This window comes from Streptomyces lancefieldiae, assembly GCF_031845825.1.
Lineage (GTDB): Bacteria > Actinomycetota > Actinomycetes > Streptomycetales > Streptomycetaceae > Streptomyces > Streptomyces lancefieldiae.
Map to the genome: position 1 here is coordinate 226,686 of NZ_JAVRFH010000008.1, position 42,652 is coordinate 269,337.

Annotated in this window: 29 protein-coding genes, 1 tRNA gene and 1 pseudogene (1 of these 31 running past the window's edge); 18 read left to right on the forward strand and 13 right to left on the reverse strand. The window is 71.9% G+C overall.

Annotation, left to right across the window (positions count from 1 at the left end; genetic code table 11):
• Positions 1–815: the 5' portion of a lytic transglycosylase domain-containing protein gene (locus RM812_RS11175; protein WP_311572295.1), read on the reverse strand. Its footprint begins 946 nt before the window's first position; only the first 815 of its 1,761 coding nucleotides appear in the window; its start codon is at positions 813–815; its stop codon lies off the left edge, out of view.
• Positions 816–1,055: 240 nt separating this feature from the next.
• Here RM812_RS11175 and RM812_RS11180 point away from each other — a divergent pair, with 240 nt between their 5' ends.
• The gene (locus tag RM812_RS11180) at positions 1,056–1,910 is read left to right on the forward strand and encodes a DUF4184 family protein (protein ID WP_311572296.1); all 855 of its coding nucleotides are present in this window, start codon (positions 1,056–1,058) and stop codon (positions 1,908–1,910) included.
• Positions 1,911–2,678: 768 nt separating this feature from the next.
• On the opposite strand, the gene polA is transcribed toward RM812_RS11180, so the two are convergent.
• On the reverse strand, positions 2,679–5,405 hold the full coding sequence (gene polA, locus RM812_RS11185; protein WP_311572297.1) for a DNA polymerase I: 2,727 nt from the start codon (positions 5,403–5,405) through the stop codon (positions 2,679–2,681).
• Positions 5,406–5,614: 209 nt separating this feature from the next.
• Here polA and RM812_RS11190 point away from each other — a divergent pair, with 209 nt between their 5' ends.
• The 9 genes from RM812_RS11190 (at position 5,615) to RM812_RS11230 (ending at position 16,091) form a co-directional block, all read left to right on the forward strand.
• Positions 5,615–7,894, forward strand: coding sequence for an FdhF/YdeP family oxidoreductase (locus RM812_RS11190; RefSeq protein ID WP_311572298.1), 2,280 nt, complete (start codon positions 5,615–5,617; stop codon positions 7,892–7,894).
• 64 nt (positions 7,895–7,958) lie between these two features.
• Positions 7,959–8,447, forward strand: coding sequence for a hotdog fold thioesterase (locus RM812_RS11195; RefSeq protein ID WP_311572299.1), 489 nt, complete (start codon positions 7,959–7,961; stop codon positions 8,445–8,447).
• A 559-nt stretch (positions 8,448–9,006) separates the two neighbouring features.
• On the forward strand, positions 9,007–9,402 hold the full coding sequence (locus RM812_RS11200) for a hypothetical protein (RefSeq protein WP_311572300.1): 396 nt from the start codon (positions 9,007–9,009) through the stop codon (positions 9,400–9,402).
• Complete coding sequence (locus RM812_RS11205; protein WP_311572328.1) at positions 9,399–10,052, forward strand: Tat pathway signal sequence domain protein; 654 nt, start codon at positions 9,399–9,401, stop codon at positions 10,050–10,052. The genes RM812_RS11200 and RM812_RS11205 overlap by 4 nt, the downstream gene beginning before the upstream one ends.
• Before the next feature lie 287 nt (positions 10,053–10,339).
• Positions 10,340–11,584, forward strand: coding sequence for a branched-chain amino acid ABC transporter substrate-binding protein (locus RM812_RS11210; RefSeq protein WP_311572301.1), 1,245 nt, complete (start codon positions 10,340–10,342; stop codon positions 11,582–11,584).
• Positions 11,585–11,696: 112 nt separating this feature from the next.
• Entirely contained in the window at positions 11,697–12,629 is a 933-nt protein-coding gene (locus tag RM812_RS11215) for a branched-chain amino acid ABC transporter permease (protein ID WP_311572302.1), read from the forward strand.
• Positions 12,630–12,634: 5 nt separating this feature from the next.
• Complete coding sequence (locus RM812_RS11220; protein ID WP_311572303.1) at positions 12,635–14,458, forward strand: branched-chain amino acid ABC transporter permease; 1,824 nt, start codon at positions 12,635–12,637, stop codon at positions 14,456–14,458.
• A 5-nt stretch (positions 14,459–14,463) separates the two neighbouring features.
• Positions 14,464–15,378 (forward strand): ABC transporter ATP-binding protein, encoded by a 915-nt coding sequence (locus tag RM812_RS11225; RefSeq protein WP_311572304.1) that lies wholly within the window; start codon positions 14,464–14,466, stop codon positions 15,376–15,378.
• Complete coding sequence (locus tag RM812_RS11230; protein WP_311572305.1) at positions 15,375–16,091, forward strand: ABC transporter ATP-binding protein; 717 nt, start codon at positions 15,375–15,377, stop codon at positions 16,089–16,091. Before RM812_RS11225 ends, RM812_RS11230 begins: the two co-directional genes overlap by 4 nt.
• 78 nt (positions 16,092–16,169) lie before the next feature.
• Here RM812_RS11230 and RM812_RS11235 read toward each other — a convergent pair whose 3' ends face one another.
• Positions 16,170–16,826: an ANTAR domain-containing response regulator gene (locus RM812_RS11235; protein ID WP_311572306.1), complete on the reverse strand. Its 657-nt coding sequence runs from the start codon at positions 16,824–16,826 to the stop codon at positions 16,170–16,172.
• Positions 16,827–16,925: 99 nt separating this feature from the next.
• Here RM812_RS11235 and RM812_RS11240 point away from each other — a divergent pair.
• Positions 16,926–17,009 (forward strand) — tRNA-Leu (locus RM812_RS11240).
• A gap of 90 nt (positions 17,010–17,099) precedes the next feature.
• Here the strand turns inward: RM812_RS11240 and pyk are convergent.
• Entirely contained in the window at positions 17,100–18,524 is a 1,425-nt protein-coding gene (gene pyk, locus RM812_RS11245) for a pyruvate kinase (RefSeq protein ID WP_311572307.1), read from the reverse strand.
• Between the two features lie 214 nt (positions 18,525–18,738).
• On the opposite strand from pyk, the gene RM812_RS11250 reads away from it, so the two are divergent.
• Positions 18,739–20,544: a bifunctional metallophosphatase/5'-nucleotidase gene (locus RM812_RS11250; RefSeq protein WP_311572308.1), complete on the forward strand. Its 1,806-nt coding sequence runs from the start codon at positions 18,739–18,741 to the stop codon at positions 20,542–20,544.
• Positions 20,545–20,565: 21 nt separating this feature from the next.
• On the opposite strand, the gene RM812_RS11255 is transcribed toward RM812_RS11250, so the two are convergent.
• From RM812_RS11255 to RM812_RS11275, 5 genes are all read right to left on the reverse strand, one after another.
• Positions 20,566–21,978 carry a lysine N(6)-hydroxylase/L-ornithine N(5)-oxygenase family protein gene (locus tag RM812_RS11255; RefSeq protein WP_311572309.1) on the reverse strand — a complete coding sequence of 471 codons (1,413 nt, stop codon included), beginning with the start codon at positions 21,976–21,978 and terminating at the stop codon, positions 20,566–20,568.
• Positions 21,975–23,336: a pyridoxal phosphate-dependent decarboxylase family protein gene (locus RM812_RS11260; protein ID WP_311572310.1), complete on the reverse strand. Its 1,362-nt coding sequence runs from the start codon at positions 23,334–23,336 to the stop codon at positions 21,975–21,977. Before RM812_RS11260 ends, RM812_RS11255 begins: the two co-directional genes overlap by 4 nt.
• Positions 23,337–23,539: 203 nt before the next feature.
• The gene (gene pepN / locus RM812_RS11265) at positions 23,540–26,140 is read right to left on the reverse strand and encodes an aminopeptidase N (RefSeq protein WP_311572311.1); all 2,601 of its coding nucleotides are present in this window, start codon (positions 26,138–26,140) and stop codon (positions 23,540–23,542) included.
• Positions 26,141–26,295: 155 nt separating this feature from the next.
• Positions 26,296–26,646: a chorismate mutase gene (locus RM812_RS11270; protein ID WP_311572312.1), complete on the reverse strand. Its 351-nt coding sequence runs from the start codon at positions 26,644–26,646 to the stop codon at positions 26,296–26,298.
• Between the two features lie 44 nt (positions 26,647–26,690).
• Positions 26,691–27,164 (reverse strand): GNAT family N-acetyltransferase, encoded by a 474-nt coding sequence (locus RM812_RS11275; protein WP_311572313.1) that lies wholly within the window; start codon positions 27,162–27,164, stop codon positions 26,691–26,693.
• 120 nt (positions 27,165–27,284) lie between these two features.
• On the opposite strand from RM812_RS11275, the gene RM812_RS11280 reads away from it, so the two are divergent.
• Both RM812_RS11280 and RM812_RS11285 read left to right on the forward strand, forming a co-directional pair.
• Complete coding sequence (locus tag RM812_RS11280) at positions 27,285–28,181, forward strand: hypothetical protein (protein ID WP_311572314.1); 897 nt, start codon at positions 27,285–27,287, stop codon at positions 28,179–28,181.
• Between the two features lie 28 nt (positions 28,182–28,209).
• On the forward strand, positions 28,210–28,839 hold the full coding sequence (locus RM812_RS11285; protein ID WP_311572315.1) for an SIMPL domain-containing protein: 630 nt from the start codon (positions 28,210–28,212) through the stop codon (positions 28,837–28,839).
• A 33-nt stretch (positions 28,840–28,872) separates the two neighbouring features.
• Here the strand turns inward: RM812_RS11285 and RM812_RS11290 are convergent, their stop codons facing one another.
• The 4 genes from RM812_RS11290 to RM812_RS11305 all read right to left on the reverse strand — a co-directional run bounded on the left by RM812_RS11290 (position 28,873) and on the right by RM812_RS11305 (position 36,958).
• Complete coding sequence (locus tag RM812_RS11290) at positions 28,873–29,595, reverse strand: vWA domain-containing protein (protein ID WP_311572316.1); 723 nt, start codon at positions 29,593–29,595, stop codon at positions 28,873–28,875.
• A gap of 211 nt (positions 29,596–29,806) precedes the next feature.
• A complete protein-coding gene (locus RM812_RS11295) occupies positions 29,807–31,270 on the reverse strand; it encodes a glutamate synthase subunit beta (RefSeq protein WP_311572317.1) in 1,464 nt (487 codons plus the stop codon).
• Entirely contained in the window at positions 31,263–35,798 is a 4,536-nt protein-coding gene (gene gltB / locus RM812_RS11300) for a glutamate synthase large subunit (protein WP_311572329.1), read from the reverse strand. Before gltB ends, RM812_RS11295 begins: the two co-directional genes overlap by 8 nt.
• A gap of 428 nt (positions 35,799–36,226) precedes the next feature.
• Positions 36,227–36,958, reverse strand: coding sequence for a VIT1/CCC1 transporter family protein (locus RM812_RS11305; RefSeq protein ID WP_311572318.1), 732 nt, complete (start codon positions 36,956–36,958; stop codon positions 36,227–36,229).
• Positions 36,959–37,204: 246 nt separating this feature from the next.
• On the opposite strand from RM812_RS11305, the pseudogene RM812_RS43020 reads away from it, so the two are divergent.
• From RM812_RS43020 to RM812_RS11325, 4 genes and pseudogenes are all read left to right on the forward strand, one after another.
• Positions 37,205–38,186: pseudogene (locus RM812_RS43020) on the forward strand (ADP-ribosylglycohydrolase family protein); the annotation flags it as partial.
• 598 nt (positions 38,187–38,784) lie between these two features.
• The gene (locus RM812_RS11315) at positions 38,785–40,053 is read left to right on the forward strand and encodes an ADP-ribosylglycohydrolase family protein (protein ID WP_311572320.1); all 1,269 of its coding nucleotides are present in this window, start codon (positions 38,785–38,787) and stop codon (positions 40,051–40,053) included.
• Positions 40,050–41,243, forward strand: coding sequence for an ADP-ribosylglycohydrolase family protein (locus RM812_RS11320; RefSeq protein WP_311572321.1), 1,194 nt, complete (start codon positions 40,050–40,052; stop codon positions 41,241–41,243). The genes RM812_RS11315 and RM812_RS11320 overlap by 4 nt, the downstream gene beginning before the upstream one ends.
• The gene (locus RM812_RS11325) at positions 41,231–42,631 is read left to right on the forward strand and encodes an ADP-ribosylglycohydrolase family protein (RefSeq protein ID WP_311572322.1); all 1,401 of its coding nucleotides are present in this window, start codon (positions 41,231–41,233) and stop codon (positions 42,629–42,631) included. Before RM812_RS11320 ends, RM812_RS11325 begins: the two co-directional genes overlap by 13 nt.
• Positions 42,632–42,652 lie beyond the last annotated feature (21 nt).

Below are 42,652 nucleotides of genomic sequence, written 5' to 3' on the forward strand. Positions count from 1 at the left end.
ACGGGCAGGGTGCCGGTGCCGTCCGGGATCTCGTGGCTGCCCTTGCGGTAGTGCTCCAGCCACGACAGGACCGTGGCCAGGTAGTCCGACGAGTTGTTGTAGCTGAGGATCGCCTTCCTGAGGTCCGCGTCGGTGGACAGGTCCCAGTCGAAGCGGCACAGGTAGTTGCCGGCGGCGAGCGCGGCGTCGTAGACGTTGTTGGGGTCTTCCTTGCCGTCGCCGTTGCCGTCGCGGCCCGCCCACGCCCAGGTGGACGGGATGAACTGCATGGGGCCGACGGCGTTGTCGTAGGTGCTGTTTCCGTCGTAGACGCCGTTGTCCGTGTCCTTGATGAGCGCGAAGCCGTTGCCGTCGAGCTGCGGGCCGATGATCCGGCCGATGGTGGTGCCGTTGGCGTCGACGCGACCGCCGCGGGCCTGGCCCGACTCCACCTTGCCGATGGCGGCGAGGAGTTGCCACGGCAGGTTGCAGCCGGGCTTGGACTGGCGCAGGGCCGACTCGGCCTTCTTGTAGGCGTCGAGCACGGTCGCGGGGATGCCGGCCTCGGCGGGGCCCTGGGTGACGGGGGTGCCGATGGTCGGCGCGGGGCTCGGGCTGTTGAGCGGTGGCAGGTCCGTGTAGTACGGCGAGTTGCCGGTGGCGCTCTCCTCTGCGGGCGTGTCGGACGTCGGCACGTTGTCGGCGGCGGTCTGTCTGCCGTTCGCGTCGGCCGTCACGTCGGGAGCCTGGGACGCGGACAGGGCCGCGACGGCGACCGCCGCCACGGTGGTGGTGAGCGCCCCCTTGCGGAGCCTCCGGCCGAATTGCGCCGCCATAGAGTGAACCCCTCCCTGCGGACGCCCGCGCGTCCGTCTCCGTCTGTCCTCGGCTGTCTCGCCCGTTGTACCCGCCCTGTTGTGACGATCGGTTCGCGCCGAGGGTTGCACCGCAACTCTCCGCGGGCGATGTTCGTCTGTTCGACCAGTACGGTGCCGCAGGCGACCCTACGACAACTTGCTTTGCACGGGGACCCGTTCGTGCCCGATATTCACCACTTGGCCATATGAGGAGTTCCTTTGCCGTTCACCCTGAGTCATGCGGCCGCCGTGCTGCCCGCCGTGCGCGGTGACGGGAGCGGTCGGGGACGGCTGGTGCCGGCCGCGCTGGTGGCGGGCTCCTTCTCGCCCGACGTGACCTATTACGCGGCGAGTTTCCTGTCCGGGGCGATGGAGTTCGGGGACGTCACGCACTCCTTCCCGGGCGTGTTCACCATCGATGTGCTCATCGCCTGGGTGCTGGTGGGGCTGTGGCTGCTGGCCCGTGAGCCGCTGGTCGCCCTGCTGCCGCGGGCCCGGCAGGGACGCGCCGCCGCCCTGCTGCGCTGCGGGGTGCCACACGCGCGTGTGCGGCCGTCGTTGGTGGCGTGGTGGTACGTGTCGGCGGTGCTGGGCACGCTGACGCACGTGGTGTGGGACGCGTTCACGCACCTCGACCGCTGGGGAATGCGGGTGTTCCCCGTCCTCGGCCGGGAGATCGCGGGTTCGCCGCTCTACTGGTACCTCCAGTACGGCGGTTCCGCGGTGGCCGCGGTCGTGATCGTCGTGTTCCTCGCGCGTGCGCTGCGCCGGGTACCCCGGGCCGAGCCGCTGGACGTGCCGGTCCTCTCGGCACGGGACCGATGGTGGGCCGGGACGGTCCTCGGCGGCTGCGCGGTGGCCGGGGCGGTGCGGCGGGCGACCCGGTGGTGGGACCACTGGGGGGACACCGCGAAGCCCTGGGAGCTGATCCCGACGGTGTGCTTCGGCGCGGGCGCGGGGCTCGTTCCGGCGCTGCTGGTGTACGCCCTGGGGGTCAGGGTGTGGCGTCCGGCCCCGGTCCCCACGAGCCCGGAAGGCGTCGGTGCGGAGCCGGGCCGCCGGGTCGCGCACTGACGGTGTCGGCGCTCGCGACGAACACGGTGAAGATGTGTGCGGGCCGTGTCCGCGGCAGAAGGGTGAGGGCGAGCGCCAGGTAGCCGCGGGCCAGGTCGGCCCACAGGAGCCAGGCGGACGTCTCGTGCGGGGTCGCGGTGGCCGGGTCGCGGTGGGCGAGTGCGCGGCGGAGGTCTGCCGCGGTGCGGCGCAGGGCCGCCGCGAGAGTGGCGGGGATGCGTCCGGTACTTGCGCCCGGCGCGACGACCGGGACCGTGGGGAGTGGCACGCGGGCGGGTCCGTCTGTGCTTGCCCGTGCCGGTGTGGTCCGGTGATGGAGCATGCGTATACCCATGCCCGCATCCTCACGGGATACGCGGGCGGAGGCGTGTTCGCGGGGGCCACCTGAGTGACTGACCCTGCGGGGCGGGCGGGCGTGGATACCGGGGTGGCGTGCTCCGTTCCCCAGCGCGGGGTTCGCGTCTCCCCGCCCCGCACCTCGACGGGAACAGGGCAGGAGCCCAGCCCTCCCGGCACACCCCACAGCCCTCACCGGACGAGAAAAGGCGCACAGGCAAACGGCCGCGACGCGCGTGGCGCGCCCCTACCCCCGACCCGGCGCCCACGGCACCTCGCCCCGCACCTCGACGGGAACAGGGCAGGAGCCCAGCCGTCGCCGCCCTCGGTGAACCGGCCCAGTGACAGCGCCGGCGCCCTCGCAGGGGCGAGTGCGGCGCGAGTCGGGGAACTCGTGCCGCTCGCAGGCACCGTACCGTCGGCCGCCGGAGGCTAGTGCGCCGCCGACTCCCAGTCCGGGCCCGCGCCCACCGAGACGCCCAGGGGGACCCTGAGCTGGACGGCGCCCGCCATTTCGCGGCGGACCAGTTCCTCCGCCGCCGCACGCTCGCCGGGGGCGATCTCCAGGACGATTTCGTCGTGGACCTGGAGGAGCATGCGGGACTTGAGGCCGGCCTCGCGCAGCGCCTTGTCCACATTGAGCATGGCGATCTTGACGATGTCGGCCGCCGTGCCCTGGATCGGGGCGTTCAGTGCCATGCGCTCGGCCGCCTCGCGGCGCTGGCGGTTGTCGCTGTTGAGGTCGGGGAGGTAGCGGCGGCGGCCGAAGAGCGTCGCCGTGTAGCCCGTCGCCCGCGCCTCGTCGACGACCCGGCGCAGATAGTCCCGGACGCCGCCGAACCGCTCGAAGTAGGCGTCCATCAGGCCACGGGCCTCCGCCGCCTCGATGTTGAGCTGCTGGGAGAGGCCGAAGGCCGACAGGCCGTACGCCAGCCCGTAGGACATGGCCTTGATCTTGCGGCGCATCTCCGCGTCGACCGCGGACTGCTCGACGGAGAAGACCTGCGCGGCGGCGGTGGTGTGCAGGTCCTCGCCGGAGGTGAACGCCTCGATCAGGCCCGCGTCCTCGGACAGGTGCGCCATCACCCGCAGCTCGATCTGGCTGTAGTCGGCCGTCATCAGGGACTCGAAGCCCTCGCCGACGACGAACCCGCGGCGGATCGCACGGCCCTCGTCGGTCCGGACCGGGATGTTCTGCAGGTTCGGGTCCGTGGACGAGAGGCGGCCGGTCGCGGCGACCGTCTGGTTGAACGTGGTGTGGATGCGGCCGTCCGCGGCGATCGTCTTGATCAGGCCCTCCACCGTGACGCGCAGCTTGGCCTGCTCGCGGTGGCGGAGCATGATCACCGGCAGTTCGTTGTCGGTCTGGGCGGCGAGCCAGGCCAGGGCGTCGGCGTCGGTGGTGTACCCGGTCTTGGTCTTCTTGGTCTTCGGCAGGTTCAGCTCGCCGAAGAGGACTTCCTGGAGCTGCTTGGGCGAGCCGAGGTTGAACTCGCGTCCGGCCGCCGCGTGCGCCTCCTTCACCGCCTGCTGCACGGCGCCCGCGAACATCTGCTCCATGGCCTGGAGGTGTTCCCGGTCGGCCGCGATGCCGTGCCGCTCCATGCGGGCCAGCAGAGCGGACGTGGGCAGTTCCATGTCGCGCAGCAGGTCCGCGGCACCCACGTCCGCCAGACGGCCCTCGAAGGCCTCGCCCAGGTCGAGGATCGCGCGGGCCTGCACCATCAGCGCCTCGGCCTCGGCACCGTCGTCCGCGCCGAAGGCCAGCTGCCCGTCGGCCGCGGCGGCGGGGGCCAGCTCCCGGTGCAGGTACTCCAGGGAGAGCGCGTCCAGGTCGAAGGAGCGGCGGCCGGGCTTGACCAGGTAGGCGGCGAGTGCGGTGTCCATGCCCACACCGGCGACGCTCCAGCCGTGCTCGGCGAAGACCCGCATCGCGCCCTTGGCGTTGTGGAAGACCTTCGGCCGGTCCGGGTCGGAGAGCCAGGTCCGCAGCGCCGTCTCGTCGGCCTCGTCGATCTCCGTCGGGTCGAACCAGGCGGCCTTCCCGTCGGATGCGGCGAGCGCGACCTCGGCGACCGAGCCGGTGCCCAGCGCCCAGGTGTCGACCGTGGCGACGCCGAGCGGCCGCGTGCCGTGCTCGCTGAGCCAGCCGGCCAGCTCGCCCGTGCCCAGCACCGTGCCGTCCAGCTCCACGCCGTCCGCCACCACCGGAGTCGCCTCGGCCTCCTCGCCGCCGGGGTCGACGGCGTAGAGCCGCTCGCGCAGCGAGGGGTTGCGGATCTCCAGGGTGTCCAGGATCACCGCGACGCCCTTGCGGTCGTACGCCGTCCGCTCCAGGTCGGTGACCGTCTTCGGCAGCTCGACCTGCCGCTCCAGCTCGGTGAGCCGGCGGTTGAGCTTGACGGACTCCAGGTGGTCGCGCAGGTTCTGCCCGGCCTTGCCCTTGACCTCGTCGACGCGCTCGACCAGCTCCGCGAACGAACCGAACTGGTTGATCCACTTCGCGGCCGTCTTCTCGCCGACGCCCGGGATGCCCGGCAGGTTGTCGGACGGGTCGCCGCGCAGGGCCGCGAAGTCGGGGTACTGGGCGGGGGTCAGCCCGTACTTCTCGACGACCTTCTCCGGCGTGAAGCGGGTCAGCTCGGAAACGCCCTTGGTCGGATACAGGACCGTGGTGTGGTCGCTGACCAGCTGGAAGGAGTCCCGGTCGCCGGTGACGATCAGCACCTCGAAGCCCTCGGCCTCGGCCTGCGTGGCGAGCGTGGCGATGACGTCGTCCGCCTCGAAGCCCTCGACGGCGAAGCGGGTGACATGCATGGCGTCGAGCAGCTCGCCGATCAGCTCGACCTGACCCTTGAACTCGTCCGGGGTCTTGGAGCGGTTCGCCTTGTACTCGGTGAACTCCTGGGACCGCCAGGTCTTGCGGGAGACGTCGAAAGCGACCGCGAAGTGCGTGGGCGCCTCGTCACGCAGCGTGTTGGCCAGCATCGAGGCGAAGCCGTAGATCGCATTGGTCGGCTGGCCCGTCGCGGTCGTGAAGTTCTCCGCGGGCAGCGCGAAGAACGCGCGGTACGCCAGTGAGTGCCCGTCCATGAGCATCAGGCGCGGACGGCCGCCGCCGGAGGTGTTGTCGGTCTTCTTCGCTGCTGTCTCTGCCACGTCCCCGATCCTGCCACGGACCACTGACACTCGGCCCCGCCCTCGGTCGGCCGGGCCGGTACCGGCCCGGTCACCCGGCGTCACGGGCCGCCCGGTTGCCGGGCGCAGGCATCGCCCACGGTCTCCGCCACCCGCCCGGCCCCGGCGATGTCAGCGGGGCGTGCGAGGATCGGAGACGTACCTCACACGCGTAAGCGAAGGAGCGCGCGATGGCCACCAAGCCGCCCAAGGGTGATCCGGTTCAGGACGCGCCGCAGGTCACCGAACCGCAGCATGCGGCGGCGGGCATCCCTGCCATCGGCCACACCCTGCGCGTCGCGCAGCGGCAGATGGGCGTGAAGCGGACCGCGCTGACGCTGCTGAGCGTCAACCAGAAGGACGGCTTCGACTGCCCGGGCTGCGCCTGGCCGGAGCCGGACCACCGGCACAAGGCGGAGTTCTGCGAGAACGGCGCGAAGGCGGTGGCCGAGGAGGCCACCCTGCGCCGCGTCACCCCGGAGTTCTTCGCGGCGCACTCCGTGGCCGACCTCGCGACGCGCAGCGGCTACTGGCTGGGCCAGCAGGGACGGCTCACGCACCCGGTGTACCTCCCCGAGGGCGGCGAGCACTACGAGCCGGTCACCTGGGAGCGCGCCTTCGACATCGTCGCGGAGGAGATCGCCTCCCTGGACTCGCCCGACGAGGCCGTCTTCTACACCTCCGGGCGCACCAGCAACGAGGCCGCGTTCCTCTACCAGCTCTTCGCGCGCGAGCTCGGCACCAACAACCTGCCGGACTGCTCCAACATGTGCCACGAGTCGTCCGGCTCGGCCCTGTCCGAGACCATCGGCGTCGGCAAGGGCAGCGTCCTGCTGGAGGACCTCTACGAGTCCGACCTGATCATCGTGGCCGGCCAGAACCCGGGCACCAACCACCCGCGCATGCTCTCCGCCCTGGAGCGGGCCAAGGCGAACGGCGCGCGGATCATCAGCGTCAATCCGCTGCCCGAGGCCGGCCTGGAGCGCTTCAAGAACCCGCAGACCGCCAAGGGGCTCACCTCGGGCGCCGCGCTCACCGACCTGTTCCTGCAGATCCGCCTCGGCGGCGACCAGGCCCTGTTCCGGCTCCTCAACAAGCTGATCCTCCAGACCGAGGGCGCGGTCGACGAGGCCTTCGTCGAGGAACACACGCACGGCTACGAGGAGTTCGCCGAGGCCGCCCGCGCGGCCGACTGGGACGAGACCCTCGCGGCGACCGGTCTCACCCGCGCGGAGATCGAGGAAGCGCTGCGCATGGTGCTCGCCTCCAAGCGCACCATCGTGTGCTGGGCGATGGGCCTGACCCAGCACAAGCACTCGGTACCCACCATCCGCGAGGTCGTCAACTTCCTGCTCCTGCGCGGCAACATCGGCCGCCCCGGCGCGGGCGTCTGCCCGGTCCGCGGCCACTCCAACGTCCAGGGCGACCGCACGATGGGTATCTTCGAGCGCCCCGCGCCCGCCTTCCTCGACGCCTTGGAGAAGGAGTTCGGCTTCGCCCCGCCGCGCGAGCACGGCTACGACGTCGTACGGGCCATCCGCGCGCTGCGCGACGGCGAGGCCAAGGTCTTCTTCGCCATGGGCGGCAACTTCGTCTCCGCCTCCCCCGACACGGAGGTCACCGAGGCGGCCATGCGCCGCGCCCGCCTCACCGTCCACGTCTCGACGAAGCTGAACCGTTCGCACGCCGTCACGGGCGCGCGTGCGCTCGTCCTCCCGACCCTCGGCCGTACCGAACGCGATCTCCAGGACGGCGGAGAGCAGTTCGTGACCGTCGAGGACTCGATGGGCATGGTGCACGCCTCCCGGGGCCGGCTGGAGCCCGCGAGCGCGCACCTGCTGTCCGAGCCGGCGATCGTGTGCCGCCTGGCCCGCCGGGTGCTCGGCGCGGACAGCAAGGTGCCGTGGGAGGAGTTCGAGAAGGACTACGCCGCGATCCGCGACCGCATCGGGCGCGTGATTCCGGGCTTCGAGGACTTCAACGCGCGCGTGGCGCACCCCGGCGGCTTCGCCCTCCCCCACGCCCCGCGAGACGAGCGCCGCTTCCCGACGGCCACCGGCAAGGCCAACTTCACCGCCGCGCCGGTCGAGTACCCGGAGCTGCCCGAGGGGCGGCTGCTGCTCCAGACGCTGCGCTCGCACGACCAGTACAACACCACGATCTACGGCCTGGACGACCGCTACCGGGGCATCCGGAACGGCCGCCGGGTCGTCCTGGTCAACCCGGAGGACGCCCGGAGGCTCGACGTGCGGGACGGCTCGTACGTCGACCTGGTCAGCGAGTGGAGGGACGGGGTCGAGCGGCGGGCGCCCGGTTTCCGTGTCGTGCACTACCCGACGGCCCGGGGCTGCGCGGCGGCGTACTACCCGGAAACCAACGTCCTGGTGCCGCTGGACGCCACCGCGGACACCAGCAACACCCCGGCCAGCAAGTCCGTCGTCGTCCGTCTGGAACAATCGGCGACCGACTGAGCGTTTGCTCAGCCGAGCCGACAGGCGATCAGACAGACGCATCGGAACGAACGGAGCCGGGCCCATGGGCGAGCAGCAGCAGGTGCAGTTCCCGCAGGAGGTCATCGACGAGTACGCCGCGCTCGGCGTCGACCTGCCCGCGCTGTTCTCCGCCGGGCACCTCGGGACGCGGATGGGCGTGCAGATCCTCCAGGCGTCGGCCGACCGCGTCGTCGGCACCATGCCGGTGGAGGGCAACACCCAGCCGTACGGGCTGCTGCACGGCGGCGCCTCGGCGGTGCTGGCCGAGACCCTCGGCTCGGTCGGCGCGATGCTGCACGGCGGCAGCGCCAAGATCGCCGTGGGCGTCGACCTGAACTGCACCCACCATCGCGGGGTCCGCTCCGGTCTGGTCACCGGCGTGGCCACGCCGGTGCACCGGGGCCGGTCGACGGCGACGTACGAGATCGTGATCAGCGACGAGCAGGACCGCCGGGTGTGCACCGCCCGGCTGACCTGCATGCTGCGGGACGTCAACCCCGGCGACGGGGCCCCGGCGGGCGCGGCCGGCTGAGCGCCGCGCCGGGCGGTCACGGCGCCGCCCTGCGCGCCGCGCCCGCCCGAGGCGGTGCTCCAGGACCTACGGCGTCACCCCTGCGACGTCGTTCCCCGACCCACGGCGCTCCGGGCCTGCCTGCGACCGCGCTCCGAGCGCACGGCGCCCCCGGCCCGCTGACGGCGGCCCTGGCCCAGCGCCCCGGCCCCGCACCGGCCCTCCCCGACGGTGCTCCCCATCCCCGATGCCGCCCCCGGTCCCCGGCGTCGCCCCGGTCCACGGCATTGCTCCCGGACCCACGGCGCCCTAGCGTCGGGGCATGGGACGGGGAGAAGCCCCCTGGCCGGGGGCGGCAGCTCGACGGTTCCGGTACGAGTCCGGCCGGGGTGCGCCGGAACGGGCCGCGCCCGGACCGGTCGCGGGGGAACGGGACGTACCCGAACCGGGAACACCGGAACGGGCCACACCCGAACCGGCAGCACCAGAACGGGCCGCCCCCGAACCCGCAGCACCGGAACGGGCCACGCCCGAACCGGGCGCACCTGGGCCAGCCACACCCGGGCGGGGCGGCGCGGTGGTGACGGCTGCGTTCGCGCTCACGCTGCTGACCGCCGTCGCGGCGGCCGGCTGCGGCAACCCGGGTGACGGGGAGGCCGGTTCCGGCACCCCCCGCGGGGCGAGCGCGCCGCCGACGTCCCCACGGCCCCCGTCCGCCGCGGAGTTGTGCGTGAGAGCCGTCGGGTACTGGGCGCGCGACATGCTGGACGGCAAAGACACCTACGGCGACTATCAGTCGATGGGACTGTCCAACCGGCAGTACGACATCCTGCGGGAGGTGGTGGACGCCGCCCGGGCCACGAACCGCGACCAGGGCGCCGGGGCTGCCGAGCGGTTGATCGACCGCCAGGTGCGCGAGGCGTGCGCCGAGCGCTACCGCGACGGCGCTCCGAGCACGGGTCCGTGGCAGCGGTGAGCGGCACCGGCCCCGTCGAGCCGGGTGAGGGCACGCACGCGTGGGACGCCCCGGACGCACCCCGGCCCCGTTCCCGGCCACGCGGACGTTTCGCCCGGCGCCACGACAGCCACCTCGACCCCCACCCCGACCGCACCCCTCACTCCGACCGCCACCGCCGGACCGTCCTCACGGCCCTCACGGCCCTCGCCGTCCTGGCGGGCGCCGGGTATCTGTACGCGAGCCGGCCGCAACCGCGGCCCGCCCTCCCGCCGCCCTACCCTTCCCAGGCGGTCGACCTCGTCTACCTGGACCCGGTGGCCGGCCCTCGCAACGCCCCGGCCGGCAGCTTCAGCTTCGCGGTGACGCTGAGCGTGCAGTCCGGCCCGCCCGTCACCGTGACGCGGGTCGCCCAGCCCTACTCCGGCCTGTCGGTGACTTCCTCCCCCGCGGCACCTTTCCAGACAAAGTCGCATTCCGCCCGCAAGATCATCGTCACGCTGCGGGTGACGGAATGCGAAAAAGCACCACGGAACCCCGGACTCCCTTTCCTGGATGTAACACTGCGTAATGCGCGCGCAATACAAGCCCACAGTTTCATCCTGGGTCCGCGCTATGCGCAGCACCTCTCCCAGGCCCTCCAGGTCGCCTGCAGCAACGATTCCAGGTAATCACCAAAACGCCCCAGACACCTGAACGCGAGCCGCCGGTCCTGCAGGTTCTCAGCATGTGGACCGGGCGAATCGGCCTGAATTCCGCCCTTCTTCCCAGCCAGTACCGCTCTGCATTACGCCGTGTCATAACAAGAGCGTCACAGCCTGAGTCAGACCCTCCTCCACGTTCCCCACACACGCTTAGAGTCACGGCCAGTCACCGCGCCGTCGGATTGTCACTTCGGCCCAGCGCTCGACTCGGCCGCCTCCACGGGGAAGCGGCCGTGCCAGGGAAAGGACTGATCGTGCGTCAACGTTCGCTCATCGCCATCACCGCCGCTCTGGCGGCGGGAGCGCTCACCCTCACCGCCTGCGGCTCGCGCGACGACGACGGCGGCTCGGACTCCGGCAACGGCGGCGGCGGTGGCGGTGGGACCACCGTCGTCATCGGCGTCGACGCCCCGCTGACCGGCGACCTGTCCGCGCTGGGCCTCGGCATCAAGAACTCGGCGGACCTCGCGGCCAAGACCGCCAACGAGACGAAGCACGTCGACGGCATCACCTTCAAGATCGAGGCCCTCGACGACCAGGGCCAGCCCTCCGTCGGCCAGCAGAACGCCTCGAAGTTCGTCGCCGACAAGGAAGTTCTCGGCGTCGTCGGCCCCCTGAACTCCTCGGTCGGCGAGTCCATGCAGAAGGTCTTCGACAGCGCCAAACTCGTCGAGGTCTCCCCCGCCAACACCGGCCCGTCGCTGACGCAGGGCCTGGAGTGGCGCACCAAGAAGGTCCGCACGTACAAGTCGTACTTCCGCACCGCGACCACGGACGCCGTCCAGGGCCCGTTCGCCGCGCAGTACGTCTACAACGACGCCAAGAAGAAGAAGGTCTTCGTCATCGACGACAAGAAGACCTACGGCGCCGGTCTCGCCGGCACCTTCACCGACGAGTTCAAGAGACTCGGCGGCCAGGTGGTGGGCACGGAGCACATCAACCCCGACACCAAGGACTTCTCCTCGGTGGCCACCAAGGTCAAGAACTCCGGCGCCGACGTCGTCTACTACGGCGGCGAATACCCGCAGGCCGGACCGCTCAGCAAGCAGATCAAGGAAGCCGGGGCCAAGATCCCCCTGGTCGGCGGCGACGGCATCAAGGACGACACCTTCATCAAGCTCGCCGGTGCCGCCAGCAACGGCGACCTCTCCACCTCCGTCGGCGCGCCCGTCGAGGAACTCGACTCCGCCAAGAAGTTCGTGGCCGACTACAAGGAAGCCGGCTACAAGGAGGGCTACGCCGCCTACGGCGGTTACTCCTACGACTCCGCCTGGGCGATCATCGAGGCCGTCAAGAAGGTCGTCGAGGACAACGGTGGAAAGCTTCCCTCCGACGCCCGCGCCAAGGTCACCGAGGCCATGCAGAACGTCTCCTTCGACGGCGTGACCGGCAAGGTCTCCTTCGACGAGTTCGGTGATGCCACCAACAAGCAGCTCACCGTCTACTCCGTCGAGAACGGAGCCTTCAAGGCCGTCAAGTCCGGTACGTACACCGGCTGACCCTGCCGCACCACTGCCCACGAGCCGCGGGGGGGGGGGTTCCACCGGCGCCCCGCGCGGACTCGCATCCGGCCACATCCGTCGAACGTCCGAAAGTCTCGGAGGACATGCGGTGAACGAACTGCCGCAGCAGCTGGTCAACGGCCTGCTACTGGGATCCATGTACGGGCTGGTCGCCATTGGCTACACCATGGTCTACGGCATCGTCCAGCTCATCAACTTCGCCCACGGCGAGATCTTCATGACCGGCGCCTTCGGCGCGCTCACGGTCTACGTGTACATCCTGCCCGACGGCACCTCCATGCTGATCGCCCTGCCCCTGATGCTCATCGGTGCCATGGTGGTCTCCGTCACCGTCGCCGTCGGGGCGGAACGCTTCGCCTACCGCCCGCTGCGCGGCGCCCCCCGCCTCGCGCCCCTCATCACCGCCATCGGCCTCTCCCTCGCCCTCCAGCAGGCGGTGTGGGCCTGGTACCCCGAGGCCAAGTCAGCGCGCCCCTTCCCGCAGATCGACGGCGGCCCCTTCCACATCGGCAACGTCACCATCCAGACCGGCGACATCTTCCTGCTGATCGCGGCCCCGGTCAGCATGGCGCTGCTCGGCTACTTCGTCATGCGCACCCGCACCGGACGCGGCATGCAGGCCACCGCCCAGGACCCGGACACCGCCAAGCTGATGGGCGTCAACACGGACCGCATCATCGTGGTCGCCTTCGCGCTCGGCGCCGTCTTCGCCGCCGTCGGAGCCGTCGCCAACGGCCTCAAGTACGGCCAGATCGAGTTCAAGATGGGCTTCATCCTCGGACTCAAGGCCTTCACCGCGGCGGTCCTCGGCGGTATCGGAAACATCTACGGCGCCATGATCGGCGGCGTCGTCCTCGGCGTCGCCGAGACCCTGGCCGCGGCCTACATCGCCGACATCCCCGGCCTGGACAAGTTCGGCAGCCAGACCTGGGCCGACGTATGGGCCTTCATCCTCCTCATTCTCGTGCTGCTGTTCAGGCCACAGGGCCTGCTCGGCGAACGCGTTGCGGACAGGGCGTGACACCGATGACCACACAGACCACCGCACCGAAGACCGCCGGCACCCCCGCGGGCGACGCCTCCGGCCTCATCGGCATACCCCCGCACATCGGACGCGCCCTCGCCACCGGCGGCGGCGTCCTCACCGTCGTCTCCACGTTCCTCGCCTGGACCTGGACCGCCGAGTTCCCCGGTGACCTCACCGTCTACGGCTACCCGGGCGGCCTCCAGGTCCTGGTGCTGATCGCCGGTGCCCTCACCGCCGTCCTCGGCCTCGCCTCGTACGGCATCAAGGGGCTGCGCTGGCTCGTGCCCGCCGGCGCCGACGGCGCGCTCAAGTTCGCCGCCCTCGCCGCATTCGTCACCACCTGGTACACGATCATCGCGATCAGCACCCAGCTCGGCGGCATCGTCAACCTCGAGCCCGGCGGCTACATCGCCGCGGCCACCACCCTGATCGCCCTCCTCGGCTCCCTCGCCCTGCCCTTCGAACGCCCCGAGCCCGACCCGTTCGACCCCGACGACACCGGCTGGGAGCGGTTCAAGCACACCACCTCCCAGAACTGGCAGACCGTCAAGGCGGCCTTCGCCGCCGGCACCCCCCGCCCCCTGCGCGCGCTGCCCTCCTACGTCGAGATCCTGATCATCGTCGCGGTCCTCGCCGTCGCCCTGGTCGTCTTCACCTACGGCATCGGCACCGAGTACGACGAACTCTTCGTCGGTTTCCTGATCACCGCCGGCTTCGGCTTCGCCGCCCTCAACCGGTCCGGCCTGATCGGCCAGGTCACCCAGCTCACCGCCCGGCACCAGAACATCACCGTCTGCGGCGCCTTCATCGCCGCGGCCTGCTTCCCCTTCACCCAGTCCGACGACCAGTACGCCACCCTCGGCGTCTACATCCTCATCTTCGCCACGGTCGCCCTCGGCCTGAACATCGTCGTCGGCCTCGCCGGCCTGCTCGACCTCGGCTACGTCGCCTTCCTCGGCGTCGGCGCCTACGCCGCCGCCCTCGTCTCCGGCTCCCCCAGCTCCCCCTTCGACGTGCACTTCCCGTTCTGGGCCGCCGTCCTCGTGGGCGCCGTGGCCTCCCTGGTGTTCGGCGTCCTCATCGGCGCCCCCACCCTGCGGCTGCGCGGCGACTACCTCGCCATCGTCACCCTCGGCTTCGGCGAGATCTTCCGCATCACCGCCAACAACCTCGACGGCACCTCCGGACCCGACCTCACCAACGGCTCCAACGGTGTCTCCTCCATCCCCGACCTCAAGGTCCTCGGCTTCGACCTCGGCATCCAGCACGACATCGCCGGCTTCACCATCGGCCGGTTCGCCAACTACTTCTTCCTGATGCTCATCATCACGGCCGTCGTCGTCCTCGTCTTCCGGCGCAGCGGCGACTCCCGCATCGGCCGCGCCTGGGTCGCCATCCGCGAGGACGAGACCGCAGCACTCGCCATGGGCATCAACGGCTTCCGCGTCAAGCTCATCGCCTTCGCCGTCGGCGCCACCCTCGCCGGCCTCGCCGGGACCGTGCAGGCCCACGTCACCTACACCGTCACCCCCGAGCAGTACCTCTTCGCCGGCACCACCCCGCCCAACTCGGCCTTCCTGCTCGCCGCGGTCGTCCTCGGCGGCATGGGCACCATCGCCGGCCCCCTCATCGGTGCCGCGCTGCTCTTCCTGATCCCCAACAAGCTCCAGTTCCTCGGCGACTACCAGCTCCTCGCCTTCGGACTCGCGCTCGTGCTGCTGATGCGCTTCCGCCCCGAGGGCCTCATCCCCAACCGACGCCGCCAGCTGGAATTCCACGAAGAGGCCGAAGCGCCCGCAGTCCTGAGCAAGACAGGGGCCTGACCACCATGACCACCGACACCACCACCAAGGACACCCCGGGCGCCCCCGCCCCCGGCACCCCCGTCCTCGACGCGCGCGGCGTCACCATGCGCTTCGGCGGCCTCACCGCCGTCCGCGGCGTCGACCTCACCGTCAACAGCGGCGAGATCGTCGGTCTCATCGGACCCAACGGCGCCGGCAAGACCACCTTCTTCAACTGCCTCACCGGCCTGTACATCCCGACCGAGGGCGAGGTCCGCTACAAGGACCGGGTCCTGCCGCCGAAATCCTTCAAGGTCACCGCCGCCGGCATCGCCCGCACCTTCCAGAACATCCGGCTGTTCGCCAACATGACGGTCCTGGAGAACGTCCTCGTCGGCCGTCACACCCGGACCAAGGAAGGCTTCTGGTCGGCCGTCCTGCGCGGCCCCGGCTTCCACCGGGCGGAGGCGGCCTCCCGCAAACGGGCCATGGAGCTCCTGGAGTTCGTGGGCCTGGCCGCGAAGGCCGACCACCTCGCGCGCAACCTGCCCTACGGCGAGCAGCGCAAACTGGAGATCGCCCGCGCCCTCGCCAGCGAACCGGGACTGCTGCTCCTGGACGAGCCGACGGCCGGCATGAACCCCCAGGAGACCCGGGCCACCGAGGAACTGGTCTTCGCCATCCGCGACATGGGCGTCGCCATCCTCGTCATCGAGCACGACATGCGCTTCATCTTCAACCTGTGCGACCGCGTCGCCGTCCTCGTCCAGGGCGAGAAGCTCGTCGAGGGCGACAGCGCCACCGTCCAGGGCGACGAACGCGTCGTCGCCGCCTACCTCGGCGAACCCCTCGAGAACGACCCCGGCGCGGCGGAGGCGGCCGAGGTGGAGGCCGCCGAGGCCCACGCCCAGGCCGACACCACCACGGACACCGCGGCCGGCAAGGAGAACGACCGATGACCGCACTGCTCGAGGTCGAGGACCTCCGCGTCGCCTACGGCAAGATCGAAGCCGTCAAGGGCATCTCCTTCAAGGTCGACGCCGGCGAAGTGGTCACCCTCATCGGCACCAACGGCGCCGGCAAGACCACCACCCTGCGCACCCTGTCGGGCCTCCTCAAGCCGGCCGGCGGTCAGATCAGGTTCGGGGGCAAGTCCCTCAAGAAGGTCCCCGCCCACCAGATCGTCTCCCTCGGACTCGCCCACTCGCCCGAGGGCCGGCACATCTTCCCCCGCATGACGATCGAGGACAACCTCCGCCTCGGCGCCTTCCTGCGCAGCGACAGGCCCGGCATCGAGAAGGACATCCAGCGCGCCTACGACCTCTTCCCGATCCTCGGCGAACGCCGGAAGCAGGCCGCGGGCACCCTCTCCGGCGGCGAACAGCAGATGCTCGCCATGGGCCGCGCCCTGATGTCCCAGCCCAAGCTGCTGATGCTCGACGAACCCTCCATGGGCCTCTCGCCGATCATGATGCAGAAGATCATGTCGACGATCGCCGAGCTCAAGTCCCAGGGCACCACCATCCTGCTCGTCGAGCAGAACGCCCAGGCCGCCCTGTCCCTGGCCGACCACGGCCACGTCATGGAGGTCGGCACCATCGTCCTGTCCGGCAGCGGACAGGACCTCCTCCACGACGAGTCGGTCCGCAAGGCCTACCTCGGCGAGGACTGAACCGACGCCACCTGCGACGAGGCCCGCGCCCCCAGGTGGGGGGCGCGGGCCTCGTCGCAGGTACGGGGTCTCGGGGTCTCAGCCCTTGGCCGCCTTCTTCTCCTCGGCGTCCTGGATGACCGCCTCGGCGACCTGCTGCATCGACATCCGCCGGTCCATCGACGTCTTCTGGATCCACCGGAACGCGGCCGGCTCGGTCAGGCCGTACTCCGTCTGGAGCACCGACTTGGCCCGGTCCACCAGCTTGCGCGTCTCCAGCCGCTGGCTGAGGTCGGCGACCTCCTTCTCCAGCGCCTTCAGCTCGGTGAACCGCGAGACGGCCATCTCGATCGCCGGCACGACGTCGCTCTTGCTGAACGGCTTCACGAGGTACGCCATGGCCCCGGCGTCCCGGGCCCGCTCGACGAGGTCGCGCTGCGAGAACGCGGTCAGCATCAGCACCGGCGCGATGCTCTCCTCGGCGATCTTCTCGGCCGCGGAGATGCCGTCGAGCTTCGGCATCTTCACGTCGAGAATCACGAGGTCGGGCCGGTGCTCGCGGGCCAGCTCCACGGCCTGCTCACCGTCACCGGCCTCGCCGACGACGGAGTACCCCTCCTCCTCCAGCATCTCTTTGAGATCCAGCCGGATGAGCGCCTCGTCCTCGGCGATGACGACGCGGGTCGTCAGCGGAGGCACGTGCGACTTGTCGTCTTCGGGCACGTCGGCGGGCTGGGGCGACTCGGGGGCGGTCACGTGAGCTCCTCGTTCGGGGCAGGGGTGCTGCTGACAAGAGCCTACCTAGCTGCGACGGCTCGGGGTGAACCGGTACACTTCCCAGCGGTTGCCAACCTTGCCCGGTTGGAGGAACTGGTCAGACTCGCGGCACTCAAAATGCCGTGCCCTTTGGGCATGTGGGTTCGAATCCCACACCGGGCACATTCAGAAGCGGATGTACACGTTCTCGTGTACATCCGCTTTTCGATGCTCACGGCCACGAGCCGGCCCGGGACCCGAGCAGCCGTCCGGTCAGTCTTCGCCGATGTGGTGCACTCGCACCAGGTTGGTCGTCCCCGACACCCCCGGCGGCGAACCGGCCGTGATGACCACCACGTCGCCCTTCTCGCAGCGCCCGTACCGGGTGAGCAGTTCGTCCACCTGGTCGACCATCGCGTCCGTGGAGTCCACGTGCGGGCCCAGGAAGGTCTCCACCCCCCAGGTCAGGCTCAGCTGTGAGCGCGTCGCCGGCTCAGGGGTGAAGGCGAGCAGCGGGATGGGTGAGCGGTAGCGGGAGAGGCGGCGGACGGTGTCGCCGGACTGGGTGAAGGCGACCAGGAACTTCGCGCCGAGGAAGTCGCCGATCTCCGCCGCCGCGCGGGCGACCGCGCCGCCCTGGGTGCGGGGCTTGTTGCGCTCGGTCAACGGGGACAGGCCCCCCGCCAGGATGTCCTCCTCCGCCGCCTCGACGATGCGGGCCATGGTGCGCACCGTGTCGACGGCGTGCTTGCCGACGCTCGTCTCGCCGGAGAGCATCACGGCGTCGGTGCCGTCGATCACCGCGTTGGCCACGTCGGAGGCCTCGGCGCGGGTCGGGCGGGCGTTGTCGATCATCGAGTCGAGCATCTGGGTGGCGACGATGACCGGCTTGGCGTTGCGCTTCGCCAGCTTGATCGCGCGCTTCTGGACGATCGGGACCTGCTCCAGGGGCATTTCGACGCCGAGGTCGCCCCGGGCGACCATGATGCCGTCGAAGGCCGCGACGATGTCCTCGATGTTCTCCACGGCCTGCGGTTTCTCGACCTTGGCGATGACGGGGAGGCGGCGGCCCTCCTCGTCCATGATGCGGTGGACGTCGCGGATGTCGCGTCCGCCCCGGACGAAGGAGAGGGCGATGACGTCGAAGCCGCTGCGCAGGGCCCAGCGCAGGTCGTCCTCGTCCTTCTTGGAGAGGGCGGGGACGGAGACGGCGACGCCGGGGAGGTTGAGGCCCTTGTGGTCGGAGACCACGCCGCCCTCGATCACGGTCGTACGGACCCGGGGGCCGTCGACGTCGGTGACCTCCAGGCAGACCTTGCCGTCGTCGACGAGGACGCGTTCGCCGGGGGTGACGTCGGCGGCGAGGCCGGCGTAGGTGGTGCCGCAGATGTGGCGGTCGCCGCCGACGCCCTCCTCCACGGTGATGGTGAAGGTGTCGCCGCGTTCAAGGAGTACGGGGCCTTCGGTGAAGCGACCGAGCCGGATCTTCGGACCCTGAAGGTCGGCGAGGGCGCCGACGCTGCGGCCGGTCTCGTCGGCCGCCTTGCGGACACGGTGATAGCGCTCCGCGTGTTCGTCATGGGTGCCGTGGCTGAAATTGAAGCGGGCGATGTCCATTCCGGCGTCGACCAGGCCCTTGATCTGGTCGTACGAGTCGGTGGCGGGTCCAAGGGTGCAGACGATCTTTGCTCGGCGCATGGGTCGAGCCTATGACTTACCGATCGGTAGCAAATTGGGCACACATGGCCACTCAACAACCTTTGAGTAAAGGGTGATTGACAACTGTTGAATTGTGCGCCGGGTTGCTCCGATGAGCATGCGACCTTGCCCTCCTCTCTTGACAGACGTCGTGTTCAGGACGGAATCTACGCGCGTTGTTGATGATGTGACGGGTCACCAAGGAGAGTCAGCCATGCCGTTGAACCGCCGGAAGTTCCTGAGCAGGTCCGCCGTGACGGGAGCGGGGGTGGCGCTGGCCGGCGCGGCGGCGGCCCCGGCGGCCGAGGCGGCACCCGCGCAGCAGGGGCGACGCGAGCCGAAGCGGTACGCGCTGACGGTGCTGGGCACGACCGACCTGCACGGACACGTCTTCAACTGGGACTACTTCAAGGACGCGGAGTACGCGGACACGGCGGGCAACGCCCAGGGGCTGGCCCGTATCTCCACGCTGGTGAACCAGGTCCGCGAGGAGAAGGGCCGCGAGAACACGCTGCTGCTGGACGCGGGCGACACCATCCAGGGCACCCCGCTGACGTACTACTACGCGAAGGTGGACCCGATCACCGCCGAGGGCGGTCCGGTGCACCCGATGGCGCAGGCGATGAACGCGATCGGGTACGACGCGGTGGCGCTCGGCAACCACGAGTTCAACTACGGCATCGAGACGCTGCGGAAGTTCGAGGAGCAGTGCGACTTCCCGTTGCTGGGTGCGAACGCGGTGGACGCCAGGACGCTCAGGCCCGCGTTCCCGCCGTACTTCATGAAGACGTTCCGGGTGAAGGGCGGCCCGCCGGTGAAGGTGGCGGTGCTGGGCTTGACGAACCCCGGTATCGCGATCTGGGACAAGGCGTACGTGCAGGGGAAGCTGGCCTTCCCGGGGCTGGAGGAGCAGGCGGCCAAGTGGGTGCCGAAGCTGCGTTCGATGGGCGCGGACGTGGTGGTCGTCTCGGCGCACTCCGGTTCGTCGGGCACGTCCTCGTACGGTGACCAGGTGCCGTACGTCGAGAACGCGGCGGCCAATGTGGCCAGGCAGGTGCCGGGCATCGACGCGATCCTCGTCGGACACGCCCACGTGGAGATCCCGGAGCTGAAGGTCGTCAACGAGCGGACCGGGAAGACGGTCGTGCTGTCGGAGCCGCTGTGCTACGCCGAGCGGCTGACGCTGTTCGACTTCGAGCTGGTCTTCGAGCGGGGCCGTTGGCACGTCGAGTCGGTCAGGGCGTCGCTGCGCAACTCCAACACGGTCGCCGACGATCCGAGGATCACCCGGTTGCTGAAGGACGAGCACGCGAAGGTGGTGGCGTACGTCAACCAGGTGGTCGGGACTGCGACCGAGACGCTGACGACGGTGGAGGCGCGGTACAAGGACGCGCCGATCATCGACCTGATCACCAAGGTGCAGGAGGACGTGGTCAAGGAGGCGCTGGCGGGTACGGAGTACGCGTCGCTGCCGGTCCTGGCGCAGGCGTCGCCCTTCTCCCGGACCTCGGAGATCCCGGCCGGCGACGTGACCATCCGGGACCTGTCGAGCCTGTACGTGTATGACAACACGCTGGTGGCGAAGCTGATGACGGGTGCGCAGCTGCGCGCGTACCTGGAGTACTCGGCGGAGTACTACGTGCGGACGGCGGACGGTGCGCCGGTGGACGTGGAGAAGCTGACCAATGCGAACGGCCGCCCGGACTACAACTACGACTACGTGTCGGGGCTGTCGTACGAGATCGACATCGCGCAGGCGGCCGGGTCGCGGATCAGGAACCTCACCTACGGCGGCGCTCCGCTGGACGACGCGCAGCAGTTCGTGCTGGCGGTGAACAACTACCGGGCCAACGGCGGCGGCGCCTTCCCGCACGTGGCGTCGGCCAAGGAGCTGTGGTCGGAGTCGACGGAGATCCGCACCCGGATCGCCGAGTGGGCGACCGCGAAGGGTGTGCTGGATCCGAAGGACTTCGCGTCCGTGGGCTGGTCGTTGACGCGCAACGGCACGCCGGTGTTCTGACCCCCGCGTTCCGAGACGGCCTCAGGTCCCGTCCACCAGAGGGGTGAGCGCCCGGTGGTGGTGTGCGGTCGGGATCTGGGGCTGTCCGTTTTCCAGGCCGAAGGTGGTGAAGGCGGTGCGGTTCGGCAGCGGGTACGTCTCCCGGCCGGTCAGGTCGTTGAGGATGGTGGCGCTGCGCCAGGCGGCGAGGCCGAGGTCGGGCGTGCCGACGCCGTGGGTGTGCCGTTCGACGTTCTGCACGTAGGCGGAGCCGGTGACGGTGGGGTCGAGGAGGAGGCGGAAGCGTTCGTCGACGCGGGGCCGTTCGCCGCCGTCGCGGCGCATGTAGGGGTCGAGGCCGGCGAGGAGGCGGTCGAGGGGGCGTTCGCGGTAGCCGGTGGCGAGGACGACGGCGTCGGTGGTGAGGCGGGTGCGGGTCTTCTGCTGGGCGTGTTCCACGTGCAGTTCGACCTGGGTGGTGGCGATGCGGCCGGCGGTGCGGACGTGGACGCCGGGGGAGAGGACGGTGTCGGGCCAGCCGCCGTCGAGGGTGCGGCGGTAGAGCTCGTCGTGGATGGCGGCGGCGGTGCCCGCGTCGATGCCCTTGTGCAGTTGCCACTGCGCGGCGAGGAGGCGGTCGCGGACCGGTTCGGTCAGGGCGTGGAAGTAGCGGGTGTAGTCGGGGGTGAAGTGCTCCAGGCCGAGCTTGGAGTACTCCATGGGGGTGAAGGCCTCCGTGCGGCCCAGCCAGTGGATCTTCTCGCGGCCCACGGGCCGGTGGCGGAGCAGGTCGAGGAAGATCTCCGCGCCGGACTGGCCGGTGCCGACGACGGTGATGTGCTCGGCGGCGAGGAGCGCGTCGCGGTGGTCGAGGTAGTCGGCGGCGTGGAGGACGGGCACGCCGGGGGCGTCGACGAGGGGTCTGAGCTGGTCGGGGACGTGGGGTTCGGTGCCGACGCCGAGGACGATGTTGCGGGCGTAGGTGCGGCCGAGGGCTTCGGCCTCCCCGTCGGCGCCGAGTTGGGTGTAGTCGACCTCGAAGAGGTCGCGTTCCGGGTTCCAGCGGACGGCGTCGACCTGGTGGTGGAAGCGGAGGGCGGGGAGGTTCTCGGCGACCCAGCGGCAGTAGGCGTCGTACTCGGCGCGCTCGATGTGGAAGCGCTCGGCGAAGTAGAACGGGAAGAGGCGTGCGCGGGCCCTGAGGTGGTTGAGGAAGGACCAGGGGCTGACCGGGTCGACGAGGGTGACCAGGTCGGCGAGGAAGGGCACTTGGATGCGGGCGCCGTCGATGAGCAGGCCGGGGTGCCATTGGAAGGTGGGGCGCTGGTCGTAGAAGACGGTGTCGAGGTCGCTGAGGGGGTCGGCGAGCGCGGCGAGGGAGAGGTTGAAGGGGCCGATACCGATGCCGACGAGGTCGCGGGGGGCGTCGGGCGCGTGGTGCGTGGTGGCGTTCATCGGGGGAGGTGTCCTTCCACGTGGGTGAGGAGGGCGGCGAGGTCGTCGGGCCGGGTGTGGGGGTTGAGGAGGGTCGCCTTGAGCCAGAGCCGGCCGTCGGCGCGGGCGCGGCCGAGGACGGCGCGGCCGGTGGTGAGCAGGGCGCGGCGTACGGCGGCGACGGTGTCGTCGGTGGCGTGGGCGGGCCGGAAGAGGACCGTGCTGATGGTGGGCGGGGCGTGCAGGGTGAAACCGGGGTGGCCGTCGACGAGGGCGGCGAGGTCCCGGGCGCGGGCGCAGACGGTGTCGACGAGGGCGCCGAGGCCGGTGCGGCCGAGGGTCTTGAGGGTGACGGCGATCTTGAGGATGTCGGGGCGGCGGCTGGTGCGGGGGGAGCGGCCGAGGAGGTCGGGGAGGCCGGCGTCGGTGTCGTCGTCGGCGCTGAGGTAGTGGGCGCGCTGGTGGAGCACGGTGAGGTCGTCGGCGTCCTTGACGGTGAGGAGGCCGGCGGCGATCGGTTGCCAGCCGAGTTTGTGCAGGTCGAGGGCGACGGTGTGGGCGGCCTCGAGGCCGGCGAGTTTGGCGCGGTGCCGTTCGCTGAAGAGGAGGCCGGCGCCGTAGGCGGCGTCGATGTGGAGGCGGGCGCCGTGGGTGGTGCAGCGGTCGGCGATCTCGGGCAGCGGGTCGATGAGCCCGGCGTCGGTGGTGCCGGCGGTGGCGGCGACGAGGTGCGGTCCGGGGGTCAGGGCGAGGGCCTCGTCGAGGGCGGCGGGGTCGAGGGTGCCGGCGGGGGTGGCGACGGTGACGGGTTCGGGGAGCCCCAGCAGCCATGCGGCGCGGGGCAGCGAGTGGTGGGCGTTCGCCCCGTGGATCAGCCGCAGGCCGGCGCCGTGGGCTTCGCGGGCGAGCAGGACGGCGAGCTGGTTGGACTCGGTGCCGCCGGTGGTGACGAGGGCGTCGGTGGCGCCGGTCTCCCGGGCGAGGGCGCGGGTGACGAGGGCTTCCAGGGCGGAGGCGGCGGGTGCCTGGTCCCAGGAGTCGAGGGAGGGGTTGAGGATGCTCGCGGCGAGGTCGGCGGCCGCGGCCACGGCGAGGGGCGGGCCGTGCAGGTGGGCGGCGCACAGGGGGTGGGCCGGGTCGGCGGCGCCTGCGGCGAGTGCGGTGACCAGGACGCGGAGTGCGTCGGGGTCGCTCCGGTCGGGCAGGATCTCGCCGGCCGCGTCCGCCGTCCGGGCGGCGACGGCGTCGGGGCCGCCGGCGGGCAGGGGGCCGCCGCCGCGTGCCGCCGTGCCGGTGCGCAGGGCGTCGAGCACGGTGTCGAGCAGGGGTGGCAGGGAGTCGGGGCCGTGCGGGCCCGACGCGAGGGGCGGCATGCCCATGGGCTGTCCTCCGGGCGCGATGCGACGGGCGGCGCGCGACGCCTCGATGCGGGGCGGCGGCCGGGCGCCGGGTGGGCGGGGAGTTCCAGCTTGTACGCGGATGCGCGCCGACGCCGGACTGCCCGACGATCACTACCCGAATGGGGGTACGCACACGGCCGGTCCCCGGGGTGGGGGCCGGCCGTGTGCGGGGGAGGTGCGGGTCAGTGCGTGTCCGTCTCCCGGACCCGCAGGGCGCGGGCGAGGTCGTCGAGCTGGTCGGTGAGCTTGCGGCGCAGGGCGGGGATCGGGTCGGCGTCGGCGAGGCACTCCTGGCCGAGGCGCAGGTTGTCGGGGTCGACGGCGTGGACGGGGAAGGCCCAGCGGCCGGCGGCGTCGGCGATGGCGGGGCCGCGGCGGGCGGCGACGGCGACCGCTTCGGCGTAGTAGCGCGGTACGAAGGCGCGTACGAGGTCGGCCTGTTCGGGCTGCCAGAAGCCCTGGGCGGTGGCGGTGAACAGGTAGTTGGAGAGGTCGTCGGAGGCGAACATCGCCTCCCAGGCGCGGTTCTTGGCCTCGGGGTCGGGCAGTGCGGCGCGGCAGCGGGCGGCGCCCTCCTGGCCGGTGGCGCTCGGGTCGCGTTCGAGTTCGGCGGCGATGGCGGCCTCGTCGGTGGCGCCGAGGACGGCGAGGCGGGTGAGGATGCGCCAGCGCAGCTCGGGGTCGAGTTCGGGGCCGCCGGGGACGGTGCCGTCGGCGAGCCAGGCGGCGATGGTGTCGGGGTGGGCGGCGGTGGCGATGCGGTGGCGTACGGCGATGAGGCGCAGCCCGGGGTGGTCGCCGTCCTCGGTGCGGCGGATGAGGTCGCGGCACAGGTCGGTGAGGGTGGCCAGGGCGGCGGGCCGCTGCTCGGGGGTGAGGTAGCGGTCGGCGATCTGGCCGGTGGCGAAGGCGAGGACGCCGTCGACGAGGGCGAGGCCGGTCTCGTGCGGGAGGTGGGTGCGGGCGATGTCCAGGTAGGTGGTGGCGGGGAGTTCGCCGTCGCGGACCGCGTCGCGCAGGGCGTTCCAGGCGACGGCCCGGGTGAGCGGGTCGGGCAGGCCGGACAGGGCGGTGCGCAGGGTCCGGAAGGAGTCGGCGTCGAAGCGGATCTTGGCGTAGGTGAGGTCGCCGTCGTTGAGGACGACGAGCGCGGGCTGGGGGCCGACGGTGCTGAGGGCGACGTTCCCGTCGGTGGAGAGGTCCGCTTCGAGGCGCTGGCGGAGGGTGAGGCGGCCGGCGTCGTGGAGGTCGTGGTCGTAGACGCCGACGGTGATGCGGTGGGGTCGCGTGCCTCCGCCGGGCTGGAGACGGCCGGCGTGCTTCAGGCCGGCCCGGTCCTTGGCGGGGTCGGGCGCGGTCCGGGCTCCGGTGCTGCCCCGGTGGTCGATGTGGAGGTGCCAGTTGCCGTTCTCGGCGCTCCGTTCCGGCACGAGGGTGTCGACGCCGGTGGTGCGCAGCCAGACGTCGGCCCAGGCGTGGACGTCGCGGTCGGTGGCGGCGGCGAGGGAGTCGATGAAGTCGGCGAGGGTGGCGTTGGCGAACCTGTGCCTCTCGAAGTGGGTGTTGATGCCGGCGAGGAAGTCCTTCTCGCCGAGCCAGGTGACGAGCTGGCGCAGGGCGGAGGCGCCCTTGGCGTAGGAGATGCCGTCGAAGTTGAGGAGGGCGGAGGCGGTGTCGGGGACGTTCTCGGGGGCGACGGGGTGGGTGGAGGGGCGCTGGTCGGCGTCGTAGCCCCAGGGCTTTCGGGTGACGCCGAACTCGGTCCAGGTGTCGGTGAAGCGGGTGGCCTCGGCGGTGGTCTGGTAGCCCATGTACTCGGCGAAGGACTCGTTCAGCCAGATGTCGTCCCACCACCTGAGGGTGACGAGGTCGCCGAACCACATGTGGGCCATCTCGTGGGCGATGACCATGGCGCGGGTCTGGCGCTGGGTGTCGGTGACGGCGGACCGGAAGACGAACTCGTCGCGGAAGGTGACCAGTCCGGGGTTCTCCATGGCGCCGGCGTTGAACTCGGGGACGAACGCCTGGTCGTAGGAGTCGAAGGGGTAGGGCTCGGTGAACTTCTCGTGGTAGCGGTCGAAGCAGCCGCGGGTGACCTCGAAGAGTTCGTCGGCGTCGGCGTCCAGGTGGGGGGCGAGCGAGCGGCGGCAGTGGATGCCGAAGGGCAGGCCGCGGTGTTCGGTGCGTACGGAGTGCCAGGGACCGGCGGCGACGGCGACCAGGTAGGTGGAGATCGGCGGGGTCGTGGCGGCCGTCCAGCGGCCGTCGCCGGCGTGCTCGGTGATGCCGTTGGCGAGGACGCTCCAGCCCTGGGGCGCCGTGACGGTCAGGTCGAAGACGGCTTTCAGGTCGGGCTGGTCGAAGGCGGCGAAGACGCGCTGGACGTCGTCCATGAACAGCTGGGTGTAGACGTAGGTCTCGCCGTCGGTGGGGTCGGTGAAGCGGTGCATGCCCTCGCCGGTGCGGGAGTAGCGCATGGCCGCCTCGACGCGCAGCTCGTGCTCGCCGGGGGCGAGGTCCTTCAGCGCCAGCCGGTTCCCGTCCAGGGTGTTCGTGTCGAGGGGTTGTCCGTCCAGGGTGACGGTGCGCAGCTCGGCGGGCTTGACCTCGACGAAGGTGTCCGCGGCGTCGGTCTCGCCGCGGACGGTGAACCGGATGGCGGTGCGGGAGTCGAAGGTCTCGTCGCCACGGGTGAGATCGAGGTCGATCGCGTAGTGGTGGACGTCGAGGAGCCGGGCACGGGTCTGCGCTTCGTCGCGCGTCAGTACGGACATGGACGCCATGCTGCCTGATGCCGTCGGCACGGCACAGAGGCGGATCGGTACGCGGAGTATGTCCGGTCCGTTCCCGGGCCGCCGCGCACCCCGGCGTGCACCCCCGCGGGCGGTGCGTGCACAGCGCGTGTGCCCGTACACGCACCCCCGTGCCGGGGCGGGGCTCAGTGCGGCGCCGGGGCGGTCCCGTTGCCGTTGCTCTCCGCGATGCGTTCGTGGTGGTGGATCACCTCGGCGATGATGAAGTTCAGGAACTTCTCGGCGAACGCCGGGTCCAGCTTGGCGCTCTCGGCGAGGGCGCGCAGCCGGGCGATCTGCTTCGCCTCACGGGCCGGGTCGGCGGGCGGCAGCTGGTGCCGGGCCTTGAGGTGGCCGACCTGCTGGGTGCATTTGAAGCGCTCGGCGAGCATGTGGACGACGGCCGCGTCGATGTTGTCGATGCTGTCCCGCAGCCGGCCCAGCTCCTCGCGGACGGCGGGGTCGACGGTACCGGTACCGGTGTTGCTGGTGGTCATGGTCGCCCACCCTACGGGCGGAGCCCCGGCCGCCGCAGCCCGTCTCAGGCCCCGAGAACCCGTCCGGCGCCGCCGGCGCCGATGCGCTTGTGGAAGTACACGTCCTCGTGCCCGCCGGGCACGCCCTCGACGCGGCCCCGTTCCCGGTGGCCGAGCCTCGGGTGGAAGCCGGGGGCCTGGAAGGTGTAGGTGGACACGATCATGTCGGTGCAGCCGCGCCGGACGGCCTCGTCCTCGGCCGCGCGCATGAGCCGGCTCCCCCAGCCGGCCCCCCGCTGCTCCTCGCGCACCCACAGCATGTCCACCGAGGCCAGGGTCCCCCAGGTCCAGGCGGTGAGTCCGCCGACCAGGGTGCCCGCCTCGTCGGTGACGCGCACGGTGAGGGGTTCGGTCCGGGCGCCGTCGGCGGCCGCGGTGTTGAAGGCGGTCAGCTCGTCGTCGAGCCGCTTTTCCAGGTCGTCGTCGGCGCCGCCCACGCGCGGGGTGGTGGCGGCGACGGGGTGGTGTTCGCTGGTCACGGTCCCGGATTGTGCCGCGGTCCGGAGCGTGGGGCGAACGGTTTGCGCCGGGCGGCGCGGGTGGCGGCGGCACTGCTCGTACAGTGGGGTGGAGGGTACAGACGTCTTGGGGGTTCGGGCGTGGCGAACGGCGGACCGGTCGAGCACGGCTTCCCGCATCTGGAGACGGTGCGGGAGGCCGTCACCGCGCTGTACAGGCGGTTGTCGTACGACACCGTCCGGACGTTCTCGGCCAGCGTGGCCCCGGCCGACGTGGCGTTCTGCGACACCGACGACCTGTATCTGGGCGCGCAGCGGGTGGCCCACGAGCTGGTGCGCCACTACCGTCTGCCCGACGCGCGGATGATCGTCTCCTTCCGCGAGATGACGCACGCGGCGAACGTGGAGCTCACGGCGGGCCCGGAGTACTTCATCGAGCTGAACGACCGCTTCCGGACGCATCGCCGGGACATCGGCGCGGCGTTGGCCCACGAGGTGATGCACGTGTATCTGCACCGCCTCGACCTGTCCTTCCCCGGCACCCGGGACAACGAGATCCTCACCGACACGGCGACGACCTACCTGGGCGCCGGCTGGCTGCTCCTGGACGCCTTCCGGGAGGACTCGGTGTCGTCGCAGAAGCTGGGGTATCTGACGCCGGAGGAGTTCGGCTACGTCCTGGCCAAGCGGGCGCTGGTCTTCGGCGAGGATCCGTCGGTGTGGTTCACCAGTCCGCAGGCCTACACGGCGTACGTCAAGGGGATGGCCCGGGCCCGCCGGGACGAGCAGCAGCCGCCGCTCACCGCGGCCGGGTGGGCGGGCCGCCGCCGCTACGCCCGGGACCGCCGCCATGCCCAGGACCCGCACACCGCCGGGCCCGCGGGGGACGGCCCGTACGCCTTCACGCCGGGCGGGCAGGGGCCGCTGCGGGTGTCCTTCGCCTGCCCGACGTGTCACCAGCGGATCAGGGTGCCGGTGCGGGGCCGGGTGCGGGCGCGGTGCGGGCTGTGCCGGACGGTGCTGGAGTGCGACACGTAGGGGGCGGGACCGGTGCTTCAATGCCGGTATGACACAGGCCATCGAAGAACCGTGGGGGATCAGCGTGTTCGGCGCCGGCCGGGTGCGGGTCGAGCCCTCGCTCGCGCGGGTGCAGCCGGCGGTGGACGTGCTGGAACCGTCACCCGACCAGGCGTTCCAGAGGGCGGGGGCAGCCGTGGGGCGGCTGCGGGAGGTGCTGCGCCGCCACGGCGTGCCGGACGCCTCGGTCTCGGGCTCGCGGCTCGGTCTCACCTCGGAGTACGACGGTCACGGTGGTGGCCGGACGCTCCTCGGCTACCGCTGCCAGGCCTCCTATTCGGTGGAGACCGAGGCGCTGGACGATCTCGAGCAGTTGATCGTGGACATGGTCGACGCGGGCGCGCACCGGATCGACAGCGTCGAGTTCGACGTGCTCGACAAGCCGGCGCTGCGCGACGAGGCCCGGCGCAGGGCCGTGGCCGACGCCCGCCGGAAGGCGCAGGTGTACGCGGAGGCGGCGGAGGTGCGGCTGGGCCCGGTGCTGCACGTCCAGGACGCGGAGGCCGAGCCCTTCGCCGCGTTCCGCGTCGCCAAGGCCGGCGGCCCGTCCGGCGCGCTGGCACCGGGCGCGGTGGAGGTGTCGGCGGGGGTCCTGCTGGGCTTCTCCCTGCGGCACTGACCGACGCCGGCCGGGCGCCCGCGTCCGGCGCCGCTACGGCCGCACGATCCCCTGCGCCCGTGCGGCCACCAGCCACTTGGGGAACTCGCCCACCAGGCGGTCGTACAGCTCGGCGTCGGACACCTTCTGCGGGTCGCGGCCCGCGTGGAAGAACCCCGCGTTGTCGACGACCCGTTTGTCCGGCACGGCCAGCTCGTCGAGCTTGCGCAGGTACTCGAACTGCCGGCTGCCCGGGTCGCCGAAGCCGACGAACTGCCAGAACAGCGGCAGCCGGGCCGCCTTGCACAGGTACCGTTCGGCGGCGAGCCGGTTGACCGGGCCGCCGTCGGTCTGGAAGACGACCAGGGCGGGGTGGCGGGCTCCGCTGTCGAGGTAGTGGTCGATGACGGCGTCCATGGCCAGGTGGTAGCTGGTCCTGCCCATGTGCCCGAGGCCCGACACGATGCGCTCGACGCGTCCCAGGTGGTCGGCGAGCGCGATCTCGGTGACGGCGTCGACGTCCGTGGAGAAGAACACCACCGGCACGCTGCCGTCGTCGTCGAGGTGTGCGGACAGCCCCAGCACCCGGTCGGCGAGCGCCTGCACACTGCCGTCCTTGTAGTACGGCTTCATCGACCCGGAGTAGTCGACGACGAGGTAGACGGCCGCCCTCGTCCCCTCCAGCCCGTGCTTCGTGAGCGACACCCCGGCGCTCCGGTACGGATCGACCAGCGCGGGCGCCGTCTCCCGCATCTTGGTGAGACTGATCGCGGCCATGCGGACTCCCCCGTCACCCCGTACGTACGGCTCTTGGTCGCCGAGGTTACGGCACGGCGACACGTACGAGCTGCCCTGAGCGTGCGACGGCGCCTGCCCCTTCGTCCGGTCGGGGACAGGGCAGACGCCATCTCGGGGGGTCTGGGGGGAATCCCCCCAGAGTGCCCGCCCGTACGCCTTTGTACGGGACGTTCTTCTGTTGTCGCGTCCGTCAGACCGTCAGTGCCCGGTCCGTCGGGCGGATCGGGGCCGGCAGGTCGCTGGCTCCGGTCAGGAAGCGGTCGGCGCCGCGGGCGGCCGAGCGGCCCTCCGCGATCGCCCAGACGATGAGCGACTGGCCGCGGCCGGCGTCACCGGCGACGAACACACCCGGCACGTTGGTCTGGAAGTCGGCGTCCCGGGCGATGTTACCCCGTTCGTCGAGCTCCAGTCCGAACTGGTCGACCAGCCCGTTCTCCCGGTCGGTGCCGGTGAAGCCCATGGCGAGGGTGACCAGCTGGGCCGGGATCTTGCGCTCGGTGCCCGGCTTCGGGGTGAGCTTGCCGTCGACGAACTCGACCTCGACGAGGTGCAGCCACTGGACGTTGCCGTCCTCGTCGCCCTCGAAGTGGGTGGTGTTGACGGAGTAGACCCGCTCACCGCCCTCCTCGTGCGCCGAGGTGACCTTGTACAGCATGGGGAAGGTCGGCCACGGCTGGGAGACCGGGTTCCGCTCCTCGCCCGGCCGGGGCATGATCTCCAGCTGGGTGACGGAGGCGGCGCCCTGGCGATGGGCGGTGCCCACGCAGTCGGCGCCGGTGTCGCCGCCGCCGATGACGACGACGTGCTTGCCCTCGGCGGAGATGGGGGCGGTGACGTAGTCGCCCTCCTGGACCTTGTTGGCCAGGGGCAGGTACTCCATCGCCTGGTGGATGCCCCTCAGCTCGCGGCCGGGGACGGGCAGGTCGCGGGCGGTGGTGGAACCGGCGGCGATGACGACGGCGTCGTACCGCTTCTTGAGGTCGGTGGCCGCCAGGTCGCGGCCGATCTCGACGCCGGTGCGGAACCGGGTGCCCTCCGCGCGCATCTGCTCGATACGGCGGTTGATGTGCCGCTTCTCCATCTTGAACTCGGGGATGCCGTACCGGAGGAGGCCTCCGATGCGGTCCGCGCGCTCGTAGACGGCGACCGTGTGACCGGCCCGGGTCAGCTGCTGGGCGGCGGCGAGACCCGCCGGGCCCGAGCCGATGACCGCGACCGTCTTGCCCGACAGGCGCTCGGGGACCTGCGGGGCGACGTCCCCGGTGTCCCACGCCTTGTCGATGATCGAGACCTCGACGTTCTTGATGGTGACCGCCGGCTGGTTGATGCCGAGCACGCACGCCGACTCGCACGGAGCCGGGCACAGGCGGCCGGTGAACTCCGGGAAGTTGTTGGTGGCGTGCAGGCGCTCGGACGCCGCCGACCAGTCCTCGCGGTAGGCGTAGTCGTTCCACTCGGGGATCAGGTTCCCGAGCGGGCAGCCGTTGTGGCAGAACGGGATGCCGCAGTCCATGCAGCGGCTGGCCTGCTTGCTGATGATCGGCAGCAGGGAGCCGGGGACGTAGACCTCGTTCCAGTCCTTGACGCGCTCCTCGACGGGGCGGGTCTTGGCGACCTCACGGCCGTGGTTCAGGAAGCCCTTCGGGTCAGCCATTGATCGCCGCCTCCATCATCTTCTCGGTGATCTCGGACTCGGAGAGACCGGCTCGCTCGGCGGCGTCCTTGGCGGCGAGCACTGCCTTGTACGTACTGGGGATGATCTTGCTGAAGCGCTCCACCGCGGTGGACCAGTCGGCGAGCAGCTTCTCGGCGACCGTGGAGCCGGTCTCCTCGGCGTGGCGGCGCACCACGTCGTGCAGCCAGTCCCTGTCGGCGTCGTCCAGCGGCTGGACCGCGTCCAGGTTGCCGACGTTGACGTTGTCGCGGTCGAGGTCGACGACGTACGCGATGCCGCCGGACATGCCGGCCGCGAAGTTGCGCCCGGTCTCGCCGAGGACGACCGCGTGACCGCCGGTCATGTACTCGCAGCCGTGGTCGCCGACGCCCTCGGAGACGACCAGCGCGCCGGAGTTGCGGACGCAGAAGCGCTCGCCGACCTTGCCGCGCAGGAACATCTCGCCGCCGGTGGCACCGTAGCCGATGGTGTTGCCGGCGATGGTGGAGTACTCGGCGAGGTGGTCGGCGCCCCGGTCGGGGCGGACGACGATGCGGCCACCGGAGAGGCCCTTGCCGACGTAGTCGTTGGCGTCGCCCTCCAGGCGCAGCGTGATGCCGCGCGGGAGGAAGGCGCCGAAGGACTGGCCGGCGGAGCCGGTGAAGGTGATGTCGACGGTGTCGTCGGGCAGGCCCGCGCCGCCGAACTTCTTGGTCACCTCGTGGCCGAGCATGGTGCCGACCGTGCGGTTGATGTTGCGGATCGCGACCTGGGCGCGGACCGGCGCGGCGTCGGTGGCGTCCGTGGCGGCCAGCGCCTCCGACGCGAGCCTGATCAGCTCGTTGTCGAGCGCCTTCTCCAGGCCGTGGTCCTGGCCGGCGACCTGGTGGCGCACCGCGCCCTCGGGCAGTTCGGGCACGTGGAACAGCGGCTCCAGGTCCAGGCCCTGCGCCTTCCAGTGGTTGACGGCGCGGGTCACGTCGAGGGTCTCGGCGTGGCCGACGGCCTCCTCGATGGAGCGGAAGCCCAGCTCGGCGAGGATCTCGCGGACCTCTTCGGCGATGAACTGGAAGAAGTTCACGATGTACTCGGCCTTGCCGGAGAACCGGTCGCGCAGCACCGGGTTCTGGGTGGCGATGCCGACCGGGCAGGTGTCCAGGTGGCAGACGCGCATCATGACGCAGCCGGAGACGACGAGCGGCGCGGTCGCGAAACCGAACTCCTCGGCGCCCAGCAGCGCGGCGATGACGACGTCCCGGCCGGTCTTGAGCTGGCCGTCGGTCTGGACGACGATCCGGTCGCGCAGGCCGTTGAGCAGCAGGGTCTGCTGGGTCTCGGCGAGGCCGAGCTCCCAGGGGCCGCCCGCGTGCTTGAGCGAGGTGAGCGGGGAGGCGCCGGTGCCGCCGTCGTGGCCGGAGATGAGCACCACGTCCGCGTGCGCCTTCGACACACCCGCCGCGACCGTGCCGACGCCGACCTCGGAGACCAGCTTGACGTGAATCCGCGCCTGCGGGTTCGCGTTCTTCAGGTCGTGGATCAGCTGGGCCAGGTCCTCGATGGAGTAGATGTCGTGGTGCGGCGGCGGGGAGATCAGGCCGACGCCGGGGGTGCTGTGCCGGGTCTTGGCGACCCAGGGGTACACCTTGTGGCCGGGGAGCTGGCCGCCCTCGCCGGGCTTGGCGCCCTGGGCCATCTTGATCTGGATGTCGTCCGCGTTGACCAGGTACTCGCTGGTGACGCCGAAGCGGCCGGAGGCGACCTGCTTGATGCTGGAGCGGCGCGCCGGGTCGTACAGGCGCTCCGGGTCCTCGCCGCCCTCACCGGTGTTGGACTTGCCGCCCAGCTGGTTCATGGCGATGGCGAGGGTCTCGTGCGCCTCCTGGGAGATGGAGCCGTACGACATGGCGCCGGTGGAGAAGCGCTTGACGATCTCGCTGACCGGCTCGACCTCGTCGAGGGGGACCGGCTTCCGGTCGGACTTGAAGCCGAACAGGCCGCGCAGCGTCATCAGGCGCTCGGACTGCTCGTTGACCCGCTCGGTGTACTTCTTGAAGGTCTCGTACTTGCCGGAGCGCGTGGAGTGCTGGAGGCGGAAGACCGTCTCCGGGTCGAACAGGTGCGGTTCGCCCTCGCGGCGCCACTGGTACTCGCCGCCGATGTCCAGCGCGCGGTGGGCGGGCGCGATGCCGCTCGCCGGGTACGCCTTCGCGTGCCGGGCGGCGACCTCCTCGGCGATGACGTCGATGCCGACGCCGCCGATCTTGGTGGCCGTGCCGTTGAAGTACTTCGCGACGAAGCCCTCGTCGAGACCGACGGCCTCGAAGACCTGGGCGCCGCGGTAGGAGGCGACGGTGGAGATGCCCATCTTGGACATGACCTTGAGGACGCCCTTGCCCAGGGCGTAGATCAGGTTGCGGATGGCCTGTTCGGCCTCGATCCCCGGCAGGAAGGTGCCCGCGCGGACCAGGTCCTCGACGGACTCCATCGCCAGGTACGGGTTGACGGCGGCGGCGCCGAAGCCGATGAGCAGGGCGACGTGGTGGACCTCGCGGACGTCGCCGGCCTCGACCAGCAGGCCCACCTCGGTGCGCTGCTTGGTGCGGATGAGGTGGTGGTGGACGGCCGCGGTGAGCAGCAGCGAGGGGATCGGCGCGTGCTCGGCGTCCGAGTGGCGGTCGGAGAGGACGATCAGCCGGGCGCCGTTCTCGATGGCGGCGTCGGTCTCGGCGCAGATCTCCTCGATGCGCGCGGCCAGCGCGTCGCCGCCGCCGTGCACCCGGTACAGGCCGGAGAGGGTCGCGGCCTTGAAGCCGGGCATGTCGCCGTCGGCGTTGATGTGGATGAGCTTGGCCAGCTCGTCGTTGTCGATGACCGGGAAGGGCAGGGACACGCTGCGGCAGGAGGCGGCCGTCGGGTCCAGCAGGTTGCCCTGGGGGCCGAGCGAGCTGCGCAGGGAGGTGACCAGTTCCTCGCGGATGGCGTCCAGCGGCGGGTTGGTGACCTGGGCGAACAGCTGGGTGAAGTAGTCGAAGAGCAGCCGGGGGCGCTCGGAGAGGGCGGCGATCGGCGAGTCGGTGCCCATGGAGCCGATCGGCTCGGCGCCGGCCTTGGCCATCGGCGCGAGGATGACGCGCAGCTCCTCCTCGGTGTACCCGAAGGTCTGCTGGCGGCGGGTGACCGAGGCGTGGGTGTGCACGATGTGCTCGCGCTCGGGCAGGTCGGACAGTTCGATCTCGCCGGCCTCCAGCCACTCGGCGTACGGCTTCTCCGCCGCGAGCTGGGCCTTGATCTCGTCGTCCTCGATGATGCGGTGCTCGGCGGTGTCCACGAGGAACATGCGGCCGGGCTGCAGGCGACCCTTGCGGACGACCTTGGCCGGGTCGATGTCGAGGACGCCGACCTCGGAGCCGAGGACGACGAGGCCGTCGTCGGTGACCCAGTATCGGCCGGGGCGCAGGCCGTTGCGGTCGAGCACGGCGCCGACCTGGGTGCCGTCGGTGAAGGTGACGCAGGCGGGGCCGTCCCAGGGCTCCATCATCATGGAGTGGAACTGGTAGAAGGCGCGCCGTGCCTCGTCCATGGAGGCGTGGTTCTCCCACGCCTCGGGGATCATCATCAGTACGGAGTGCGGCAGCGAACGCCCACCCAGGTGCAGCAGCTCCAGCACCTCGTCGAAGGAGGCGGAGTCCGAGGCGTCCGGCGTACAGATCGGGAAGATCCGGTCCAGGTCCGAGGAGCCGAACAGGTCGGAGACCAGCTGGGACTCGCGGGCGCGCATCCAGTTGCGGTTGCCCTTGACCGTGTTGATCTCACCGTTGTGCGCGACGAAGCGGTACGGGTGGGCCAGCGGCCAGCTCGGGAAGGTGTTCGTGGAGAACCGGGAGTGGACGAGCGCGATCGCGGAGGCGAAGCGGCGGTCGGACAGGTCCGGGAAGAAGGGCTCGAGCTGCCCCGTGGTCAGCATGCCCTTGTAGACGATGGTCCGCGCGGACAGCGACGGGAAGTAGACGCCGACCTCGCGCTCGGCGCGCTTGCGCAGCGCGAAGGCGCGGCGGTCGAGGGCGATGCCCCGCGAGGCACCGTCGGCCACGAAGAGCTGGCGGAATACCGGCATGGTCGAACGGGCGGTGGCACCCAGCAGCTCCGGGGCGACCGGGACCTCGCGCCAGCCGAGGACGGTGAGGCCCTCCTCGGACGCGACCGTCTCGATACGCGAGACGGCGTCCTCGGTGCCCTCCACCGGCAGGAAGGCGATACCGACGGCGTACGCCCCGGCCTCGGGCAGTTCGAATCCGGCCACCTCGCGGAAGAAGGCGTCCGGCACCTGGGAGAGGATGCCCGCACCGTCGCCCGAGTCGGGCTCGGAACCGGTGGCGCCACGGTGCTCGAGGTTGCGCAGCACGGTGAGCGCCTGATCGACCAGGGTGTGGGACGCCTCGCCGGTGAGAGTGGCGACGAAACCGACGCCGCAGGCGTCGTGCTCGTTGCGGGGGTCGTACATACCCTGCGCGGCAGGGCGAGCATCCATGAAGGACCAGTTCTGGCCATTCGCGGAGTGCTGGGACGGCTGGCGCGGCGTACGCATCGGCTCTCCCGTCGTCGTCATCTGGCATGTGCAAGTGCCGAGGGACGACGTTGGCCCTCTGCGTGGGTGCAAAATTTCGTGCAGGTTACATGATGGAGCGGTTCTCGGAAACCGGGATAATCCGTTCCAACATGCGGACACCGGGAGGTCGCGGCAGGGGTTCCGCACCCGACGGTGGAAGCTATGGGGACCGAAGCGAACAGATCGATGTCCGTCGGCCCGAAGGGGCGGGGAGAGCGTCGTCGCCCACTCCGCGAGTGCGCGGCAGGCCTCATTGCCCACAGCGCTTACGGCTCATGCCCGGGTATCGCGCGCTCGAAACCAGCACGTAACGGCTACTTATGCGGTCCGACGCATAAGTTCGAGCCCGGCTATCCTACGGCCGTTCCGAACAGGCTGCCCAGGGCGTACGTCACACCGGCCGCCGCGCCACCGAGGGCGAGCTGCCGCAGGCCGCTGTACCACCAGCTGCGCGCCGTCACCTTGGCGACCACCGCGCCGCACAGGAACAGCCCGGCCAGCGCGAGCAGCACCGCGGGCCACAGCGCACCGGCGCCGAGCAGGAACGGCAGGACGGGAAGCAGGGCGCCCAGCGCGAAGGACCCGAACGACGACACGGCCGCGACCAGGGGCGAGGGCAGATCTCCGGGATCGATGCCCAGCTCCTCGCGGGCGTGTATCTCCAGGGCCTGCTCGGGGTCGCGGGACAGCTGGCGGGCCACCTCGCGCGCGAGGTCCGGTTCGACGCCCCGCGCCTCGTAGAGGGCGGCCAGCTCGGCCTCCTCGTCCGCCGGGTGCTTGCGCAGCTCCCGCCGTTCCACGTCCAGCTCGGCCTCGACGAGCTCGCGCTGCGAGGCGACGGAGGTGTACTCGCCGGCGGCCATGGAGAAGGCGCCGGCGGCCAGGCCGGCCAGCCCGCTCAGCACGACGGTCTGCTGGCTCGCGGCCCCGCCGGCGACACCGGTCATCAGGGCGAGGTTGGAGACCAGTCCGTCCATCGCGCCGAAGACGGCGGGGCGCAGCCAGCCGCCGTTCACGTCGCGGTGCGTGTGGTTGTCACGGTGCGCCACGTGCAGCGGCGCCTCGGTCTCGATGATGGCCATGCGGGCCCCCGGAAGGCAGAGGTGGACTGGGTCATTTGGATTGGGTCTACTTTTCGACAACACCCAATCTACGCCGATCATTTCCGCCCCGCCAGCAAGGAAAGGCTGGGCTAACCTGCGGTTTTACCTTCCGATGCTCATCCGTGAGCACTGCCGCACAGATGTCGACCGGGTGATGCTTCGGCCTCCGAGGCTGCGGGGCGCACCGCACCGGGGACAGATCCGCAAAGGGAGAGGAGAGGCCGCATGGCATCCACCGCCTGTATCCCCCCGGCCCCCGCGCCCGGGGACGTCGGACTGCGCGAACGGGCCCGGGGCGCGCTGCTCGGACTGGCCGTCGGGGACGCCCTCGGGGCGCCGGCCGAGAACATGAAGCCCTCCGAGATCCGCGCCCGCTGGGGGCGTATCACGGGGTACGTGGCCGAGAGGCCGGCCGGCACCGACGACACCGAGTACGCGATCTTCTCGGGCCTCCTGCTGGCCCGGTACGGCTCCGCGCTCACCGCGGCCCATGTGGAAACGGCCTGGCACGAGTGGATCGCGGACCGGGAGGAGGGCCCGTTCCGGGGCGCGGGCTTCAGCGAACGCGGCACCCTGGAGAACCTGCGCCGTGGCCTCGCCGCCCCCATCTCCGCCCAGCACCGCCACGCCTGGAGCGACGGGCTGGCCATGCGGGCGGCGCCCTACGGCGTGTTCGCGGCGGGCCGTCCCGCCGAGGCCGCCCGGCTGGTGGCGATCGACGGCTCGGTCAGCCACGACGGCGAGGGCATCTACGGCGGGCAGGCGGTGGCGGCGGGAGTCGCGGCGGCGATGGCGGGCGCGCCGACCGTCGCCGTCGTGGCCTCCGCCCTGGCCGTCCTCCCGGACGACTCCTGGACGGCCCGGTGCCTGCGCCGCGCGATGACGGCGGCCCACCGCGGCGAGCGCGCCGTCCGCTCCGCGGTGGTCATCGGCGGCTACCCCTGGACGGACCTCGCCCCCGAGGCGGTCGCCCTCGCCTTCGGCGCGTACGCGGCGGCCGACGGCGACTTCACCGACGCCGTGCTGACGGCCGTCAACATGGGCCGCGACGCCGACACCACGGCGGCGGTCGCCGGTGCCCTGGCCGGTGCGACCCGGGGGGCCTGCGCCATCCCGGCCGAGTGGGCCGCGGCGATCGGACCGGCGCGCGGCAGCTGTCTGCCGGCGATGGCCGGTCACCACGTGCTGGAGGTGGCGGACCTGCTGACGCGGGCCGCGGAGGAGGAGACGCGGGGGGTGACGCGGGGAACGCGTTCCGTCCGCAGGGGCGACGCGGTCGCGCCGGCCCGGAACACCACCCGGGACGACGCGATCGCAGCGGGCCGGAGCACGGCGCGGCGCGGTGAGGCCGTACCGGAGGCGAGCTTCGCGGGGTGCGAGGGGCCGGGGCCGGCTACGCCGGACGACGGGCCCACACCCGACACGGACCGCAGCCCCGCGCCCGACAACCAGCCCACACCCGACCCCGACCCCGACCACCAGCCCACGCCCCACACCAACCACACCCCCACACCCGACCACCAGCCCACGCCCCGCACCAACCACACCCCCACACCCGACCACCAGCCCGGCGCCACACCCCACGACGGTCACCGCCCCGCGCCCACCGACGGCCCCCGCCCCGAAGACGGCAGCTCCCGCCCCGAACATGACGGCGTCCGCCCCGCACCGACCCACGGCCCCCGCCCCGAAGACGGCGGCACCCGCCCCGAAAGTGCCGCCGTCCGCCCCGGCGGAGGGCAGCCGTCGGCCCCCGTCGTACGCGCGCCCGAGCCGGACCACGAGGCCGCGGCGGGAGTGCGGCCGTGACCAGGGGCCGTCCCGCCGGTGAGGAACCGGTCACCACGGCGTACGTCGCCCCGCCCGGGGCGCCGGAGCGCTCCGATCCTGCCGGAAGCGGACTCCGGCCGGGGCCCGAGCCCGGCACGCCGCCCCGCACGGCGCCGGGACGCGACCGCGTCGAGGGCCTGCTCCTCGGCCTCGCCGCGGGGGACGCCGCCGGCTGGCCCGCCGCGCGGCACCGGGCCGCACGGATGCCCGAGTGGACGCGCCGGCTCACCCGCGAACTGGACACCTTCGCCGAGCAGAACGCCACCACCACCCTCCCCGTCCCCATCGCCCTGAACCAGCCCCCGGAACCGCTCCGCCTCGGCCCGTCGGACGACGCCGAGTGGGCGGCGTTCGCGGCGGAGGCGGTGCTGCGGGCCGGGGACGACAGCGCGCTCGGGGACCTGAGCCGGGAGCGCCGGATGCGGGCGGCGATCGACCTGACCTGGAACGCCGTCGCCAGCGAGGTGGCCGCGGCTACCGAACGCGCCCCGGAGGCCGAGTCGGCGGTACTGCCGCTGCGGGCCCGCATCTCGGTACGGGCCGGGCTCGGCAACCTCGCCACCGGCCTGCGCCCGCCCGCCACCGGCCACGACAACCCGCACTACTTCGACGACGCCGCCTGCGTGCGGGCCTGCGTCCTCGCCGTCGTCCACCCCGGCGCGCCGCGGCTCGCCGCCGACCTCGCCGAGTTCGACGCCCGCTACACGCAGGACGGCGACGGTGTGCACGGCGCCCGCGCCATGGCGGCGGCACTGGCGTGCGCGCTCGACGGCACGGACGTGCGGACCTGCGTGACGGCCGCGCTCGCCGAGCTCCCCGCGGAGACGGAGATCGGCCGCAACGCCCGGCAGGCACTGGCCCTCGCGGCGGCCGCGGGGAGCACCTTCGCCCTGGTCCCGCTGCTGGAGCACCAGATCGTCGACCACGTCTACAGCTACGGCATCGCCGCCGCCGAGACCGTCCCGGTCGCCCTCGCCCTGGCCACCGCCGCCCACGGCCGGATCGCGGAGGCGGTACCGGCGGCGGCCTGCCTGTCGCGCGTCGCGGACTCCGCCCCGGCCCTGGCGGGCGCCCTCACCGGCGCCCTGGGCGGCGGCGCGTCGATCCCCGGATCCTGGCGGGACACCTGCCGCACGCTCCCCGGCTGCGTACTGCCCCGGCTCACCGGCACCGACCTGGTGGAGCTGGCCGGACTCCTGCACGCCACCCGACCGTCCCGACCCGAAGGACGCGACACGACATGACACCCAGCCCATCGGAAAGCGGCACGGCGGACCTGAGCGGCACGGCGGGCCTGGAGGAGCGCGTCACCGGCGCCCTCGTCGGCGCGGCCGTCGGCGACGCGCTCGGCGGCCCGGTCGAGGGCTACTCCCCCGAGCAGATCCTCGAACGCCACGGCGGCCGGATCCGCGGCGTCGTCGGCCCCTGGAACGGCGACGCCTGGCGCACCGCCCGCCCCCTCGCCCCGTACCACAAGGGCGACGGCCACGTCACCGACGACACCCTGATGACCCACGCGCTGGTACGGGTGTACGGCACGGTCCGCGACCACCTCGACGCCTACGCGGTCGCCGAGCACCTGGTCCCGGACCTGATGACCACCCCGCGCTGGATCCCGGAACTGGAGACCGAGGCGCTCCCGCTGCAGCGGATCTTCCTGGCGGAGAAGTGGCTGGTGGCGAGGATCCACTACGGTCACGTGGACCCGCGCGAGGCGGGCACCGGCAACATCGTCAACTGCGGTGCCGCGATGTACATGGCCCCGGTCGGCCTGGTCAACGCGGCCCACCCGGAGGCCGCGTACGCCGAGGCGCTGGACGTCGCGGGCGCGCACCAGTCGTCGTACGGCCGGGAGGCCGCCGGTGTCCTCGCGGCGGCGGTGGCCGCGGCGTGCGCACCCGGGGCGACGCCGGACTCGGTGGTGGGGGCCTGCCTGTCCCTGGCGAAGGACGGCACGCGGGCGGCCATCGAGGCGGTCTGCGACGTGGCGTCGCGGTACTCGGACCACGAGTCGGCACGCGCGCCGCTGCGGGCGGCGGTGGCCCCGTACGACACGGTGGGCCCCGACTACCGCTCCCCTTCCCTCGGAGCCCGTCGTCCGTCCCGCCTGCACGCGATCGAGGAACTCCCCGTCGCCCTGGGCATGCTGCTGGTCGCCGGCGGCGACTACCGGCACGCGGTCCTCGGCGCGGTCAACTACGGCCGCGACTGCGACTCCATCGCCACGATGGCGGGCGCGCTGGCCGGGGCGCTGGGCTCCCCGGTCCCTCAGGACTGGGCGAAGACGGTCGCGGAGGCCAGCCGCCTGGACCTGTGGCAGCCGGCGACGACGCTCGTCGAGGTGGCCCGGGAGGTCTTCGAACGGGACGTACGGCGACGCCGCGCCCACGAGCGGGCGTTCACCGCGATCGGAGGCACGGGATGCTCCGCCTGACCTGGGTCCAGCCCGAGGACCTGCTCGGCCACGAGCTGCGCCAGGCGGGACAGGACGGCCGCGATCCGTCGGCGGTCGCGGCCCGCTGGCGGGCGGCGGGCGGCTGCGAGGCCCCCGCCCGGGCAGGCGCGTCCTCCCCGCCGGCCTCCCCGTACCTGCGCCGGCTCGCCAAGGAGCTGCTGGACGAACTGGCGGAGCTGCCCAGCCCGCTGTCGGCGGTGGAGCCCACGGACCTGGAAGGCATCAGGGCCCTGTGCCCGGACTGGCCGGCCCCGGCACCGATGCCGGCCCCGACGCCGTCCGCGCAGACGTCCGTTTCCCGGCTGGAAGCCGCCTGGCTCGGCAGAGCCGCCGGCTGTCTCCTGGGCAAACCGGTCGAGAAGCTCCCGCTGAAGGGCATCCGCCGCCTCGCGCGGGCCACCGGCAACTGGCCCCCGACCACCTACTTCACGGCCCGGGGCCTCCCCCCGGACCTCACCGCGGCGTACCCCTGGAACCGCCGCTCCGCGACCACCTCCCTCGCCGAGAACATCGACGGCATGCCCGAGGACGACGACCTCGACTACCCCCTCCTGAACCTGCTGCTCCTGCAACGCCACGGCAAGGCCTTCACCACGACCGACGTCGCCCGGGTCTGGCTCGACGAACTCCCCGCCGGCCGCGCCTTCACCGCCGAACGCGTCGCCTACCGCAACCTCCTGTCCGGCCTCGAACCCCCGCACACCGCCCTCCACCACAACCCCTTCCGTGAGTGGATCGGCGCCCTGATCCGCGCCGACGCGCACGGCTGGACGAACCCCGGCGACCCGGCCGCCGCGGCCGAACAGGCCCACCGCGACGCGACCCTCACCCACACCGCCAACGGCGTCTACGCCGCGATGTTCGCCGCGGCCGCCCTCGCCACCGCCGCCACCGGCGCCCATGACGTCCACGCCTGCCTGCGCACCGGCCTCGCGGTCGTCCCGCCCGCCTCCCGGCTCGCCGAGGCCGTCCACCAGGCTGTGCGACTCGCCGAGACGTACGACGACTTCGACACCGTCGTGGACGAGCTCCACGCCCGCCACTCCCCCGCCCACCACTGGGTCCACGCCGTCCCCAACACCGCCCTGATCGCCGCCGCCCTCACGCACGCGGACGGCGACTTCACCGGCTCGGTCTCCCGTGCCGTGTCGGGAGGCTGGGACACCGACTCCAACGGCGCCACCGCCGGCAGCCTCGCCGGTCTGCTCGCCGGTGCCCCCGCCGCGCTGCCCGAGCACTGGACGGCCCCGCTGAAGAACCGCCTGGCCACCTCGGTCGGCGACTTCGACGGCACCGGCTTCGACACCCTCGCCCACCTCACCCACACGGAGGCCACCCGCCCATGCCCCCGCCCCCGCCCGTCGTGACCCCCGCCCCCGTTCCCGGCC

What these genes read in the sequence shown, in the direction of transcription:
- RM812_RS11190 (WP_311572298.1), top strand. Translation starts at nt 5,615, where the DNA reads ATGGCCACCAAGCCGCCCAAGGGTGATCCGGTTCAGGACGCGCCGCAG.
- RM812_RS11195 (WP_311572299.1), top strand. Translation starts at nt 7,959, where the DNA reads ATGGGCGAGCAGCAGCAGGTGCAGTTCCCGCAGGAGGTCATCGACGAG.
- RM812_RS11220 (WP_311572303.1), top strand. Translation starts at nt 12,635, where the DNA reads ATGACCACACAGACCACCGCACCGAAGACCGCCGGCACCCCCGCGGGC.
- RM812_RS11225 (WP_311572304.1), top strand. Translation starts at nt 14,464, where the DNA reads ATGACCACCGACACCACCACCAAGGACACCCCGGGCGCCCCCGCCCCC.
- RM812_RS11230 (WP_311572305.1), top strand. Translation starts at nt 15,375, where the DNA reads ATGACCGCACTGCTCGAGGTCGAGGACCTCCGCGTCGCCTACGGCAAG.
- pyk (WP_311572307.1), bottom strand. Translation starts at nt 18,524, where the DNA reads ATGCGCCGAGCAAAGATCGTCTGCACCCTTGGACCCGCCACCGACTCG.
- RM812_RS11250 (WP_311572308.1), top strand. Translation starts at nt 18,739, where the DNA reads ATGCCGTTGAACCGCCGGAAGTTCCTGAGCAGGTCCGCCGTGACGGGA.
- RM812_RS11255 (WP_311572309.1), bottom strand. Translation starts at nt 21,978, where the DNA reads ATGAACGCCACCACGCACCACGCGCCCGACGCCCCCCGCGACCTCGTC.
- RM812_RS11260 (WP_311572310.1), bottom strand. Translation starts at nt 23,336, where the DNA reads ATGGGCATGCCGCCCCTCGCGTCGGGCCCGCACGGCCCCGACTCCCTG.
- pepN (WP_311572311.1), bottom strand. Translation starts at nt 26,140, where the DNA reads ATGGCGTCCATGTCCGTACTGACGCGCGACGAAGCGCAGACCCGTGCC.
- RM812_RS11270 (WP_311572312.1), bottom strand. Translation starts at nt 26,646, where the DNA reads ATGACCACCAGCAACACCGGTACCGGTACCGTCGACCCCGCCGTCCGC.
- RM812_RS11285 (WP_311572315.1), top strand. Translation starts at nt 28,210, where the DNA reads ATGACACAGGCCATCGAAGAACCGTGGGGGATCAGCGTGTTCGGCGCC.
- RM812_RS11290 (WP_311572316.1), bottom strand. Translation starts at nt 29,595, where the DNA reads ATGGCCGCGATCAGTCTCACCAAGATGCGGGAGACGGCGCCCGCGCTG.
- RM812_RS11295 (WP_311572317.1), bottom strand. Translation starts at nt 31,270, where the DNA reads ATGGCTGACCCGAAGGGCTTCCTGAACCACGGCCGTGAGGTCGCCAAG.
- gltB (WP_311572329.1), bottom strand. Translation starts at nt 35,798, where the DNA reads ATGGATGCTCGCCCTGCCGCGCAGGGTATGTACGACCCCCGCAACGAG.
- RM812_RS11305 (WP_311572318.1), bottom strand. Translation starts at nt 36,958, where the DNA reads ATGGCCATCATCGAGACCGAGGCGCCGCTGCACGTGGCGCACCGTGAC.
- RM812_RS11320 (WP_311572321.1), top strand. Translation starts at nt 40,050, where the DNA reads ATGACACCCAGCCCATCGGAAAGCGGCACGGCGGACCTGAGCGGCACG.
- RM812_RS11325 (WP_311572322.1), top strand. Translation starts at nt 41,231, where the DNA reads ATGCTCCGCCTGACCTGGGTCCAGCCCGAGGACCTGCTCGGCCACGAG.